At 70.5% G+C, this 53,925-nt stretch carries 56 protein-coding genes (1 of these 56 only partly in view); 20 read left to right on the forward strand and 36 right to left on the reverse strand.

What is annotated here, in order from left to right; all coding sequences use genetic code 11:
• Positions 1-341: 341 nt before the first annotated feature.
• The gene (locus ACRWK7_RS26090; RefSeq protein ID WP_431859255.1) at positions 342-515 is read right to left on the reverse strand and encodes a hypothetical protein; all 174 of its coding nucleotides are present in this window, start codon (positions 513-515) and stop codon (positions 342-344) included.
• Positions 516-662: 147 nt separating this feature from the next.
• The gene (locus tag ACRWK7_RS26095; RefSeq protein ID WP_431859257.1) at positions 663-2,726 is read right to left on the reverse strand and encodes an ATP-binding protein; all 2,064 of its coding nucleotides are present in this window, start codon (positions 2,724-2,726) and stop codon (positions 663-665) included.
• 167 nt (positions 2,727-2,893) lie between these two features.
• Here ACRWK7_RS26095 and ACRWK7_RS26100 point away from each other — a divergent pair, with 167 nt between their 5' ends.
• From ACRWK7_RS26100 to ACRWK7_RS26150, 11 genes are all read left to right on the forward strand, one after another.
• Positions 2,894-4,177: a 3-deoxy-D-manno-octulosonic acid transferase gene (locus ACRWK7_RS26100; protein WP_431859258.1), complete on the forward strand. Its 1,284-nt coding sequence runs from the start codon at positions 2,894-2,896 to the stop codon at positions 4,175-4,177.
• Positions 4,174-5,163 (forward strand): tetraacyldisaccharide 4'-kinase, encoded by a 990-nt coding sequence (gene lpxK / locus ACRWK7_RS26105; RefSeq protein ID WP_431859260.1) that lies wholly within the window; start codon positions 4,174-4,176, stop codon positions 5,161-5,163. Before ACRWK7_RS26100 ends, lpxK begins: the two co-directional genes overlap by 4 nt.
• A complete protein-coding gene (locus ACRWK7_RS26110; protein ID WP_431859262.1) occupies positions 5,147-6,043 on the forward strand; it encodes a lauroyl acyltransferase in 897 nt (298 codons plus the stop codon). The genes lpxK and ACRWK7_RS26110 overlap by 17 nt, the downstream gene beginning before the upstream one ends.
• A gap of 114 nt (positions 6,044-6,157) precedes the next feature.
• On the forward strand, positions 6,158-6,811 hold the full coding sequence (locus ACRWK7_RS26115) for a LysE family translocator (protein WP_431859264.1): 654 nt from the start codon (positions 6,158-6,160) through the stop codon (positions 6,809-6,811).
• Positions 6,812-6,933: 122 nt separating this feature from the next.
• The gene (locus ACRWK7_RS26120) at positions 6,934-7,326 is read left to right on the forward strand and encodes an NADH:ubiquinone oxidoreductase subunit NDUFA12 (RefSeq protein ID WP_431859266.1); all 393 of its coding nucleotides are present in this window, start codon (positions 6,934-6,936) and stop codon (positions 7,324-7,326) included.
• Positions 7,327-7,351: 25 nt separating this feature from the next.
• The gene (gene mlaD / locus ACRWK7_RS26125) at positions 7,352-7,843 is read left to right on the forward strand and encodes an outer membrane lipid asymmetry maintenance protein MlaD (protein ID WP_431859268.1); all 492 of its coding nucleotides are present in this window, start codon (positions 7,352-7,354) and stop codon (positions 7,841-7,843) included.
• An 86-nt stretch (positions 7,844-7,929) separates the two neighbouring features.
• Positions 7,930-8,100, forward strand: coding sequence for a hypothetical protein (locus ACRWK7_RS26130; RefSeq protein WP_431859270.1), 171 nt, complete (start codon positions 7,930-7,932; stop codon positions 8,098-8,100).
• Positions 8,097-8,363 (forward strand): type II toxin-antitoxin system RelE/ParE family toxin, encoded by a 267-nt coding sequence (locus tag ACRWK7_RS26135; RefSeq protein WP_431859360.1) that lies wholly within the window; start codon positions 8,097-8,099, stop codon positions 8,361-8,363. Before ACRWK7_RS26130 ends, ACRWK7_RS26135 begins: the two co-directional genes overlap by 4 nt.
• Positions 8,364-8,383: 20 nt before the next feature.
• The gene (locus ACRWK7_RS26140; RefSeq protein WP_431859272.1) at positions 8,384-9,142 is read left to right on the forward strand and encodes a class I SAM-dependent methyltransferase; all 759 of its coding nucleotides are present in this window, start codon (positions 8,384-8,386) and stop codon (positions 9,140-9,142) included.
• A 78-nt stretch (positions 9,143-9,220) separates the two neighbouring features.
• A complete protein-coding gene (locus ACRWK7_RS26145) occupies positions 9,221-9,451 on the forward strand; it encodes a hypothetical protein (RefSeq protein WP_431859274.1) in 231 nt (76 codons plus the stop codon).
• Between the two features lie 118 nt (positions 9,452-9,569).
• Entirely contained in the window at positions 9,570-9,959 is a 390-nt protein-coding gene (locus tag ACRWK7_RS26150; RefSeq protein WP_431859276.1) for a DUF2155 domain-containing protein, read from the forward strand.
• Here the strand turns inward: ACRWK7_RS26150 and aat are convergent.
• Complete coding sequence (aat, locus tag ACRWK7_RS26155; RefSeq protein WP_431859278.1) at positions 9,939-10,580, reverse strand: leucyl/phenylalanyl-tRNA--protein transferase; 642 nt, start codon at positions 10,578-10,580, stop codon at positions 9,939-9,941. The genes ACRWK7_RS26150 and aat overlap by 21 nt on opposite strands.
• A gap of 135 nt (positions 10,581-10,715) precedes the next feature.
• Here aat and ACRWK7_RS26160 point away from each other — a divergent pair, with 135 nt between their 5' ends.
• Positions 10,716-11,360 carry a ribonuclease T2 family protein gene (locus tag ACRWK7_RS26160; protein WP_431859280.1) on the forward strand — a complete coding sequence of 215 codons (645 nt, stop codon included), beginning with the start codon at positions 10,716-10,718 and terminating at the stop codon, positions 11,358-11,360.
• Positions 11,361-11,585: 225 nt separating this feature from the next.
• On the opposite strand, the gene accC is transcribed toward ACRWK7_RS26160, so the two are convergent.
• The 5 genes from accC to ACRWK7_RS26185 form a co-directional block, all read right to left on the reverse strand.
• Complete coding sequence (gene accC / locus ACRWK7_RS26165; protein WP_431859362.1) at positions 11,586-12,929, reverse strand: acetyl-CoA carboxylase biotin carboxylase subunit; 1,344 nt, start codon at positions 12,927-12,929, stop codon at positions 11,586-11,588.
• Positions 12,930-12,951: 22 nt separating this feature from the next.
• The gene (gene accB / locus ACRWK7_RS26170; protein WP_431859282.1) at positions 12,952-13,398 is read right to left on the reverse strand and encodes an acetyl-CoA carboxylase biotin carboxyl carrier protein; all 447 of its coding nucleotides are present in this window, start codon (positions 13,396-13,398) and stop codon (positions 12,952-12,954) included.
• 23 nt (positions 13,399-13,421) lie between these two features.
• Positions 13,422-13,871: a type II 3-dehydroquinate dehydratase gene (gene aroQ / locus ACRWK7_RS26175; protein ID WP_431859283.1), complete on the reverse strand. Its 450-nt coding sequence runs from the start codon at positions 13,869-13,871 to the stop codon at positions 13,422-13,424.
• A gap of 96 nt (positions 13,872-13,967) precedes the next feature.
• A complete protein-coding gene (locus ACRWK7_RS26180; RefSeq protein WP_431859285.1) occupies positions 13,968-15,005 on the reverse strand; it encodes a hypothetical protein in 1,038 nt (345 codons plus the stop codon).
• Positions 15,006-15,059: 54 nt separating this feature from the next.
• The gene (locus tag ACRWK7_RS26185; RefSeq protein ID WP_431859287.1) at positions 15,060-16,226 is read right to left on the reverse strand and encodes a L,D-transpeptidase family protein; all 1,167 of its coding nucleotides are present in this window, start codon (positions 16,224-16,226) and stop codon (positions 15,060-15,062) included.
• 347 nt (positions 16,227-16,573) lie between these two features.
• Between ACRWK7_RS26185 and ACRWK7_RS26190 the strand changes: the two genes are divergently transcribed.
• Positions 16,574-17,161, forward strand: a complete 588-nt coding sequence (locus ACRWK7_RS26190) for a DUF882 domain-containing protein (protein WP_431859289.1) — start codon at positions 16,574-16,576, stop codon at positions 17,159-17,161.
• A gap of 88 nt (positions 17,162-17,249) precedes the next feature.
• On the opposite strand, the gene ACRWK7_RS26195 is transcribed toward ACRWK7_RS26190, so the two are convergent.
• The gene (locus tag ACRWK7_RS26195) at positions 17,250-17,759 is read right to left on the reverse strand and encodes a helix-turn-helix domain-containing protein (RefSeq protein ID WP_431859291.1); all 510 of its coding nucleotides are present in this window, start codon (positions 17,757-17,759) and stop codon (positions 17,250-17,252) included.
• A 636-nt stretch (positions 17,760-18,395) separates the two neighbouring features.
• Here ACRWK7_RS26195 and ACRWK7_RS26200 point away from each other — a divergent pair.
• Entirely contained in the window at positions 18,396-18,698 is a 303-nt protein-coding gene (locus tag ACRWK7_RS26200) for a hypothetical protein (RefSeq protein WP_431859292.1), read from the forward strand.
• 340 nt (positions 18,699-19,038) lie between these two features.
• On the opposite strand, the gene arfB is transcribed toward ACRWK7_RS26200, so the two are convergent.
• Together arfB and ettA are read right to left on the reverse strand one after the other, a co-directional pair.
• A complete protein-coding gene (gene arfB / locus ACRWK7_RS26205) occupies positions 19,039-19,455 on the reverse strand; it encodes an alternative ribosome rescue aminoacyl-tRNA hydrolase ArfB (protein ID WP_431859294.1) in 417 nt (138 codons plus the stop codon).
• A 77-nt stretch (positions 19,456-19,532) separates the two neighbouring features.
• Positions 19,533-21,209 carry an energy-dependent translational throttle protein EttA gene (ettA, locus tag ACRWK7_RS26210; RefSeq protein ID WP_431859296.1) on the reverse strand — a complete coding sequence of 559 codons (1,677 nt, stop codon included), beginning with the start codon at positions 21,207-21,209 and terminating at the stop codon, positions 19,533-19,535.
• A 134-nt stretch (positions 21,210-21,343) separates the two neighbouring features.
• On the opposite strand from ettA, the gene ACRWK7_RS26215 reads away from it, so the two are divergent.
• Positions 21,344-21,808, forward strand: a complete 465-nt coding sequence (locus ACRWK7_RS26215) for a YaiI/YqxD family protein (protein ID WP_431859364.1) — start codon at positions 21,344-21,346, stop codon at positions 21,806-21,808.
• A gap of 4 nt (positions 21,809-21,812) precedes the next feature.
• Here ACRWK7_RS26215 and ACRWK7_RS26220 read toward each other — a convergent pair whose 3' ends face one another.
• The 11 genes from ACRWK7_RS26220 to ACRWK7_RS26270 form a co-directional block, all read right to left on the reverse strand.
• Complete coding sequence (locus tag ACRWK7_RS26220) at positions 21,813-22,124, reverse strand: type II toxin-antitoxin system RelE/ParE family toxin (RefSeq protein ID WP_431859298.1); 312 nt, start codon at positions 22,122-22,124, stop codon at positions 21,813-21,815.
• Positions 22,121-22,381 (reverse strand): type II toxin-antitoxin system ParD family antitoxin, encoded by a 261-nt coding sequence (locus tag ACRWK7_RS26225; protein WP_431859300.1) that lies wholly within the window; start codon positions 22,379-22,381, stop codon positions 22,121-22,123. Before ACRWK7_RS26225 ends, ACRWK7_RS26220 begins: the two co-directional genes overlap by 4 nt.
• 70 nt (positions 22,382-22,451) lie before the next feature.
• Positions 22,452-23,708 (reverse strand): PAS domain-containing protein, encoded by a 1,257-nt coding sequence (locus tag ACRWK7_RS26230; protein ID WP_431859302.1) that lies wholly within the window; start codon positions 23,706-23,708, stop codon positions 22,452-22,454.
• 81 nt (positions 23,709-23,789) lie between these two features.
• On the reverse strand, positions 23,790-24,761 hold the full coding sequence (locus tag ACRWK7_RS26235) for a type II secretion system F family protein (RefSeq protein ID WP_431859304.1): 972 nt from the start codon (positions 24,759-24,761) through the stop codon (positions 23,790-23,792).
• Positions 24,758-25,750, reverse strand: coding sequence for a type II secretion system F family protein (locus ACRWK7_RS26240; protein WP_431859306.1), 993 nt, complete (start codon positions 25,748-25,750; stop codon positions 24,758-24,760). Before ACRWK7_RS26240 ends, ACRWK7_RS26235 begins: the two co-directional genes overlap by 4 nt.
• Positions 25,750-27,609 carry a CpaF family protein gene (locus tag ACRWK7_RS26245; protein WP_431859308.1) on the reverse strand — a complete coding sequence of 620 codons (1,860 nt, stop codon included), beginning with the start codon at positions 27,607-27,609 and terminating at the stop codon, positions 25,750-25,752. The genes ACRWK7_RS26240 and ACRWK7_RS26245 overlap by 1 nt, the downstream gene beginning before the upstream one ends.
• Positions 27,609-28,823: a hypothetical protein gene (locus tag ACRWK7_RS26250; RefSeq protein ID WP_431859310.1), complete on the reverse strand. Its 1,215-nt coding sequence runs from the start codon at positions 28,821-28,823 to the stop codon at positions 27,609-27,611. Before ACRWK7_RS26250 ends, ACRWK7_RS26245 begins: the two co-directional genes overlap by 1 nt.
• 13 nt (positions 28,824-28,836) lie before the next feature.
• Entirely contained in the window at positions 28,837-29,235 is a 399-nt protein-coding gene (locus ACRWK7_RS26255; protein ID WP_431859312.1) for a CpaD family pilus assembly lipoprotein, read from the reverse strand.
• A gap of 8 nt (positions 29,236-29,243) precedes the next feature.
• Positions 29,244-30,611, reverse strand: coding sequence for a type II and III secretion system protein family protein (locus ACRWK7_RS26260; RefSeq protein ID WP_431859314.1), 1,368 nt, complete (start codon positions 30,609-30,611; stop codon positions 29,244-29,246).
• Positions 30,612-30,628: 17 nt separating this feature from the next.
• On the reverse strand, positions 30,629-31,594 hold the full coding sequence (cpaB, locus tag ACRWK7_RS26265; RefSeq protein WP_431859316.1) for a Flp pilus assembly protein CpaB: 966 nt from the start codon (positions 31,592-31,594) through the stop codon (positions 30,629-30,631).
• Between the two features lie 189 nt (positions 31,595-31,783).
• Complete coding sequence (locus ACRWK7_RS26270; protein ID WP_431859318.1) at positions 31,784-31,969, reverse strand: Flp family type IVb pilin; 186 nt, start codon at positions 31,967-31,969, stop codon at positions 31,784-31,786.
• A 506-nt stretch (positions 31,970-32,475) separates the two neighbouring features.
• Here ACRWK7_RS26270 and ACRWK7_RS26275 point away from each other — a divergent pair.
• Positions 32,476-32,943: a pilus assembly protein TadG-related protein gene (locus tag ACRWK7_RS26275; protein WP_431859320.1), complete on the forward strand. Its 468-nt coding sequence runs from the start codon at positions 32,476-32,478 to the stop codon at positions 32,941-32,943.
• A 69-nt stretch (positions 32,944-33,012) separates the two neighbouring features.
• Here ACRWK7_RS26275 and ACRWK7_RS26280 read toward each other — a convergent pair whose 3' ends face one another.
• From ACRWK7_RS26280 to ACRWK7_RS26290, 3 genes are all read right to left on the reverse strand, one after another.
• Positions 33,013-33,351, reverse strand: a complete 339-nt coding sequence (locus ACRWK7_RS26280) for a hypothetical protein (RefSeq protein ID WP_431859322.1) — start codon at positions 33,349-33,351, stop codon at positions 33,013-33,015.
• A gap of 112 nt (positions 33,352-33,463) precedes the next feature.
• Positions 33,464-33,820, reverse strand: a complete 357-nt coding sequence (locus ACRWK7_RS26285) for a response regulator (protein ID WP_431859324.1) — start codon at positions 33,818-33,820, stop codon at positions 33,464-33,466.
• A gap of 206 nt (positions 33,821-34,026) precedes the next feature.
• Entirely contained in the window at positions 34,027-35,703 is a 1,677-nt protein-coding gene (locus tag ACRWK7_RS26290) for an EAL domain-containing protein (protein WP_431859326.1), read from the reverse strand.
• A 218-nt stretch (positions 35,704-35,921) separates the two neighbouring features.
• Here ACRWK7_RS26290 and ACRWK7_RS26295 point away from each other — a divergent pair, with 218 nt between their 5' ends.
• From ACRWK7_RS26295 to ACRWK7_RS26305, 3 genes are all read left to right on the forward strand, one after another.
• Positions 35,922-36,416, forward strand: coding sequence for a hypothetical protein (locus ACRWK7_RS26295; RefSeq protein WP_431859328.1), 495 nt, complete (start codon positions 35,922-35,924; stop codon positions 36,414-36,416).
• Positions 36,417-36,478: 62 nt separating this feature from the next.
• On the forward strand, positions 36,479-36,763 hold the full coding sequence (locus ACRWK7_RS26300) for a hypothetical protein (protein ID WP_431859330.1): 285 nt from the start codon (positions 36,479-36,481) through the stop codon (positions 36,761-36,763).
• 117 nt (positions 36,764-36,880) lie between these two features.
• Entirely contained in the window at positions 36,881-37,084 is a 204-nt protein-coding gene (locus tag ACRWK7_RS26305; protein WP_431859332.1) for a hypothetical protein, read from the forward strand.
• 113 nt (positions 37,085-37,197) lie between these two features.
• Here the strand turns inward: ACRWK7_RS26305 and bfr are convergent, their stop codons facing one another.
• The 5 genes from bfr to glgX all read right to left on the reverse strand — a co-directional run bounded on the left by bfr (position 37,198) and on the right by glgX (position 46,242).
• A complete protein-coding gene (gene bfr / locus ACRWK7_RS26310; RefSeq protein ID WP_431859334.1) occupies positions 37,198-37,674 on the reverse strand; it encodes a bacterioferritin in 477 nt (158 codons plus the stop codon).
• A gap of 92 nt (positions 37,675-37,766) precedes the next feature.
• Positions 37,767-40,661 carry a malto-oligosyltrehalose synthase gene (treY, locus tag ACRWK7_RS26315; RefSeq protein WP_431859336.1) on the reverse strand — a complete coding sequence of 965 codons (2,895 nt, stop codon included), beginning with the start codon at positions 40,659-40,661 and terminating at the stop codon, positions 37,767-37,769.
• On the reverse strand, positions 40,658-42,859 hold the full coding sequence (malQ, locus tag ACRWK7_RS26320; RefSeq protein ID WP_431859338.1) for a 4-alpha-glucanotransferase: 2,202 nt from the start codon (positions 42,857-42,859) through the stop codon (positions 40,658-40,660). Before malQ ends, treY begins: the two co-directional genes overlap by 4 nt.
• 159 nt (positions 42,860-43,018) lie before the next feature.
• Positions 43,019-44,044 carry a response regulator gene (locus tag ACRWK7_RS26325; RefSeq protein WP_431859341.1) on the reverse strand — a complete coding sequence of 342 codons (1,026 nt, stop codon included), beginning with the start codon at positions 44,042-44,044 and terminating at the stop codon, positions 43,019-43,021.
• A gap of 32 nt (positions 44,045-44,076) precedes the next feature.
• Positions 44,077-46,242 carry a glycogen debranching protein GlgX gene (gene glgX, locus ACRWK7_RS26330; protein WP_431859342.1) on the reverse strand — a complete coding sequence of 722 codons (2,166 nt, stop codon included), beginning with the start codon at positions 46,240-46,242 and terminating at the stop codon, positions 44,077-44,079.
• Positions 46,243-46,479: 237 nt separating this feature from the next.
• Between glgX and ACRWK7_RS26335 the strand changes: the two genes are divergently transcribed.
• Positions 46,480-47,859 carry a pentapeptide repeat-containing protein gene (locus ACRWK7_RS26335; RefSeq protein ID WP_431859344.1) on the forward strand — a complete coding sequence of 460 codons (1,380 nt, stop codon included), beginning with the start codon at positions 46,480-46,482 and terminating at the stop codon, positions 47,857-47,859.
• Positions 47,860-47,884: 25 nt separating this feature from the next.
• Here the strand turns inward: ACRWK7_RS26335 and ACRWK7_RS26340 are convergent, their stop codons facing one another.
• From ACRWK7_RS26340 to ACRWK7_RS26365, 6 genes are all read right to left on the reverse strand, one after another.
• Positions 47,885-48,892, reverse strand: a complete 1,008-nt coding sequence (locus tag ACRWK7_RS26340) for a cytochrome-c peroxidase (protein WP_431859346.1) — start codon at positions 48,890-48,892, stop codon at positions 47,885-47,887.
• Positions 48,893-49,058: 166 nt separating this feature from the next.
• On the reverse strand, positions 49,059-49,697 hold the full coding sequence (locus tag ACRWK7_RS26345) for a TerC family protein (RefSeq protein ID WP_431859347.1): 639 nt from the start codon (positions 49,695-49,697) through the stop codon (positions 49,059-49,061).
• A 127-nt stretch (positions 49,698-49,824) separates the two neighbouring features.
• A complete protein-coding gene (locus ACRWK7_RS26350; RefSeq protein WP_431859349.1) occupies positions 49,825-51,189 on the reverse strand; it encodes a TRAP transporter large permease in 1,365 nt (454 codons plus the stop codon).
• Between the two features lie 3 nt (positions 51,190-51,192).
• Positions 51,193-52,365: a TRAP transporter small permease subunit gene (locus ACRWK7_RS26355; RefSeq protein ID WP_431859350.1), complete on the reverse strand. Its 1,173-nt coding sequence runs from the start codon at positions 52,363-52,365 to the stop codon at positions 51,193-51,195.
• A 75-nt stretch (positions 52,366-52,440) separates the two neighbouring features.
• A complete protein-coding gene (dctP, locus tag ACRWK7_RS26360; RefSeq protein ID WP_431859352.1) occupies positions 52,441-53,589 on the reverse strand; it encodes a TRAP transporter substrate-binding protein DctP in 1,149 nt (382 codons plus the stop codon).
• A 166-nt stretch (positions 53,590-53,755) separates the two neighbouring features.
• Positions 53,756-53,925 carry the 3' end of a DUF2336 domain-containing protein gene (locus ACRWK7_RS26365; protein ID WP_431859353.1) on the reverse strand. The gene runs 940 nt beyond the window's last position, so the window shows 170 of its 1,110 coding nt (coding positions 941-1,110); its start codon lies beyond the right edge, outside the window; it ends in the stop codon at positions 53,756-53,758.

Genomic DNA, 53,925 nt, shown 5'->3' on the forward strand with positions numbered 1-53,925 from the left:
TCCAGGAGAGTTGGCAAGGGGTTGATTTCCCAAGGTTCTCTGGATCCCCGCTTTCGCGGGGATGACGAAAAATGGAAGAAACGCGCACGGGGCCGTCCCATCCCCGAGGTGGAGACTCGGAACCACAGAACTCTGCCGTTTCAGAAGCTTAAACACGTTCCCCGGACAGCCGTGCGCCTGCGCGGGAATGACGGGATGGGGACGTGGTTGAACGCCGAGTACGCGCTGGAAGCCCTTGACTCAGCGCTATGCGCCTGCGCGGGGATGGCGGTGCGAGAGGTGTACGAGCACCAGAGCGCGTTATCATGCCTTGAGGACGGCAGGAGAGGTGCCCCTCCCCCTCACAGACACTCGTGCGCCCGGTCGAGCAGGCCGCGCGCTTCGTCGAGCAAAGCGCGTTGGCAGGCGATGCTGTTGCAGCCGTGCTCATCGTGCTGATGAACCCGGATTTCCGATAAAACGCGCTCGGCCCGGTCCAAGGAGGCGATAACGGCAACGGCGGTCTCGGTGTCCATCGTGAACCTCCAAATGAATACTTCGTCTTCTTTGTATTTTTCTCGCGCTCTCCGGCGCACGCCTCCCTATGCCAAATCCTCAGCGGCGGAGGAATTGGCTAGATGGTCGCAGACTTGCGGGTTTTCCCTAGAATTTAACGATTTTTGCTAGGACGCGGAGACGCCGATGGAACGCTCCACCGGGAGATCCACGGTGACCCGCGTGCCCTCGCCCAGCGCGCTGGCCAGCGTCAGCGTGCCGCCGTGCAGCTCGGTGAACTGGCGGGCCAGCGGCAGCCCCAGGCCGGTGCCGTCGGTGTTGCGGTGCAGGACGCTCTCCACCCGGCCGAAGGGGGAGAAGACGGTGGCCAGATCCTCCGGGGCGATGCCGATGCCCGTATCGGCGACCGTCAGCGTGACGCCGCCGTCGGCGCGCCGCCCGGCGATCAGCGACACCGTGCCGTCCTCCGGCGTGAACTTGACGGCGTTGGACAGCAGGTTCAGCAGCACCTGCCGCAGCCGGCGGTAGTCGCCGCGCACCGACGGCAGATCGTCGGCCATGCTCAGCTCCAGGCGGACGCCACTGCCCCGGGCGCGCTGACGGACGAGTTCGAGGCTCTCCTCGACCAGGTCACGCACCTCCACCTCGCCTTCCTGCAGGTCGATGGTGCCGGCCTCGACCTTGGCCATGTCGAGCACCTCGTCGATCAGCTCCAGCAACAGCGAGCCGGCGCGGTGGATGTGATCGAGGTAGCCGGTGCAGCGCACCGAGCAGTGCGTGCCGAGCAACCCGCTGCGCATGCCCTCGGAAAACCCGATGACGCTGTTGAGCGGCGTGCGCAGCTCGTGGCTCATGTGCGCCAGGAAGCGCGACTTGGCGGCGTTCGCGTCCTCCGCCTGCTCCTTGGCGCGGCGCAGCTGCTCGCCGGTCTCGGCCAGCGCGCGGGTGCGCTCGAGCACCTTGGCCTCCAGCGTCTGGTTGAGCGCGCGCAGGTCCTCCTCCGCCCGCTTGCGCGCGGTGACGTCGCGCACGGCGGTCAGCACCGCGGGCGCGCCGTCGTGGACGGTCAGCGTGCTGGACACGTCGACGGTCAGCCGCTGCCCGCGCAGCGTGCGGTAGACCTGCTCCATGATCGGGTTGCCGCCGAACCGGTGCGCGACGGCGATGCGGCGCAGCACGACGTCGTGGAAGGTGGGGTCGATCACGGTGAGCACGGGCAGGCCGTTCAGCGCCTCCGGGCTCTCCGCCTCCAGCAGCAGAGCGGCCTCGGCGTTGGCGTAGAGGATGACGCCGTCGCGGTGGATCAGGATGGCGACGGGCACCGTCTCGACCAGACGGCGGAAGCGCTGCTCGCTCTCCGTGGCGGCGCGGGCGCTGCGGAACTGGTGGTCGGCGTACCACGCCGCGCCGAACAGCGCCGCCGCCGCCAGCGCCAGGAACGCCACACCCAGCGTGCGGAAGGGCCCGGATTCCTGCCACGCCGCCGCCGCCCAGCCGTTGATCGGCACGGCGGCGATCTCCCACCGCCCGCCCGGAAAGAACACGTCGAGACGGACCGGCTCGCGGCCGAACAGCTCCGGCCGGCCGAAGAACACCTGCCCGGCGCTGCCGCCCTCGGTGTTGCGGATCGCCACCTCGATGTAGTTGGGAATGCGGCCCAGCCCGGCCTTGAAGAACAGCTCCGCGGCGTCGATCGCCACGCTGACCAGGCCGGCGAAGCTCTCGCCGCTGCGGCCGTCGGCGATGAAGACCGGGGTGCGGCTGACGATGCCCAGGCCGCCCTGCACCAGCCGCACCGGTCCGGCGACGATGCCCTTGTGCTGGATGATGGCGTTGCGCACGCCCTCCCACTGGTCGGGGATGGAGCGGTAGTCGGTGCCGATGACGCGCTTGTCGGGGTAGGCGAACTCGATGACGGTGAGCGACGAGGCGGCGATGTTGAGGATCTCGCTGCGGTCGGGGGTGAGGATCTGCCGGGCGACGCGGTCGAAGGTCTCCGCATCCAGCTTGGTCTGGGCGCGCAGCAGCGCCTCGAAGCTGCGGGCGGTGAGCAGCGAGTCGTTGAGCTGGCCCTCGAGCCGCGAGCGGACGATGCCCAGGTCGTGCGACACCTCGTGCCGCGCCGCCTCCTCGCGGCGCTCGTGCTCGTTCCGTTCGGCGACGAGGAATCCGGCGCAGGCCGCCGCCGTCAGAACGGCCGCGATCACGTACGTCGCAATCCTCCGGATCATCGAGCCTCCTCTGGGCGGGCAATACGTGCACACGGTAGCATTTCCCCGCGGCCGACCGGTTGTGTTTTCCGCCGTTCGATTCCCGGCCGCGCCCGTGCTAAGGTGCCGCCGCCGCGCGCGACCCCGCCGCGGCCGTGGTGGTGGTTTTCGTCGTCGTTCATACCCGCATGCTTCATTCCCTCTACCGCGGCCTGACCTACATCGGCGGGCCGGCGGTGCGCCTCTACCTCGACCGCCGGCGCGCGGCCGGCAAGGAAGACCCGCTGCGCGGCGGCGAGCGGCTGGGCCATGCCGTGCGCCCGCGCCCGGCCGGGCCGCTGGTGTGGGTGCACGCCGCCAGCGTCGGCGAGGCGAACTCGGTGCTGGTGCTGATCGACCGCATCCTGGCCCTCGCCCCCGACGCCACCGTGCTGCTGACCACCGGCACCGTCACCTCGGCGGCGCTGATGGCCCGCCGCCTGCCGGCGCGTGCCATACACCAATACGTGCCGGTGGACCTTCCGGATGCGGTCGGCCGCTTCCTCGACCACTGGCGGCCCGACCTGGTGCTGTGGATCGAGTCCGAGATCTGGCCGAACCTGCTGGCCGGCGTGCGCCGGCGCGGCATTCCGGCGGCACTGGTCAACGCGCGGATGTCGGCACGCTCCTTCGCCCGCTGGCGCTACGCGCCGGGGCTGGTGCGCGGCCTGCTGGCGACCTTCCGCGTCGTGCTGGCGCAGACCGAGGGCGACGCCGAGCGGCTGCGCGCCCTGGGCGCCGCCGGCGTCGCCTGCGTCGGCAACCTGAAATTCTCCGCCGAGCCGCCGCCGGCCGACCCGGCGCACCTCGCCGCGCTGCGCGAGGCGTGCGAGGAGCGGCCGGCCTGGCTGTTCGCCAGCTCCCATCCGGGCGAGGACGCCGTCGCCGCCGAGGTGCACGCGGAGCTCGCCGCCCGCCTGCCCGCCCTGCTGACCATCGTGGCGCCGCGCCACCCGCACCGCGGCCCGGACATCGCCGCGCTCATGCAGGCGCGCGGCCTGAGCGCCGCCCGCCGCGCCGAGGGCGCGCTGCCGCAGGCCGGGCACGCCGTGTACGTCGCCGACACGATGGGCGAGTTGGGCCTGCTGTACCGGCTGGCGCCGGTGGTGTGCATGGGCGGCTCGTTCATCCCGCACGGCGGGCAGAACCCGGTGGAGCCGGCGCAGCTCGGCTGCGCGGTGGTGTACGGCCCGCACATGTGGAACTTCGCCGAGATCACCCACCAGCTGGAGGCCGCGGGCGGCGCCGTCGCCGTCGCCGACCAGGAGGCGCTGCGCGCCACCGTGGCCCGCCTGCTGACCGACGGCGAGGCCCGCGCCGCCGTGGTCGCCGGGGCGCGCCGGGTGACCGAGCACAACCGGCGCGTCGTCGACCGGGCGCTGGACGCGCTGGCGCCGCTGCTCGCCCAGGCCGGCGTGAAGGCCGCGGCATGAGGACGCCCGCCTTCTGGTACCGGCCCGCCGGCGCGCTGGCGGGCCTGCTCGCCCCCGTCGGATCCCTGTACGGGCTCGGCGGCGCGCTGCGGACGTGGTCTGCGACGCCGCAGCCTGCGGGCGTGCCGGTGCTGTGCGTCGGCAACCTGGTGGCGGGCGGCGCCGGGAAGACGCCGGTCGCGGTCTCGATCCTGCAGGCGCTCACGGCGCGCGGCGTCGCGGCGCACGCGCTGACCCGCGGGCACGGCGGGGCGGAGCGCGGGCCGCTCGCCGTCGACCCGGCACGGCACGGCGCCGCCGACGTCGGTGACGAGGCGCTGCTGCTGGCCGGACACGCCCCCACCTGGGTGGCGCGCGACCGCGCCGCCGGGGCGCGGGCGGCGGTCGCGGCCGGGGCGCAGGCCATCGTGATGGACGACGGCTTCCAGAACCCCGCCCTCGCCAAGGACCTGTCGCTGCTGGTGGTGGACGGCGCCACCGGGTTCGGCAACGGCCGCCTCGTTCCCGCCGGGCCGCTGCGCGAACCGGTGGCGCGCGGCCTCGCCCGCGCCGACGCCGTGGTGGTCATGGGCGAGGACCGCGCCGGAGTCGCGGCCCGGGTGGCGCCGCTGCCCGTGCTGCGCGCCCGCATCGCGGCGGAGGACAGCGGTCTCGCCGGGCGCCGCGTGCTGGCCTTCGCCGGCATCGGGCGACCGGAGAAATTCTTCGATACCCTGCGGGCGCTGGGCGCCGAGGTGGCCGAGGCGCACCCCTTCGCCGACCACCACCCCTACCGCGAGGACGAGGTGCGCCGCCTGCTCACCCGTGCCGAGGCGCTGGCGGCGGAGCCCGTCACCACCGCCAAGGACGCCGTCCGCCTGCCGGCGACGCTGCGCGAGCGCGTGCGGGTGCTGCCGGTGCGGGCGGCATGGGACGACCCGACGGCGCTCGACGCCCTGCTCGACCGCCTGCTCGCCAAGGGAGGACACCGTGGCGAAGCCGCGTAGCCCGTTCGCCAAGTGGCTGACCCGCCACGTCGCCCATCCGCTGGAAGCGGCGCTGGTGCGCCTCGCCGTGGCGATGTTCCGCGCGCGGACGCCGGAGCGCGCCTCCGACCTCGGCGGCCGCATCGGCCGGACGCTCGGCCCGCGGCTGCCCAGCCACCGCACCGCCCGGCGCAACCTGGAGCGCGCCTTCCCCGAGAAGTCCGCCGCCGAGATCGACGCGATCCTGACCGGCATGTGGGACAACCTCGGCCGCACCATCGGCGAGTACGCGCATCTCGACGCGCTGGCCGAGCGCAGCACCGAGGTGGTGGGCGGCGAGATCATCGAGGCGATGCGCGACGACGGCCGCGCCGGCATCCTGGTGTCCGGCCACCTCGCCAACTGGGAAGTGCCGCCGCTGGCCTCGCGCAAGCTGGGTCTGGAACTGGCGCTGGTCTACCGGGCGCCGAACAACCCGGACGTGGCTGACCTGCTGGTCGGGCTGCGCGGCGCCGGCAGCTCGACGCAGATCCCCAAGGGGCCGGCCGGCGCACGCGCGCTGGTCCGCGTCCTGTCGGAGGGCGGGCACGTCGCCATACTGATCGACCAAAAGCTGAACGACGGCATCCCCGTCCGCTTCTTCGGCCGCGACGCGATGACCGCCCCGGCCGCGGCGACGTTCGCGCTGCGCCTGGGCATTCCCATCGCGCCGGCCCGCACCGAGCGGCTGGACGGCGCCCGCTTCCGCATCACCGTCTTCCCGCCGATGGACCCGCCGAACACCGGCGACCGCGCCGCCGACGTTCGGGTTCTGACCGAGCGGCTGACCGCGCTGCTGGAGACCTGGATCCGCGAGCGGCCGGAGCAGTGGCTGTGGACGCACCGCAGATGGCCGGATTGAGGCGGCCGGATTGAGATAGCCGGACTGAAGAGCGGCCCTGCGCGCAACGCGGGTGTGCCCATCCGTTGGGCACACTATAGTCGCTGCGACACCGCCCTTCCCGAGGAACCGGCCATGCCGCTCGACCCGCACCTGCTGCAGCTCTATCTGGTCGCCGCCACCGTGCTGGTGCTGGCGCCTGGGCCCGACTCGCTGCTGGTTCTGGCCCGCGGGCTGACCGAGGGGCGGCGCGCCGGGCTGGTGGCGACCGCCGGCATCACCGCCGGCAACGTGCTGCAGGCCGTGCTGGCGGCGGCCGGCGTGTCGGCGCTGATCGCCGCCTCGCCGACGCTGTTCGACCTGCTGCGCTACGCCGGCGCCGCCTATCTGGCGTGGATCGGCGGCAAGGCGCTGTGGAGCGTGATCGCCGCCCGCCGCCAGGGCGCCGCGCCCGTCGAGGCGCCGCCGCCCGCGTCCGCGCGGCGGGTGTTCGCCAACGCGGTGCTGACCAACCTGCTGAATCCGAAGATCATCCTGTTCTATCTCGCCTTCGTGCCGCAGTTCGTGGCGCCGGAGCGCGGCATGGTGGGGGTGCAGATCTTCCTGCTCGGCCTCATCCTGTGCGGCATGGGCTTCCTTTATCTCGCCGGGGTGGCGGTGCTGAGCGCCGGGGCGGCCCGCCGGGTGCTGACCAGCCGGGCCCTGCGCACCGCGCTGGACGGCGTGGCGGGCGTGCTGTTCCTGGGTTTCGCGCTGCGCCTGCTGCTGACCGAGCGCCGCTTCGCCTGAGCGCTTAAAAACCGGAGCATGGCAGTGGACGGGCGTCCTCCGGGGTGTCATAGTGCGCGCCGTTCGCCGGGGCCCTCCCTTTGGGCCTACGCCCCCTCTGCAAAACGACACCGACCGCGACGATGAGCGAAAAAGTCTCCCTCATTACCTGGATGGCCAACATCCAGATCCGCTTCCTGACGTGGCGCCAGGGCGAGGTGGTCGGCACCGACCGCTTCGGCAACACGTATTACCGCGCCAAGAACAGCCGGGCCGGCATGCGCGAGCGCCGCTGGGTGCTGTACAACGGCGAGCCCGAGGCGTCCAAGGTGCCGCCGGAGTGGCACGCGTGGCTGCACCACTCGGCCAAGGAGCCGCTGCCCGAGGGCCAGAGCCCCTACCACAAGGCTTGGCAGCAGGAGTGGAAGCCGAACCCGTCGGGCTCGGCGCAGGCCTACCGTCCGCCCGGCCACGTGCTGCAGGGCGGCAAGCGCGCGGGCGCCACCGGCGACTACGAGCCGTGGACCCCGAACTGAGCCGCCGGCCGAGCTAGGAACCATCATGCGCCGGAACGTTATCGAGACCGTGCTGGGCGGAGTCGTCCTCGTGGTCGCCGCCTTCTTCCTGGTCTTCGCCTACCGCAGCGCGGACCTGCGCAAGGTCCAGGGCTACGCCGTGTCCGCCAACTTCTCCAGCATCAACGGGCTGGCGGCGGGCGCGGACGTGCGCATCAGCGGCGTGAAGGTCGGTTCGGTCGAAACTCTGTCGCTCGACCCCAAGTCGTTCCAGGCCGTCGTCCACATGCAGATCGACAACGGCATCAAGCTGCCCAAGGACACCGCCGCCGTGGTGGCGTCCGAGAGCCTGCTGGGCGGCAAGTACATGTCGCTGGAACCCGGCGGCGACGAGCAGACGATCGCCGCCGGCGGCCGCATCGAGTACACGCAGAGCGTGCCGGGCCTGGAGCAGCTGCTGGGGCAGGTCATCTTCAGCCTGCAGAACACCAACAAGGGCGGCGACGCGCCGAAGGATCCCGGCGCGGCCAAGATGTGAGGATAGGGCGGGCTTGGTCCCGCCTTATCCGCATGAACCACTCGCGTCCCCTTGCCGAAGGCATCGTTCACGCGTAGATTCGCGCCATGGGTGAACCGGCCAGCATTTTCGACATCGAGAATCATGACCTTGAAGAGCAAGCGCTCCTTGAGGCGGAGACCGAGTTGGCGGCCGGCAAGGGAATTTCGCACGAGAAGGTCCGCGTCTGGCTCAAGAAGCTGGCTGCCGGTCAGTACGAGCCTCCCCCTTGCGGGTGATTTGGGCGCCCGCCGCCCTGCGCGACATCAACCTCATTTACACCTACGTCATGGCGTTCAATCCCGGCGCAGCCATGCATTTGGCTGAACGTCTGCTTTCCACGGGTGAGAGCCTTGGCGAACTCCCCGAACGCGGGCGACCGATCGGCAGAGGCCGACGGGAGTTGCTGATCGTGTGGCCATACATTATTCGTTACCGCATCGATGGCGATGAGGTCAGAATCATGCGTGTTCGGCACGGCCGGCGTATGCCCCTGACCTGACTCCAGTTTCAGAGGGTAACGTGTCCGTCACGGTTCAGCGCTGGGAATCCGATCACTACATGCAGCACGCCGGCTTCGTGCCGAAGCTGGGCTTGGGCGTGGTGGAGTGGTTGGCACCGAAACCGGGCGAGCGCGTCCTCGACATCGGCTGCGGCGAGGGCAGCCTGACCGAGACGCTGGCGGCCGCCGGCTGCACCGTCGTCGGCATCGACTCCAGCGCCGAGCAGGTCGAGGCGGCGCGGCGCCGCGGGCTGGACGCACGGGTCGTCGATGCGCAGGCCCTGCCCTTCCGCCAGGAGTTCGACGCGGTGTTCTCCAACGCCGCGCTGCACTGGATGAAGCACCCGGACGCGGTGATCGCCGGGGTGTGCCGCGCGCTGAAGCCGGGCGGGCGCTTCGTCGGCGAGTGCGGCGGAGCCGGCAACGTCGGCGCCATCCACGCCGCGCTGGGCCGCGCGCTGCAGCGCCGCGGCGTCGACGCGCGCCGTGTCGATCCCTGGTACTTCCCGACCCCGGAGGACTACCGCGCCCGCCTGGAATCGGCCGGCCTGCAGGTCCGCCGCATCGAGCGCTTCCCCCGCCCCACCCCGCTGCCGACCGACATGGCGGGCTGGCTCGCCACCTTCGCGCAGAGCTTCACCCAGGCGCTGCCGCCGGCCGAGCGGCCGAGCTTCCTCGGCGAGGTGCTGGCGGAGCTGGAGCCCGAGCTGCGCGACGAGGAGGGCCGGTGGACCGCCGACTACGTCCGCCTGCGCTTCGCCGCCGACAAGCCGGTCTGACGCACAGCGGAACCTCCACCGTTCCAGGCCGTTTCCCCGCCGATGCGCAAGAGCGCACCACAATGGGGAGTCAAAGCGATGCTGATCCGTACTCTGCCGATCCTGGCGCTCGGTCTGGCGCTGACGGCGTGCGGCGCTAACATGGAGGAGAAGGCGGCGACCGGCGGCCTGGGCGGCGCGGCGGCCGGCGCGGTGGTCGGCGGCCCGGTGGGCGCGGTGGTCGGCGCCGGCGTGGGCGCCGCGGGCGGCGCCGGTGTCGAGAAGGTGGAAGAGCGCCAGGAGCAGCGCCGCACCGGCAGCGCCAAGTAACACGATCCAGGGCGACGCAACGCAGGCCAGCCTCGGACGGGGCAACGTCCGTCTGGACGCGCGTCGGGCTTCCGCTATAAAGGCGCGAACGGGTTTCCGACAGCGAACGGACGTGACGATGTCTTCCGGTCTGCGCGCGGCCTGCGCGGTTGCGCTTCTCGCCCTTGCCGGCACAGCCGTGGCCGCGCCGGTGCCATCGCAGATGGTGGACCGGCCGGCCGCCCGCGTGCAGACCCTCGACAAGGTCACCGCGCGCACCTCGACCTTCGAGATCGCCGTCGGCGAGACGAAATCCTTCGGCAACCTGCGGATCACCCTGCGCGCCTGCAAGGAGAACCCGCCGATCGAGGTGCCGGAGTCGGCCGCCTTCTTCGAGGTGGTCGAGGCCAAGCCCGACGCCCAGGCGGAAGCCGTGTTCACCGGCTGGATGTTCGCCTCCAGCCCGGCGCTGTCGGCCATGGAGCACCCGATCTACGATCTCTGGGTGCTATCCTGCCTGCCCAAGTAGCGCCTCCACCGCCCGCTCCTGGTCGATTCCCTCGAACACGCCGTGCCCTCCCAACGCGCGCGCCAGACGTCGGCGGTACTCGGCGCGCGGTATCTCGAGCGCGCCGAAGCGGCTCAGGTGCTCGGTCACGAACTGGGTGTCGAGCAGCGTGAAGCCGCCGGCCCGCAGCCGCGCCACCAGATGCACCAGCGCCACCTTGCTGGCGTCCGTCTCGCGACTGAACATGCTCTCGCCGAAGAACGCGGTGCCCAGCGACACCCCGTACAGCCCGCCGACCAGCCGCCCGTCCCGCCACGTCTCGACGCAGTGGGCGAAGCCCCGGTCGTGCAGGTCGCCGTAGAGCCGGACGATGTCGGCGTTGATCCAGGTCTTCGGCCGTTCGGCGGTCGGCTCGGCGCACGCCTCGATCACGGCGCGGAAGTCGTGGTCGAAGCGCAGCTCGAACGTGCCGGCGCGCACCGTGCGCTTCAGGCGCTTGGGCACGTGGAACGCATCCAGCGGCAGGATGCCGCGCTGTTCCGGGTCGAACCAGTAGAGGTCCGGCGATTCGGCGCTCTCCGCCATCGGAAAGATGCCCGACGCGTAGGCGCGCAGCAGAAGCTCGGCGTTCAGGTCGATCATGCGCGCAGTATACCGGGTCCGCGCGCCGGCGTCGAAACACCGTCGGACCGCCGCGCGCCGCGACGTGACACGGCACGGGCTTTGACGCACAATGGTATTCAAACCCTGCGTGCTTTTTCCACCGCGGAGACGACGATGCGGATAGCAGATTCCGCCCTCTTCCTGTTTTTGGTTGCAGCCGTCCTGACGCCCGGCGCGGCGTCGGCACAGCGCAAGGCCGAGCCGGGCGCCTTCGACTACTACGTGCTCAGCCTGTCCTGGTCGCCGGCCTACTGCGCGCGGGAATCGCGGGCCGCCGACACCGAGCAGTGCACGGCCGGCAAGCGCTTCGGCTGGGTGGTGCACGGGCTGTGGCCGCAGTTCTCCGACGGCGGCTACCCGCGCTCCTGCGCCCCGGGCCGCACCGTGCCGAAGGCGGTGGTGGACGACATGATCGGCACCATGCCGGACGTCGGCCTGATCCTGCACGAGTGGAGGACGCACGGCACCTGCTCCGGCCTGCCGGCAACGGACTATTTCGCCAAGGTGCGGGCCGCGACGGCCAAGGTGAAGGTGCCGGCCGCGCTGTCGGCGCCGAAGGACGGCCTGTCGATGCCCGCCGACCAGGTCGAGGCGCAGTTCGTCGAGGCCAACCCGGGACTGAAGCCAGACATGATCGCGCTGGTCTGCCAGCGCCGTCAGGTCAGCGAGGTGCGCGTCTGCCTCGACAAGGACCTCACCCCGCGCGCCTGCGGCAAGGGCGTGGCGGACCGGTGCGGACGGACGGCAGTGTTGAAGTAACCCTCTCCCGCCCCGGGAGAGGGTGGCCGCGCAGCGGCCGGGTGACGGGCATTACGAGGATCCTTGGACTTGCCCTCACCCTCCCGCGCTGCGCGCGGGCCCCTCCCTCTCCCGGGGCGGGAGAGGGACACTGCGAAGCGTCCACAAACGGAAACGCCGGCCTTTCCCCGGGAAAGGCCGGCGTTTCCGTACAATGCTGCCTTCGCTCACACCCGCAGCGGAACCCTACTTCTTCATCCCCATCAGCTGTTCCAGCCAGTGGATGTCGTAGGCGCCGTTGATGAAGTCCGGCTCGGCGATGATGCGCTCGTGCAGCGGCAGGGTCGTGTCGATACCGCCGATCACGTACTCCTCGATGGCGCGGCGCAGGCGCATCAGGCACTCGTTGCGGGTCGTGCCGTGCACCACCAGCTTGGAGATCAGGCTGTCGTAGTGCGGCGGCACGCGGTAGCCGTCGTACAGCGCCGAATCGACGCGCACGCCCAGGCCGCCCGGCGCGTGGTAGCCGTCGATCTTGCCCGGCGACGGGACGAAGGTCTCCGGGTTCTCGGCGTTCACGCGGCACTCGATGGCGTGGCCCTGGAAGCGGATGTCCGCCTGGGTGTAGCCGAGCGGTGCGCCCGCCGCGACGCGGATCTGCTCGCGCACCAGATCGACGCCGGTGATCATCTCGCTGATCGTGTGCTCGACCTGCAGGCGGGTGTTCATCTCGATGAAGTAGAACTGCCCGTCCTCGAACAGGAACTCCATCGTGCCGACGCCGCGGTAGCCGAAGCCGCGCGTGGTGCGCGCCGCCAACTCGCCGATGAAGTCGCGCTGGGCGACGTTCAGCGCCGGGCTGGGCGCCTCCTCGATCACCTTCTGGTGGCGCCGCTGCACCGAGCAGTCGCGCTCGCCGAAGTGCACGACGTTGCCGTGCAGGTCGGCCAGCAGCTGGATCTCGATGTGGCGCGGACGGCCGAGGTACTTCTCGATGTAGACCTCGTCGTTGCCGAAGGCGGCGCGCGCCTCGCCGCGGGCGAGCTGGTACGCCTCGCGCAGCTGCTCGGGGTTGCGGGCGACCTTCATGCCCTTGCCGCCGCCGCCGGCCGCCGCCTTGATCAACACCGGGTAGCCGATGTCGCGGGCGACCTTCTCGGCCTCCTCCGCGGTCGGCACCGGGCCGTCGGAGCCGGGCACCACCGGCAGGCCGAGGTCGCTCACCGTCTTCTTGGCAGTGACCTTGTCGCCCATGATGCGGATGTGGTCGGCGGTCGGGCCGATGAAGGTGAAGCCGTGCTCCTCCACCATCTCGGCGAACTGCGCGTTCTCCGACAGGAAGCCGATGCCGGGGTGGATGGCGTCCGCACCGGTGATCGTCGCCGCCGACAGGATCGCCGGGATGTTGAGGTAGCTCTCGCGCGCCGCAGCCGGGCCGATGCAGACGCTCTCGTCGGCGAGGCGCACGTGCATGGCGTCGGCGTCGGCGGTGGAGTGCACCGCCACCGTGTGGATGCCCATCTCGCGGCACGCGCGGTGGATGCGAAGCGCAATCTCACCGCGGTTGGCGATCAGGATCTTTTCGAACATCGCCAAGGGATGCGTCCTTCCCTTACTCGATGACCAGGAGGACTTCGCCGAACTCCACCGGCTGGCCGTCGGTGATCGCCACCTCGGTCACGGTGCCGCCGCGCGGCGCCTTGATCGGGTTCATCACCTTCATGGCCTCGATGATGAGGACGGTCTGACCGGCCTTCACGGTGTCGCCGACCTTGGCGAAGGGGGCCGCGCCCGGCTCCGGCGCCAGATAGGCGGTGCCGACCATCGGCGAGGTGAGCGCGCCGGGGTGCGCCGCGCCCTTCACCGGAGTGGCGGCCGGAGCCGCCGCGACCGCCGCCGGGGCGGCCGTGTGCACCACATGCGCCGAGGTGGCGGGGGCGCCGCGCGAGACGCGCAGGCTCTTGTCGCCCTCGGCGAACTCGATCTCGTTCAGCCCGGTCTCGCGCAGCAGGTCCGCAAGCTTGCGGATAAGGTCGCCGTCGATGTCGAAGTTCGCCATAGTCTCTTGAAATCCCGTGCTTTTCAGTCGCGGCCGAGGATGCGCTGCATGGCGTCCAGCGCCAGCAGATAGCCGTGCGGCCCGAAGCCGCAGATCATGCCCTTGGCCACCCCGGTGATGTACGAGTGGTGGCGGACGGGCTCCCGCTTGAAGATGTTGGAGAGGTGCACCTCGACCACCGGCAGCTCCGCCAGGATCAGCGCGTCCATGATGGCGACCGAGGTGTGCGTGTAGGCGCCGGCGTTGATGACGATGCCGTCATGCTCGGTGCGGGCCTGCTGGATCCAGGTGACCAGCTCGCCCTCATGGTTCGACTGCCGGAAGTCCATGGCGAGCCCGAGCTGCTCCGCGCGCTCCTGGCACGCCGCTTCCAGGTCGTCAAGCGTCAGCGAGCCGTAGATGTGCGGTTCGCGCACACCCAGCATGTTCAGGTTCGGCCCGTTCAGCACCAGGACCGAGGCGTCGATCGCCACAGGACTGTCCTTCTCCACGTCCAAGTGGCGCGTTTATAGCACGCTGCGCCGCAAGGGCAATGGCGCTTGGGCGGTCTCCGTACGAACGGGTGGGGATCAGGAAACGGCCCGTGCCGCGGCCCGGATGGCGGCGAGGCGCCGGCTGGCGCCGCGGCCCCAGCCGGCGACGCCCCGGCGAAACCATCGGGTGCCGCGCAGGAAGGCGCGGCGCGGACACAGGTCGGCCTCCCCCATGCGCTCCGGCAGCTCGGCGGCGACGCGTTGCGCCGCGGCCCGGCGCACCCACTGGTGCCCGGCCAGCCACAGGCCGCCGACGCCGGCCGCCAGCGCCAGCAGCCGCACCGGCGCGCCGCCGAGCGCGGCCGGGCGGGCCTCGCCCAGCCAGGCGGCGAACGCCGGCAGGTTGCCGGTGCCAGCCAGGGCGACGGCGCCGCCCAGAACCAGCGCCAGCAGCACGGTCCAGGTGAACGCCCCGCGCCGCACGCCGCGCCGCCAGCGGGCGAGCGCCGCCTGCAGGTAGGGCACCAGTTCGTCCTCCACCTCCTCCGCCACCGCGTCGAGCAGGCCGGCGGTGCGGCGGCCGCACGCGGCGGAGGCCTCCGCCGTCCGGGCTTCGGCCTCGGCGAGGTCGGCCTCCGTGCGGACGGTGAGCCGCGAGCCGGCGGCCAGCGCCCCGGAGCCGGACTGGTCCGCGTCGGCGAACAGCAGCACGAGGTCCGCCTGCGCGATCACCGGCCCGAACGGCGGGGCGGCGTCCCCCGCGACGTCCAGCAGGAGCCGGCCGCGCAGGCGCGGGCTGTCGGACGCGGTGGGGCGGAGACCGCCGGGGAGCGCGGCGGGGATCCGCGGGTCGCCGGCCGGCGCCGCGCCATGGACGTACAGGGCGGCGGCCGGTGCGGAGCCCGAGGGCCGGATGCCGTCCAGGAAGGCCACCCGGGCCGGCGTCTCGGCACCGAGCACGGCGATCAGCGGCCACCAGCGGGCGCGGGTCGCCAGCGACTCGCCGGGCGGCAGCAGGCCCATGCGCCGGAGCAGGCGGTCGGCGTCGCGGTAGGCACCGAGCACCGGCGCCAGCTCCGGCTTCTCCGCCGCCAGATGCGACTCGAGGGCGCGCAGGAACTCCCGTGGTGTCATGCCGGTTCCAAACCGCGTGTCGAAGGAACGGTCATGCAACACGCGACGCGGACGTCAGGCGCCGGTCGGCGCGCGCTCCTCGCCCAGGTCGTAGACGTCGGGGTGCAGGCGGATGGTGCCGTCCGGCGCCACCGTCGCCGTCCAGTAGACGAAGCGCACCGGCAGCGGGCGCACCTTGATCCACTGCGGCTCGCCCTTGGCCAGCAGGTCGTCGATCTTCTGCGGGGTGACGCCGACCTCGGCCAGCAGCAGCTCGGCCAGCCCGCGCGCGTCCTGCAGGCGCACACAGCCGGAGCTGATGGTGCGGAGATCGCGGTCGAACAGCCGCGGCTCGTTGGTGCCGTGCAGGTAGATGTTGTGCGGGTTGGTCAGGTTGAAGCGGAAGCGCCCCAGCGCGTTCCAGTCGCCCGGCTGCTGCACGATGCGCACGCGGCCCGGCGTCACCGTCTTCCAGTCCACCGTCTCCGGCATCACCGGCTCGCCGTCCAGGTAGACGATGGCGTTCTCGATTCCGGTGGTGCCGCGCTCGCGCAGGTTCGGCAGCTTGTCCTTCTTCAGGACCGTCGGCGGCACCGTCCAGGTCGGGTTGACGATGATGTGGGTGATGCGGTCCTCGAGCAGCGGCGTCTCGCGCTCCGGTCGGCCGACGATGGAGCGCATGGTCAACTCCAGCCGGTCGCCGCGGACCAGCGTCGTCTCCTGGCTCGGCAGGTTGACGATCAGCACCGACTCCGGCGCCGTCTCGCGGAAGGCGCGCATCGCCTGGGCGCTCTGCCGCATCAGCCGGGCCGCCTCCTGCGGCGTGCGGTCGAGGGCGATCCGCGTGCCGCCGCCGACCTTCCCGTCCGCCTTCAGCCCCAGCCCGACCTGGAAGGCGCGCACCGCGGCGTCGATCGCGTCGTCGAAGCGGCCGGTGCGGAGGTCGGGCGGCAGATGGCCCAGTTCGATCAGGCGCTGCGCCAGCCGCTCCACCCGTTCGCCCTCGGCGCCCTTCTTCAGCAGCGCCCCGGGGCCGATTCGGGTGGCCGGCAGCACCGGCTGCGCCTCCAGTTCGGCGGCGCGGGCGTCCAGGCGGTCGGCCCATGCGGCCAGCTGGGCGTGGAACGGCGGCGCCTCGGTGGCGGGAAGCGGCGCCTGCGCCCGGGCCGGAGCCGCCGTCAGCAGCATCGGCACCAGCAGCGCCACCACCAGCAGCCTCGAAATCGCGCCCGTCACCATCATGCCGTCACCCTCACCCACGCCGCGCAGCAGCCATTCCTTCCCCAGTCTATACCGCCGCGGTGCACAATGCGATGCGCCGCGCGTCAAATCCGCTGTTCGGACAGTGCGTTCAACCGTCATGACTCCCGGCCTAGGCCTTCCTAGACGAATTGGTCAAAATTTGGTTGATAACAATCACGGCCTCGCCTATACGGATAGGCGGCCTGGATGACCACAATATTTTGGTCTAATCCAGCCCGGCATTCTTAGGCCACGGGTATTGATCCGACTGGGATCCAATAGGGATCCGCCTGGGTCCGCCATCGCGTGGACGTCTTTTCATCGCCTAGGGATTGATGAGGATAGGCATGCACAGAGACGAGGATGATTCCGCCCCGGTCGTGGGGCGCCGCGGATTTCTGAGCTTCGGCGTCGCCGCCCTGACGGCGGCCACGGTTTCTCCGGTTCTCCTGACGCCGACCGCCGCCGAGGCGGCGACTCTGATGGGCGCCTCGGTCCGCCGGCTGGCGCTGCACAACATCAACACCGGCGACCATTTCGACGACGTCTACTGGGCCAACGGCGCCTACCGGCCGGAAGCGCTGCGCAAGCTGGACGTGCTGCTGCGCGACCACCGCGCGCACCAGGTCTGCCGCACCGACCCGCGCCTGTTCGACGTGCTGTGGCAGGTACGCCAGAAGCTGGACAGCAGCGACCCCTTCAAGGTGGTCTGCGGCTATCGCTCGCGCAAGACCAACGCCCTGGCCCGCCGCCGCTCGCGCGGCGTGGCCAAGGAAAGCTACCACACCCGCGGCATGGCGGTGGACGTGGTGCTGCCCGACCGCAACCTGAAGGCCGTCGCCCAGCAGGCGATGGCGCTGGAGGCCGGGGGCGTCGGCTATTACCCGCGCTCCGGCTTCGTGCACATGGACGTCGGCCCAACCCGTCACTGGTAAAGGCCGTCACTGGCAAGGGGCCACACCCTCAACGAAAAACGCCGGCCGGGCATCTGCCCCGCCGGCGTTCTTCGTTTTCCCGGGAGCGCTACGCCTCGGTCTTGCTGGCGCGGTAGATGTCGGCCGGGTCCCACACGGCGCCGTGGCGGCGGCGGTTGCGACGCGACGCGGCGCTGTCGCCGCGGTCGACGATGCGCAGCGGCGCCGGCTTGGCCGAAACCGTCTGATCCTCCTCGCCGCCCTCGCGCGCCTCGCCCAGCGCCGGCGACAGCGCAGCAAGCAGCGACAGCATCTCGTCGGCGACCGTTGGCGGCGCAGCGCGCCACAGGCGCAGAAGGCGCGCCTCGCGCCGGCTGATCACACCTTCGCCGTCGCCGTCCGCCCGCGGTTCACTGCGGGGCGCACCCGGCTTCGCGTGCGGGTCGTCGTACGCATCGAAGAAGAAGTTCACCGGAACGTCGAGCACCTGGCTCAACCGGTACAGCGTCCCGGCCGAGATGCGGTTCGAACCGCGCTCGTACTTCTGCACCTGCTGGAACGTCAGACCGATGGCCTCCCCCAGCCGTTCCTGGCTGTAGCCGAGCAGCGTGCGGCGCATGCGCACCCGCTGCCCCACGTGTGCATCGACCGACCAGGATTCGGGCGACCCGCGCCTGCCCCTCTTACGTGCGTTCTTTTCGGTCATTGGTCGACACCCTAAAGCTTCGCCACGAACGCGTTACACTGTTGAAATATACGTAATTCTTGGCATGGGTCCCCTTTCCGATCAAGGGAAATCGTGGAATACTCTAATGCCTGCAAGGCCATCCGTCACCGATGTCTTTCGTACGGGGAACCGGTGCAGGATATCGTCTTTATCGGAGGGGGAGCATACTCGCGGATGTAGGCACAATTAGTACGTGTCTACACGAATACAACAAGACGCAGCAACGCTTCGGCAAAGTTAATCCTTGGTTAACGCGCGCCCGGATGGGCCTTCGAGTGTCCGCGGGACACGGTCGCGCCCGCGCTCTGCTTTAGAAGAATTTGAAGAGCAAAAGGATTGGACTTACCGAGCCGGCCGCGCGGTGCAGTCAGCGAGCCGGATCGTTTTAATAACCAAGGGCTGTATATACGACTTTTGCCGCCCCCCGACCGGGAGAGACCTTGGTCCAAGGGAATAAACCGGCCCTTCCCGGCGTTCATAAGGAGAGCGGCGGCCGACGCCGGCCCGCCGCCGCGTGGAGGCAAGACCATGCGCAGGATGTCCGTTCCGCTCGCCGCGGCGGCGTTGCTGGCCGCACCGGCGTTCGCCGCCGAACCGCCCGCTCCCCTGGCGCCGACGCCCGGAGAGCAGGCCAAGCAGGGCGTCGAACTGCTGCTGAAGGCGCTGGAGGGCTGGATTCGCCAGCTTCCCTCCTACGCCCCGCCGGAGGTGACTCCGGAGGGCGACATCATCATCCGCCGCCTCGACCGCAACCGCGCCGTGCCGCCGGGTTCGCCGCCGCTGGGGCCGCCGGACCCCGGCACGCCGCCCGGCGGGGCGACGAACCTGTAGGCCCAGTCGGCTCATGCGGCGTGGCGGTCAGTATCCGCCACCGCCGCCGCCACCCCCTCCTCCACCGCCGCCGACACCGCCGGCGTGGCTCGGCGTGGAGTCCGCTCCCCCCGTGCCCGCGCCGTTGCACGCCGCCAAGCCCAGGAGAGCCGCCACAAGCAGGATCCGGATCATCATCGTCGTTCCTCCCGTGTTGGAGAGGGTGGACCGTCGTGATCACCCGACCGCGACGCCGCAGATCATCCACCGGCACGACGGAGACGCCGTGGGCGCCCCACCTATTCCCCCAGTCCCGCCAAATCGTTGCCGGCGCAGGTGGACGCCCCCGACCGGCCCGCGATCACTCAACGGGCTTGCCCCGCATCTTCTTCACCTGCGAGCGGACGGCCTTGCCTTCCAGGCGCCGCTGCTGGGAACCGAAGGTCGGCTTGGTGGGCCTGCGCGGCTTGGGCGGCACGCTGGCGTCGCGGATCAGGTCGATCAGGCGCTCCAGCGCGTCCTCGCGGTTGCGCAGCTGCGAGCGGTAGCCGTCGGCCTGGATGATCAGCACGCCGTCCTGCGTCATCCGCGATCCGGCCAGCTTGGCCAGCCGCGCCTTCACGTCGTCCGGGATGTTGGGCGAGTTGCGCACGTCGAAGCGCAGCTGAACGGCGGTTTCCGTCTTGTTGACGTGCTGGCCGCCGGGGCCGGAGGCGCGCACGAATTCCTCGTGCAGTTCGCTCTCGTCCAGCGAAATGCGGTGCGTGACGCGGATCATGGCCCCACCTCGATTCCAAGGCCCCTGAAAGAGTTCGGGGGGCCGAAGCCCCCCGATACAACGCTCTACCCCGACGGTCAGGCCCGCACCAGCGGCTTGTACTTGATGCGGTGCGGCTCGACGGCGTCGGCACCGAGGCGGCGCTTCTTGTCCTCCTCGTAGTCCTGGAAGTTGCCCTCGAACCACTCCACGTGGCTGTCGCCCTCGAAGGCCAGGATGTGCGTGGCGATGCGGTCGAGGAACCAGCGGTCGTGGCTGATCACCACGGCGCAGCCGGCGAAGCTCTCCAGCGACTCCTCAAGTGCCCGCAGCGTATCGACGTCGAGGTCGTTGGTCGGCTCGTCGAGCAGCAGCACGTTGGCGCCGGACTTCAGCATCTTGGCGAGGTGCACGCGGTTGCGCTCGCCGCCCGACAGCTGGCCGACCTTCTTCTGCTGGTCGGAGCCGCGGAAGTTGAAGGACGACACGTAGGCGCGGCTCGGCATGGTGCGCTTGCCGAGGTCCATGATGTCGAGGCCGTCGGAGATTTCCTCCCACACCGTCTTGTTCGGGTTGAGGGTGTCGCGGCTCTGGTCGACGTAGCCGAGCTTCACCGTGTCGCCGACGCGGAAGGTGCCGCTGTCCGGCGTCTCCTGCCCGGTGATCATGCGGAACAGCGTGGTCTTGCCGGCGCCGTTCGGGCCGATGACGCCGACGATGCCGCCCGGCGGCAGACGGAACGACAGGCCGTCGATCAGCAGGCGGTCGCCGAAGCCCTTGCCGATGCTCTCCGCCTCGATGACCACGTTGCCCAGGCGCGGCGGCACCGGAATGACGATCTTGGCCTCGCCGGTCTGCTCCTTGCCGCTCTCGGCCAGCAGCGTCTCGTAGGCCTGGATGCGGGCCTTGGACTTGGCCTGTCGGGCCTTCGGGCTCTGCCGGATCCATTCCAGCTCGACGTCCAGCTTGCGCTGGCGGGCCTCCTCGGCGCGGCCTTCCTGCTCCAGGCGCTTCTGCTTCTGCTCCAGCCAGGAGGAGTAGCTGCCCTCCCACGGGATGCCCGAGCCGCGGTCGAGTTCGAGGATCCAGCCGGTGACGTTGTCGAGGAAGTAGCGGTCGTGGGTGACCAGCACGACGGTGCCCTTGTACTCCTGCAGGTGCCGCTCCAGCCACGCCACCGATTCAGCGTCGAGGTGGTTGGTCGGCTCGTCGAGCAGCAGCAGGTCGGGCTTCTCCAGCAGCAGCTTGCACAGCGCCACGCGGCGCCTCTCGCCGCCCGACAGCTTGGTCACGTCGGCGTCGCCCGGCGGGCAGCGCAGCGCGTCCATGGCGATCTCGACCGTGCGGTCGAGGTCCCAGGCGTCGGCGTGGTCGATCTTCTCCTGCAGATCGGCCTGCTCAGCCATCAGCGCGTCGAAGTCGGCGTCGGGGTCGGCCATCGCCTCCGACACCGCGTTGAAGCGGTCGATCAGGGCCTTGGTCTCGGCCAGCGCCTCCAGGACGTTCTCCTGGACGGTCTTGTTGGGGTCGAGCTGCGGTTCCTGCGACAGGTAGCCGACCTTGGCGCCCTGCGCCGCCCAGGCCTCGCCCGAGAAGTCCTTGTCGAGGCCGGCCATGATCTTCATCAGCGTCGACTTGCCGGCGCCGTTGACGCCGAGGACGCCGATCTTCGCCCCGGGCAGGAAGCTCAGCCAGACGTTGTCCAGCACCTTCTTGCCGCCGGGATAGACCTTGCTCAGGCCCTTCATGACATAGACGTATTGGTAGGACGCCATGCGCCTCTCCGACCTCTCGCACGAGAAAAAACAAAACGCCGCACACGGCGCCGAATCGATCCGCGCAGGGTTTTAGCGCATGATGGCCACCCTTGGGAACCCACCCTTATACCTGGGAAGGACAATATACGGTGCTGAACATCTACGTCGATGCCGACGCCTGCCCCGTCAAGGCGGAAATCTACAAGGTGGCCGGACGGACGGGGTCGAAGGTCTGGCTGGTCAGCAACGCCCCGCTCCGCCTGCCCACCGAATGCATCTCGGAACTGGTGGTCGTGGGATCGGAGTTCGACGCCGCCGACAACTGGATCGCCGAGCGCGCCGGGGCCAACGACGTGGTCGTCACCGCGGACATCCCCCTGGCCGACCGCGCGCTGAAGAACGGCGCGGTGGTCATCGGTCCGTCGGGGCGACCGTTCACCACCGCGTCGATCGGCAGCGCGCTGGCCAGCCGGGCCCTGATGGCGGATTTGCGGGCGATGGGCGAGGTGCAGGGCGGCAACGCGCCGATGAGCCAGCGCGACAAGTCGCAGTTCCTGCAGGCGCTCGACGAGGCGGTGCAGGCGCTGAAGCGGGGGAGAAGGCCGAGGTGGGGGTGAAGGGTCAGGCGTCGAGGTCGCGCAATACAGCGGGAAGATCGCGGGCACCGTGCAGCACACGCAAAATCCGCTGCGGCACTTTGTCCGCCGCATAGACGAGAATGTAAGGGAAGCCTCGCAGCATAAGGAACCGGATACGCTCCGCCGCCAAGTGCGGGCGCACACTCCCGATCTCCGGGTGCTCCCCAATTCTCGACGCCGCGGCGATCACGGCGTCGCGCAAGGCGCGTGCGGCGGCAGGGTTATCTTTCGCGATCCAGTCGATGGCGTCCGCCAGATCACGCCGCGCGGCAGGCGCAAGGACCGCAGGCCTCATTTTCGGGAGCGCCCGGCACCGTCGATGATGCGGTCGAGGTCCTTGGCCACGTCATCGATTTCGAAAAAGCCGTCGCGCTCTCCCTCAGCCTCGGCGTCCTCCAGCATCGCCATGAACCGCTCCTTCTGGGCTTCCGCGTCCTGAAGCATGCGCAATGCCGAGCGAACCACCTCGCTGACGTTGTTGTAGCGGCCGGTCTCGACGCACTGCTTGGCAAAGCGCTCCAGCTCCGGCGTCAGGTGCACGTTGGTCGCCATAGGGAAGCCCTTCGTGGATATGTCAATGCTTGACATACAGTGGGACGCACACCGCACAGGGTCAAGCGCCTCAACCCGGCGGCAGCGGCAGCGGCAGCGCCGGCGCCGCTCCGCCCTCCAGCGCCCGCGCCTCCCCCAGCGTCGTCACGCCCCGCTCGTCCAGCCGGCGCAGCAGCGCGGCGGCGAGTTCGGCCGCGAGCAGCGCGTGCGGAGCACCGGGATGCGGCACCACGCCGACCTGCGCCGCAAGCGCCGCCAGGTCTTTGGCGGCGTTCGTCGGATCGAGGGTCGTGGCGAGGCGGCGCAGGTCGAGGGCCGGCGGGTCCTCCATCGGCGGCAGGCCCGCCCGTTCCATTTCCATGCGCAACGCGCCGAGCGCGGCATCCACGTCCACGCCAACCACCACGGCGTGGTGCAGCGCCTCGGCGATCACCGGCCATGCGGCGGCGAAGGGGCGGGCGCCGCCCGGCACCGGCTCGCCGGGGTTGACGGGCACGTCGAGCGAGACGGTGCGGAACACCCGGGCACCCGACAGGCGCACGGTGCCGACGCCGACCACCCGCCCCTCGGCCAGATCGACCGACAGCGCCACCATGGGCAGGGCGGCGAGCGGCTCGTCCTCGCCGATGGTCGGCGCCGCCGCGGGCGCGGCCACGGACGGACGGACGGGCAGCAGCGGCTGGGCCGCCGGGTGGAAGGGGAAGACCAGCGCCACGCCGGCCTGCAGCCCGAAGTCCACGACCTGCGCCGGCAGTTCCGCCCCGCCAGGGCCGCGCACCGTGGCCGACACCGGCTGGCCGGCGCCGCGGGCACGCTCGATGGCGCGGAACAGCTCCGGACGGTCGAGCACGTCGTAGACGTCCATGCCCACCGCCACGCCGGGGCCGAACAGCCGCGCCGCCGCCGGGTTGAGCAGCGTGATGCGGCCGAGGTCGCTGAGCACCACGACCGGCTCCTCCAGCGCCGCCGCCACGGTGGCGAGACGCCCGCCGGCGCCCCCGGTGCGTCGCTCGCGGTGCAGCAGTTCGGCCAGCGCCGCGGCCACCTGGCCGACCTCGCCGGAACGCGCCTGCCAGTCGGCGGGCAGATCGCCGCGATGGCGCAGCGCCGCCAGATCGGAGGCCAGCCGCTCCAGGTCGCGGAAGTGCCGCACGAGGCGAGAGAACACCCACCACAGCGCCAGCACGCCGAAACCGGCCGCCGCCACGGCGAGGATGAACGTGCCGCGGTCGTCGCCGGCGCGGCGCACCACCTCGTTGGCCAGCCAGACGAGCGCCAGGCCCACCACCGCCAACCCCAGCACCACCGCGCGCCACGTGCCGCCCATTCCTGCCCCCGACCTGACCGGCGCCGACTGTAGCGCCCCCGGCCCGCCGCCGGAAGGGAGCGGCCGGAGGAACCCGCCCGGTTACTTGAACAGCTGGTCGATGCTCTTGAGGATCGCCGGACCGACCAGGACGACGAACAGCGGCGGCAGGATGAACACCATCAGCGGCACCGTCATGATCGCCGGCAGCCGGGCGGCCTTCTCCTCAGCCTTCAGCATGCGCTCGTTGCGCATCTCCGCCGCCAGCACGCGCAGCGCCTGGGCCAGCGGGGTGCCGTAGCGCTCGGTCTGCGCGAGCGTGGTCACCAGCGCCCGCACGCCGGGCAGCGGCACGCGGTCCACCAGCCCCTGCAGCGCCTTGGCGCGGTCGGGCAGAAAGCCGAGTTCGACGGAGGTCAGGCCGATCTCCTCGCCCAGTTCCGGGCAGCCCTCGCCGAGTTCGCGCGCCACCCGCTCGAACGCCGCGTCGAGGCTGAGGCCGGCCTCCGCGCAGATGACCAGCAGGTCGAAGGCGTCCGGCAGAGCGCGGCGGATGGCGAGCTGGCGCGCCTCCGTCAGCCGGTTCAGGTAGAGGTCGGGCAGCAGCGAGCCGAACAGGCCGGCGCCGAGGCACGCCGCCGCCGCCTGCATGCCCTGCAGCGGCAGCGCCTTCATGCCGAAGACCAGCAGCGCCGCCGCGCCCAGGCCGACGAAGGGCAGGATCGCCTTGGCGAACAGGTAGACGGTCAGCGAATCCTTGGAGCGGTAGCCGGCCAGCGCCAGCTTGCCGGCCGCCTTGGCCGCGGTGCTGCTGCCGTAGAGCTTGAAGCGCTCGACCACGCTGTGCATCAGGCCGATGCGGCCGGCGGGCCGGTCGGTGCGGCGCACGGTGCGCGACAGGTCGCCCTTCAGCGCCGCCCGCCGCGCCTCCAGCGCCTTGAGCCGGCCGCTCAGCGGATCGCGTTCGACAAAGGCGTTCCACACCAGCAGCACGACGACGAACGCCGCCACGCCCGAGATCCAGGCGGCGAGGTCGGCCGGCGCCACGCCGGGTATGAGGGTGTCGAGACTCACAGGTCGAAGTTCACCATCTTGTACATGACCAGCCCGCCGATCGCGATCATGACCAGCGCGACGCCGCCCATCAGGAGGCCGCGCGGATCGTGGAGGAACGTCTCGGTGTAGCCGGGCATGATCGCCGCCATGCCGAAGAAGGCGACGAACGGCAGCGCGCCGACGATGTAGGCGCTGGCCCGCGCCTCGGCCGACAGCGCGTTGATCTTCAGCTTCATCTGCCGGCGCTTGCGCAGCAGGTCGGACAGGTTGCCCAGCGTCTCGGCCAGGTTGCCGCCGGTCTCGCGCTGGATCGCCATGGCGATGACCAGGAAGCGGAACTCCGGCGTGTCGATGCGGCGCGCCACGTCCCACATGGCGGCGTCCAGCGGCTGGCCGACGCGCACGCCGTCGGCGATCCGGCGGAACTCGGCGCCCAGCGGGTCCGGCACCTCGCGCGCCACCGCGCTGATCGATTCCGTCACCGGCAGGCCGGAGCGCAGGCCACGCACGATCAGGTCGATGGCGTCCGGGAACTGGGCGATGAACTGTGCCACCCGGCGGTCGCCCAGGTGCTTGATCACCAGATGCGGCGCGCCGACGCCGACGATGACCGCACCGGCCAGCGACAGCGCCGCCGGGAAGCCGGCGACGACGCCCAGCGCCAGCCACGCCACGCCCCCGGCCGCCGCGTTGGCGGCGAGGTACTGGCCCAGCGGGATCCGCCGCCCGGTGCGGGCGAGGCGGTCGCGGATGCGTTCCGGGTTGGGGACCGCGGCCTTGATGAGACGGTTCAGCAGCGGGAAGGCGCTGTCCTGCTGGTCGAGGCGCAGCGTCGAGGCGGCCTTGGCGGTGCCGGCGCGGCGCGCGCCCTGCCCCTCCGCGCCGACGCGGGCGACGCGGCGCTTGAGGTCGCGGTCGCCGTCGCCGGAGAAGGCCAGCCCGATCAGCAGGACCGTCAAGAACGCCCCGCCGCCGATCAGCCACGCCAGGAGGGGGACGCCGGCCATCAGATGGCCTCCAGCAAAGCCTTGTCGAGACCGAAATAGGCCGCCTTGGGCAGGAAGTGCGGGCGGATGCCGGTGGACTTGAACTCGCCGGTCAGGCGGCCGTCGGGGCGCTCGCCCTGGAACTCGAAGGTGAAGAGGTCCTGCATGGTGATGACATCCCCTTCCATGCCCACCACCTCGCTGATGTGGGTGACGCGGCGCACACCGTCGCGCATGCGGCTGACCTGGACGATGAGGTCGAGCGCCGAGGCGACCTGCGTGCGCACCGCCTTGGTCGGCATGTTCAGCCCGGCCATGCCGAACATGTTTTCCAGGCGGGTCAGCGCCTCGCGCGGGCGGTTGGCGTGGATGGTGCCGAGCGAGCCGTCGTGGCCGGTGTTCATGGCCTGCAGCATGTCCACCGCCTCCGACCCGCGCACCTCGCCCAGGATGATGCGGTCGGGGCGCATGCGCAGCGCGTTCTTCACCAGGTCGCGCATGGTGATCTCGCCGTGCCCTTCCAGGTTGGGCGGGCGCGTCTCCAGGCGCACCACGTGCGGCTGTTGGAGCTGGAGTTCCGCCGCGTCCTCGATGGTGACGACGCGCTCGGTGTGGTCGATCAGCTGCGACATGGCGTTGAGCAGCGTCGTCTTGCCCGAGCCGGTGCCGCCGGAGATCAGGATGTTGAGCCGGCAGCGCGCGGCGATCTTCATCACCGTGCACATGGCGGCCGAGATGTTGTCCTGCCGCGCCATGATGTCGAGGGTGATCTTCTTCTTGGAGAACTTGCGGATTGAGATGCTGGGGCCGTCGATGGCGAGCGGCGGGATGATGATGTTGACGCGGCTGCCGTCGGCGAGGCGGGCGTCGCACAGCGGCGAGCTTTCGTCGATGCGCCGGCCGATGGCCGTGACGATGCGCGTGGCGATCGCCATGACGTGCGCGTTGTCGCGGAACTGCACGTCGGTCAGCGTCAGCTTGCCCTTGCGCTCGACGTAGACCTGCTTGGGGCCGTTCACCATGATGTCGGTGACCGCCTCGTCGGCCAGCAGCGGTTCCAGCGGCCCGAGGCCCAGCATGTCGTCGAGCATGCGCTCGACCAGTTCCTGCCGTTCGGTCAGGTTGAGCTGGAGGCGCTGTTCGCCGAGCAGGTCGTGCACGATGTCGCCGACGTCGCGGCTCAGCTCCGACCGGCTCATCGCCGCGGCGGCGGAGGTGTCGATGCGGGTCAGCAGCAGCGGCTGGACGCGGTCCTTGGCCTGATCCACCGTCGCCCGGTTGGACGAGGCCATGCGCGCCACGGGGGTCTCGGCCGGCTTCTCGGGCTCGGGCGGCTCCTCCGCCTCCGGCGGGAACAGCGACGTGGTGCCGAGCGGAGCGGCGGCGAACGGATTGGGCGCGCCCGGCGTGATCCCCACGGCGCGCAGCACCGCCGCCAGTTCCGGCTGGCCGCCGGTGACGGCGGGCGACGCCGGTTCCGGCAGCGGCTCAAGCTCCGGTTCGGCGGCCGGGACCGGCGGGGCGGGGGGCGCCTCGGCCTCGTCCGACCGGCGCAACGGCATCGGCACCACCACGGAGCGGACGGCGGCCAGCACCTCGCTGTGGTTGACCGGCCGCAGGGCGAGCAGGCCGTTGATGCACACCGTCACCAGATCGCGCTGGTCGAGCAGGTTGAGCTGGATGCGGTCGCGGGCGAGCAGTTCGACCAGCCCCGCCTTCACCTCGCGCGCCACGTCGCCGCGCGGCAGCGTCGCCACGCGCGCCGGGTCGAGGCGCTTGGCCAGCTCCGGCAGGTAGCGTTCGCGCAGCACCGGCAGGCTGCGCTCCAGGGCCGCGTCGTCGGGCGGCAGGCCGCCGCTGCCTCCGCGGAAGCCGATCATCACGCGCCGTCCCGCTTGAACCAGCCCAGCAGGCCCTTCTTCGCCGGCGCCGGAGCACCGGAGACCTGCCGGGTCAGCTCGCGCAGCGCCTTGACCACCGCCGAGCCGGGCGACAGCGCGGCCACCGCCTTGCCCTGGTTGGCGGCGGTGCCGACGGTCTTCTCGTCGTCCGGGACCAGGAAGGCGACCTTGCCCTGGATGCCGCGCTCGAAGGTCGCGCGATCGACCTGCGGCTTGCGCGAGCCGCCGGCGCGGCTGGCCACCACCACGCAGGCCGGGCCGCCCAGCACCTTGATCGCCGCCGCCAGCCGCGCCGTGTCGCGGATGCCGGCCAGCGACAGCTCCGACACCAGGATCACCTGCTCGGCCGAGCCGAGCACCGCCCGGTTGGCCGGCAGCAGGTGGCGCGGCAGGTCGACCACCACCAGCTCGTAGTTGCCGCGCAGCTCCTCCAGCAGCGCCCCGACGGCGGTTGGCCCGAAGGACACGGTGTCCTCCACCGGCTCCTCGGCGCCGAGCACGGACAGGCGTTCGCTCTCGCTCACCATGGAGCTGGCGACCAGCAGGCTGTCCAGGCGGTTCGGCGTTTCCAGAGCCTCGCGCAGGCCGCGGCCGGGTTCGAGGTCGAGGGCCAGCGTGTCGGTGCCGAAATGCAGGTCGAGGTCGAGCAGCGCGGTCTTGCGCTTGAACTCGTGCGCCGACAGCCACGCCGTGTTGACCGCCACCGTGCTGGCCCCCACCCCACCGCGCACGCCGACCACCACGACGAGCCGGCCCGGCTCGGCCTGCGTCTGCTGGGTGCGCTTCGGCGCCTGGCTGGCGGAGCGGATGACCTGGTGCAGCGATTCGGGCAGCAGCGGCTTGACCAGATAGTCGGCCGCGCCGGCCGAGATCAGGTCGCGGTAGAGGTCGATGTCGTTGGCGGTGCCCAGGCCAACCAGCCGGGTGTCGCCCCCGGCCATGGAGGCCAGCCGCGCCACCGTGGCGAACGGGTTGGCGGTGCCGTCCAGGTCGACCAGCAGCAGCTTCGGCGCCGGGGTGCCGCCGCCCAGCATCTCCAGCACGTCGCCGGCCCCGCCGCGCTGCACCACCGCGCCCGACCAGCCCATCTCGCCGGCCACCGCGCGGGCGACCTGATAGGACTCCTCGTCCGACACGAAGGCCATGAACGCCTCGTGCAGCGGGGCGTCGGGGGAGCCTTTGAACAGGGTCACGACTCCGGCCATCTCATTTGCCCCCCGCGCCGGCGCCGGAGCTGGCGGTGGTGCCGCTGCGCATCAGGTCCTTCTCTTCGCCCTTGTGGTAGCGGGCGACGGCCGCCGCCTCGCGCTCGGCGTCCGCCGCGCCGGTGGGCCGCCCGGACAGCGGGTCGCGCGGGTTCTCCACCTGGAGCGCAAAGTTGCGCGCCTGCGCGCAGCCGAGTCCGAGCTGCGGGTTGTGCCAGGCGGTGCCGTGCAGCTTCGACACGGTGGCCGGCACCGGGCCGCACTCCGGCGGCACCGCGACGAGCCGCTGCGGGTCGCCGGCCGCGGGGGCGACCGTCACCGGCCACTCGACCCGCTCGGTCGGGTTGGCGGAACAGCCGGCCAGGGCCAGCGCGGAGGACAGGATGAGGAGCGCGCGCATGCCGGGCCTCACTCGACGATGAAGCCGGCGGGGCCGGCCAGACTGGGGCGGGCCGGCGGCGTCGCCCCGGGGCCGGGCCGGCTCAACTTGCCGAAGAAGACGCGGTCGAAGAACCGGGTGGGCGAGATGCCGTCGGTCGGCGCCGCGAGCTGCGCCGGGTTGTTCACCGGCCGCACGATGTAGGGGGTGACGATGATGACCAGCTCGGTCTCGTTGCGCTGGAAACGGCTGGAGCGGAACAGCGCGCCCAGCACCGGCACGTCGCCCATGAAGGGGAACTTGTCGATCGATTCGTCCAGGCCGTTCTGCATCATGCCGGCGATGGCGAAGCTCTGCCCGCTGGCCAGTTCCACTGAGGTCTCGGCGCGCCGGCTGCGCAGCGCCGGGATGCGGAAGGTGTTCATCACGACGGCGTTGGAGAAGTCCAGTTCGCTGACCTCAGGACGGACGCGCATGCTGATGCGGTCGCCCGACAGCACGGTGGGCGTGAAGGCCAGCGAGACGCCGAACTGCTTGAAATCGATGGTGACGCGGTCGCGTTCCTGCGGCACCGGCACCGGGAACTCGCCGCCGGCCAGGAAGCTGGCGGTCTCGCCGGAGGTGGCGACCAGGTTGGGCTCGGCCAGCACGGTGATCAGACCGTCGCGCGCCAGCGCGTCGATCAGCCCGTTGACGTCCCAGCGCTGGCCGCGGTGCCGGCCGAATACGTTCATCATGCCGGCGCTGCGCTGAAGCTCGCCGGCCGCGGTGGTGGTGATGTCCGTCAGGCCGGAGGTGAAGCCCAGCGCGTAGCCGGCGCCCAGCGACCCGAACACCTCCCAGTTGAAGCCGAGATCCTCGCGGATGGTGCGGGCGACCTCCGACACGCGCACGCGCAGCATCACCTGGGTGCCGCCGGTGACGGTCAGGCGGTTCAGCACCTCGCCGGTCTCGCCGCCGGCATAGCGCTGGGCGAGGCGCCGGGCGTCCTCCGCCTCGGTCGGGCTGCCGACGGTGCCGGACAGCACCAGCGCGCCTTCCGAGGGGGTGACCTTGATCTGTCGGTTGGGGAAGCGCTCGCGCAGCGCGCGCTCCAGCCCGCTGAGGTTTTGGGTGACGGTGACGCGGCGGTTGATCAGCACCTGCTCGCCGCTGTTGACGGCGATCAGCGAGGTCTCGCCCGGCTTCTTGCCGAACAGGTAGACCAGGGTCGGCGACATGACCTGCAGGTCGGCGATGTCCGGGTTGGCGATGAAGACGCTGGACGCCGGCTGCGGCAGCTTCACCATCTGTCCCTTGTCCTGTTCGAGACGCAGCGGCGCGCCGTCCTGCGCCCGGGCGGACCCGGCCCAGACGAACAACAGCATCAGCACACAGCAAAGAACACGACGCGTCATGGGATCGACCACCGGGATCAACGGGAGAAGGTGACCTCCGCGGAGGAAGAACCGCGGATCACCTGGACTTTTACCATCCCCGCAGGGCTTTCGCTCGGCGAACTTTCGGGGACCAACGGTGCGGCGGGAGCGCCGGACAGGCCGGACACCGCGAGGCTGAGGTCGCGGTCCCAGGTGATGGTGTGCACCGGACGCGTTGTCTCACCCAGGGCCGCATCCGGGGCCGCGTCGGTGGCGGTGACCGCCAGCCCCTCGGCCGCGGCCATCTGCAGGCGCTCGGCGTCGGGCACGCCCAGGCTGCGCAGGGAGAGCGACAGGCGCCCCATCTCGGCCGCCAGCGCCACCGCCTCGGCCTGGCGCGGCGTGACCTCCAGCGTGGCGAGCTGCGCCGGCTTGGCCTCGCCCTTCTGGTCGTTGACGCGCTGGTCGAGCGCCAGCACGCGCACGTCGGCGAGCACCGTCTCGCTGGCGCGGCGCTCGCGCTCCTGCCCGTCCTCCCGGACCGCCTGGGTGAGGATCAGGTCGACCCGGTCGCCCGGGAAGATGAAGCCGGCGATGCCGGTGACGCCGTTGATGGCGACGGTGACCGCGCGGCTGCCGGGGCTCAGCACCGCCGCCAGGAAGCCCCGGTCGCCCGGCTTCACCAGCCGCCCTTCGACCACCGGCTCGCCGGCGCGCAGGCCGTTGCGCACGACGGCGCCGGTGAACTCCTCGATACGGCGCTGCCCCTCGACCATGTAGGTGCCGGCCACCCCGTCGTCTTCCGGCCACGCCCGCCAGCGCAGCTGCGACGGCTGCACCAGCGTGCCCGCCGGCAGGTCCGACGCCGCCACCAGCACGCGGAGCACCTGCGGCGCCGGCGGAGCCTGCACCGCGGCGACCGGCGCCGGCGCCGGCGGCTGCACCAGCGCGCGGGTCAGCTGCACCGTCACGCCGGCGATGCCGAGCGCGAGCACCAGCAGGATGATCTTGCGGACGGACATGGCATGGCCTCTTTACGCGGAAAACGCCGCGGAGCCCGGGGCTCGCGGCGTTGAACACGCTCGAGCGGCGAAAGCCGCGGGATCGTCGGCGGGGAGCGGCGGCGCCACTGCGTCCGCCGCTTCCGTGCACCGCCCAGGCGTTCAGCCCCTGCGATTCGCCCCAGCGGGGCTACCGGACCGACCGGTTGATCAAGGAGCCGGAGCCGGGGTGGTCCCCAGGCCGTTGCTGACCTTCTGCAGGATGCCAGTGATCTTGGTACCGATCTCGGTGCCGAAGCCGGCGACGATGACGGCGACCATGGCGAGCAGCAACGCGTATTCGATCGCGGTGGCGCCGGACTCGTCCTTCATCAGCGAACGGATCTGGGAGAGCATGGAAACCTCCATTGGGGCGAATGTTGTTGATTTTGCCGTTGCTCGCGAGTGTTCACAGCGATCGGCCACATCGCGATTAGACGCCAAAGTTATTAACGGAAGATTAAGCCGAAGCGTTCACGCTAGAAAAACTGCAAATCTCCAAGTAAAACCATTTCAATCTCCTTTTTGTCTTCTTTTTGTCACGGAATGATGTAAGGGTTTTTCCACGTTTTCATCGCACCGTGCAGCCGTTTTAAAGGCGGATCCGCCGGACTTTCCATGGAAATCGACGGCGAGATAGTTCGAATCTAGAAGCATTTTTACGACAATGCGGCCGCAAAACGGTCGCAGCTTCCCAGCACTGTGTTAGTAATGAAACTCATGTTATTTGACTTGAACAGACCAGGAGAATCGCCGTACGGTAATACGCAAGTCGGCCAGGTGAGGTTGACGAGCAATGCGGCGCTGAGAGCGATTGCCCCGCGACTCGGGGACTGACCGCAACGGTGACTGAGAGTCCAACGATGAGCCTGTACTACCCATACCCGCTGGGGCAGCCGGCCCGCCCCTCGCTGGCCCGCCGGCTGGCGTTCGCGGCCCTTCTCCTGCTGCTGGTGCCGCTGGCCGGCGCCGTCGGCTACGGCGTGGACGCCGTGCGCGGCTACATGGTGCAGGCCCGGCTGATGCGCGCGGTGGACGAAGCCGCGCTGGCGGGCGGCCGCGTGCTGTTCGACAACCAGCGCGACGGCCACATCCGCAAATTCTTCGAGACCGCCTTTCCCGCCGGCTTCCTGGGCGCCGAGCCGGCGCCGCTGGCCATCGCTGACAACCCGGCGGACGGGACATTGACGGTGCGCGGCACGGCGGTGGTGCACTCCGGCCTGCTGCGGCTGCTGGGCTTCCAGGACTTCACGCTGGAGGCGCGTTCGGTGGTGCGCCGCGCCAGCCGCAACGGCGAGGTCACCGCGGTGGTCCGCCGGACCACCATCTGACCCCAGGCGCGAGTCGGACAAAAACGGCGGAGTCCTCGCGGGCTCCGCCGTTTCGCGTTCATGCGCGCATCACTGGTTCGCCGAGCCGCCGGTGCCGCTGATGCTGCCACCGGTGCTGCCCGAGCCGGCCCGGCCCGAACGGTTCTGCGAACCGGTGGGCGGGGTGTTGTCCACGTCGGTGCGGTTGCCCATGCGGCCGCCGGTCGCGGTGGTGCCGGTGGTGGCACCCGGCGTCGTCGGCGACGCCGTCGACCCGGTCACCGGGCCGGCCGAGCGGTCGTAGGCCGAGCCCGCCGCCGCACCGGAACCGCCGCTGGCGCCGCTCTGCTGCGACGTGCTCGTCTGCGAGCAGCCGGCGACGGCCAGCAGCGCAACCGCGGACACCGCTCCGAGAACGGATGTGCGCATCTTTCTTCTCCCTTGCTCGTGTGCCGCCATCCGAACGGCAGCACGGTCGCCCGGGACAACACGCGCGCGTGCCGATTGGTTGCCGTGGGAGAAAGAGCGCGGGCGGATCGGATCAGGGCGTACCGACGACCGCGGCGATGACGTCGGCCCGCCACGGCTTGGGCACGAAGGGATAGCCGGCGACCTGCTCCTGCCCGACATAGCCGGAGGTGAGCACGACGCGGACGTCGGGGCGCAGCTTGGCGATCTCCTGCGCCAGCTGGGTGCCGTCCATGCCGGGCATCCGCACGTCGGCCAGCACCAGGCGGATCTGCGGCTTCTCCTTGAGCAGACGCAGGGCGTCGGCACCGTTGTAGGCGCCGTAGGCGCGGAGCCCCAGATCCACGAACAGGTCGACGCCGGTGGCGCGCACCAGCGGGTCGTCCTCGACCACCAGCACCGCCCAGTTCCGTCCCCCGCCCGCGTTCATCGATAGACCCATAATATTCGACCCGAAACCAACCTTGAATTGGAAGCACCGTCCGCGGCGCGCCATTGATTAGAAGTAGTAGCACAGCAACGGCCGGCGCTCGACATAACATAGGTTAAGGTTGCCGGTTCCCGCCACCCGGCGCGACGCCGTCGAGCCTACGCTTCCGGAGGGGGTATGGGATACCACCTTCGGCTGGAAGGCGCCTAGTCGGCGGCCCGCGGCTCGACCGCACCAAGCCACGGGCGCTCCAGGCTTGGGCGGCCGAAATGCCAGCCTTGCAGGAGCCGCACCCCCTCGCGCCGCAGCGCCGCGGCCTGCGTCTCGTCCTCGACGCACTCGGCGACGGTGGTGAGGCCGAAGCCGCGCGCCAACCCGACCAGAGTGCGTATGAACAACAGCGCCTCAGCGCTGTCATGCATATCGCGCACGAAGGCGCCGTCGATCTTGACGATGTCCACCGGCAGCGCGCGCAGGTGCTGGTAGGAGATGTAGCCGGCCCCGAAGTCGTCGAGCGCCACCCGGCAGCCCATCGCGCGCACCGCGGCGACGAAGCGCGCCGCCTCGTCCAGATCCTCGATCACCGCGGTCTCGGTGATCTCGACGATCAGGCGGCTGGCGACCTCCGGCCGGTCGGCGAGCATGCCCCGCAACGCGGCGAGCCACGTGCGGTCGCCGGTCGTCTCGGCCGAGACGTTGAGCGACAGCTGCACCTCGTCGTGCGCGCGCAGTTCGCGCAGCGCCATGCCCAGCGTGTGGTGATCGACCCGCCGCGCCATGCCCAAACGCTCGACCGCCGGCACGAACTCCCCGGCCGTCAGCACCGACCCGCCGTCGCCGTCCATGCGCAGCAGACACTCGAAGAAGTCCACCCCGCCGGACGAATCGACCACGGGCTGGAAGGCGAAGCGCAGGCCGTCGCTTCTCAGCGCCGCCTTGACCCGCTGGCCGGTGGCGAGGCTGGCGCGCAACGCGCTCTGCTGCAGGCTGGTGGCGTGGTGCGGCCAGAAGCAGTCGCGGCCCTGACGCTTGGCCTCGTGCAGCGCGGTGTCGGCGCGGGTCATCGACTCCTCGACGCTGGCGTCGTCGCGCCCGGCGACGATGCCGCCGACCGACACCGTCGCGTGGATCGGCCCGGCCGGAGAGTCGATCGGCTCGGCCCGCACCGCCGCCAGCAGCTTCTCGGCGACGGCCGGCATGTGCTCCTCCGGGCAGTGCGGCAGCACCACGCCGAAGATGTCGCCGCCGACACGGCCGACGGTGTCGCCCGGCCGCACCACCGCGGCGAGGCGGCGCGCCACCTCCACCACCACCGCGTCGGCGGCGGCGTGGCCCAGCGCGTCGTTGACCAGCCCGAGCTTGTCGATGCCCACCGCCAGATAGACGGCCGAGCGCTCGAACCGCCCGGCGGCGACCAGCGCCTGATGCAGCGAATCGCGCAGGCGGTTGAGGTTGACCAGCCCGGTCATCGGGTCGAAGTGCGCCTGCTGCTCCAGTTCGACCTCGTAGGCCTTGCGGCCGTCGATGGTGCGCAGCATGCCGTACAGCCGCATCGGCGTGCCGTCGGCCGCGCGTTCCACCCGGCCGCGGTCGTGCACCCAGCGCCGGGCGCCGTCGGCCAGCCGCAGCTGATAGTCCACGTCGAAGGGGGTGTCCTGGTCGATGTGGCGCGACAGCGCGCGGCGGCGGCGAGCGCGGCCGTCATCATCCTGGATGCGCCGGCGCAGCTCCTCGCCGCTGCCCACCGGATCGCCGCCGAACAGGCGCCGCGCGTCGCCGGCCCAGGTGATGGTGTCCGCGGCGAAGTCCCAGCAGTAGCCGACGTCGCCCGCCGCAGCGACCGCGGCGGCCATGATCGACTGGTCTTCGGCGTGTCCACTCATGCTCCGGCCCCCGCCGTCCGGGATACCGCCACACGGCCCGCCGGACAGCCTTCTGCTCATTGGGAAGCTAGCCCCGCTTCCTTTAAACCGGATTAACGTTAAATGCTGTCGAGTGCAGGGCTGTGCGAACGCGCCGGCGATCGGTTACGCGGAAATTAACGTTTCAGGAACCCTGCGCGCGTAAGCTCCAGGCAGACCAACCTGTGACCTTTTGCCCCGTGACCAGCATCGCCGCCATCCCGCCGCCCTCAGCCTACGTTCGGAGCAGCGCTCCGACCGGAGGGCTGAAGCTGCGCCAGATGCTGGAATCCGATGCGATCGCGGTGCGCCCGATCCAGCCGATCCCCGACGAGGAGCGGCGCCTGCGCGATCCCAAGGTCGGCGAATCGCAGCAGACCACCGAGGACGCGGTCCGCCGCGGCTCCGGCGCTTCCGGCGATGCGGTGCGCAGCGGCGCGCCCGGCTCCGCCACCGAGGCCGGCCAGTCGCGCGTCGAGGGCGGCTTCCGGGCCGAGCCTCCGCCGCCTCCCCCGCCGCCCCCACCGCAGCAGCAGGCCGCGGCGAGCCCGAGCACCGGGTTCCTGACCCAGAGCATCGCGCAGGAAGCCATCGGCAGCGGCCTGCACATCGAGCCGTGGGCCGCCGCCCTCGGCGCCTACCGCCGCGCCGCCGCCGCGCCCCGCGAGTCGCTGGTCAGCAACGTCTCGGTCTGAACGGAATAGTCCCGCGACCGGCAGCGTTCATCCAGAACAAGCCCCTTTCTGGAGCGCTTCCGATGCACACCCGGTTGCTGGCTGCGGCGGCGGCCATCCTGTTCACCGCCATCACCCCCTCGCTGGCCCAGGCGCACGACCACAACGGATGGGGCGGCGGCCGCGGCTATATGCGGGAGCTGCGCGAGGCGTGCGACTGGGGCAACCGGCGGGCCTGCGTCCGCCTCGGCCGCGAGATCGAGCAGCGCCGCGACGCGCGCCGCCAGTGGGCTCCCCCGCCGCCCCCGCCGTGGGCGCGCGATCCCTGGCGCGACCCGCGCTGGGACCCGTACCGTCGGCCATGGTGAGGCCCCGGCACCTGTCCGCGCGGGAGAGGGCGCCCCACCTTTGCGCCGTTGCGGGATCTATGACCGAAGGCTTATGTGCAGCGCTTCACCGCTTGTCCGCACCGAGTTCTTTCCGTCATGGCCGAATACGACGCCGTCGCCCCCTCGCCTTCGAGGCCACGCTGCCACCACTGCGGCGGGCTGATCCTGCCCGGTCAGGCGCGCTGGGCCGGCGACCCCCAGGGGCATGCCTGGCATTACGCCTGCGCGGAGAAGGCGCGGAAGACGACGCGCCAGCCGCCGCTGTCGCAGGGGCGGCCGATGGCGTGGTGGCAGCGGTAAGGTTCGCGGCCCCCTCCCCTTCCCTCCCCCGCTTTGCGGTGGAGAGGGCAAAGCGGCGGAGTTCCCTCTCCCGCGCAAGCGGGGGAGGGTTAGGGAGGGGGAAATAAAAGCCTTTAATCGTCGCCGTACAGCTGCTCCTGCTGGTAGGCCTGCAGCCCGATCCGCTGGATGAGGTCGAGCTGGGTTTCCAGCCAGTCGATGTGCTCCTCGGTGTCGTCGAGGATGCTCACCAGGATCTCGCGGCTCTGGTAGTCCTTGAGGTTCTCGCAATCGGTGATGGCCGTCTGAAGGTTGCCGCGATTGCCGGACTCAATGCCGAGGTCGGCGGTCAGCATCTCCACCAGATCCTCGCCGATCTTCAGCTTGTGCAGGTCCTGGAGGTTGGGCAGGCCTTCGAGGAACAGGATACGCTCGATCAGCTTGTCGGCGTGTTTCATCTCGCCGATGGATTCCTCGTAGACCTTGTGGGCGATGCGCTTGAGGCCCCAGTTCTTCAGCATGCGCGCATGCAGGTAATACTGATTTATGGCCGTCAGTTCATTCGTGAGGATGGTGTTGAGGTGCCGGATGACTGTCGGATCGCCCTTCATCAATGCCTCCCGTCTGAGCCCTGCGAGTCCAATCTAGGTCGCCGCGGCGCCGGTCAAGCCGCGCCACGCAAAAAGCCGGACGGCCGGCATGGTCACCCGGTGGGACCGTGCAGCAGCGCCAACGGGAAGCGGTCCAGCAACTCGGCCAGCGGCAGGCGGCCGTCGGACGGCAGACCGACGGTGCGGCCGGTGAAGACGTCCGCGGGCGCCGCCCCCTCCGGCAGCTCGGGCAGCATCAGCGCGGTGTCGCCCCAGCGCTCGGCCGGCGGCAGCGGCGCCGCCACGCCCTGCATCAACGGCAGCGTCAGGCGCGGCGCCACGACCAGCGCGAAGGCATCGCCGGCCCGGCGCAGGAACGCGACCACCCGCTCGGCGTGCTCGCCCACCGCCTCCACCGGGCGGTACTCGCCGGCCGCGAACAGCGCCGCCTCGCGCTTGCGCAGGTCCAGGGTGCGGGCGACGACGAACTGCTTGATGCGGCCGTCGCGCCAGCCGTCGACCAGACGCGCGACCTCCGGCTCGTCAGCCAGGGCCTTGTGGCGGGCGGCGTAGTCCACCGGGCGGCGGTTGTCGGGATCGACGAGGCTGAGGTCCCAGAAGTCGGTGCCCTGATAGATGTCCGGCACGCCCGGCGCGGTCAGCTTCAGCAGCGTCTGCGACAGGCCGTTGAGCGCGCCGACCGGCGCCACCGTCTCCAGCAGGTCCATCAGCTCGGCCAGGAAGGTGGCGCTGCGCTCCGGATCCAGCACGCCCTGGACGAAGCGCGTCAGCGCGTCCTCGTAGTCGGCGTTGGGCGCGGTCCAGGAGGAGCGCACCTTGGCCTCGCGCACCGCCTTGGTCATGTAGGCGCAGATGCGCTCGCAGAAGTCCTTCAGACCTTCGCCCGACGGCCAGCCGAGGTCGAGCGGCCACGCGCCAACCAGGGTCTGGTACAGCATGTACTCGTCGTTGCGGCCGGGCGCGGCGAGTCCCTCGATCTCCCGCTTCTTGAAGCGGTTCATGCGCTGCCAGCGGCGCACCCGCTGCTCCCACAGCTCCGGCATCTCGGACAGCACGCAGATGCGGGCGCGGGTGTCCTCGCCGCGCTTGTGGTCGTGGGTGGCGGTGGCCAGCAGGTTGAAGGGGAAGCGCTTGAGGCGTTCCTGGTTCACGTGGTGGAACGCCGACGGGCTGGTGCCCCAGCGGCTCGGCTCGCCGCCCACCTCGTTCAGCGCGACGAGGCGGAAGTAGCGGTAGAAGACCGTGTCCTCCAGCGACTTCGCCATCACCGGGCCGGTGAACTGCTGGAACTTCATGGCGATGGCGACGACGTCCGCCGGCTTGTAGCCGTGCCGGCCGCGGCCCGTCCCCTCCTGCTCGCGCGCGAGGTCGGTGGTCAGCACGCCGTGCAGGAAGTCGTAGACCGAGGCGTCGGCGGCGACGGCCAGCTTGCGGGCGCGGGCGACCGCCCAGTCCAGGTAGCGGCGGTCCTCCTCCACCACCCGCTCGGCGGTCACGTAGGTGCGGTAGACCGGCAGGCAGGCGGCGACGTCCACCAGGGCGCGGCGGATGCCGGTGAAGGTGAAGTCGCGGGTGTTCCAGCTCTCCTGCGCCAGCCGGTGGATCTGCGAGGCGAGCACGTGCAGCTCGCTCGACAGGCTGGACAGCATGACCTTGCGCTTGGTCTCGACGACCATCTTCTCGAAATCGACCTCGCGGCGGATGAAGCCGTGGTAGGTCCGGGTCATCGCCTCTTCGGCGGCCGGATCGACGAACAGGCCGCCGACCAGGTTCATGAACTCGTAGCCGGTGGTGCCGGCGACCGGCCAGTCCGCGCGCAGGGCCTCGTGGTGCGCCAGGATCTTCTCCACCACCACGTAGAAGGGCTGCTTGAGCCGCACCCCCGGTGGGTCGAGCGCCGAGGCGCCGACGTTCAGCGTCAGGTAGGCGGCGCGGTCCTGCAACCGCTCGCAGTACTCGACGGGGTCGAACAGGCCGTCGATGTGGTCGAGGCGGATGCCCTGCAGCTTGCCCTCGCCGATCAGGCGGAAGACGAGGCGGTGCGCCAGCTCGAACAGCTCCGGCCGCTCGATGCGCAGCCCGGCGAGGTCGTTGATGTCGAAGAAGCGGCGGTAGTTGATCTCGTCCGCCGCGACGCGCCAGAAGGCGATGCGGTAGTGCTGCTCCTCCAGCAGGCGGTGCAGATCGTGGAAGCTGTCCGGCCGGCCGGTGGTGCCGTTGACCGCGGCGACCGCGCGCCCGATGGCGTCGGCGACGGCCGGGCTGCCGGCGACGGTGGCGGCGAGCTGGGCGCGCAGTTCCTCGGCCTCGCGGTGCACGGTGGCTTGGCGCTGCACCGACTTCGGCGCGTTGCCCAGGCCGGCGAAGGCGGCGATCAGCGCGTCGAGCGCGGCGCCCTCGTCGCCCAGCATGTCCCGCGCCGCCCTCAGCAGGCGCGGGTAGTTGCGCACGGCTACGGGCAAGCGGTGCGACCAGTACCAGACGCTGAACGCGCCGCGCTCCGCGTCGAACTTCAGCTGCAGCTCGCCGCGCTCCAGCACCGCGCCGTAATGGTCGCCGAGGAAGGGCAGCAGCACCTTGCCGTGCATGCGCGGGTCGGCCGGTTCCCAGTCGATGTCGAAGAACTGCGCGAAGGGCGAGGCCGGCCCCCACTCCAGCACGTCGAGCCACCACGGGTTGTCGCTGGCGCCGACGCCCATGTGGTTGGGCACGAAGTCGAGGATCAGGCCGATGCCGTGCTCGTGCAGCGCCGCGACGAAGCGGTCGAAGGAGGCTTCGTCGCCGATCTCCGGGTTGAAGCGGGCGTGATCGGTGATGTCGTAGCCGTGCGTCGAGCCCGATCGCGCCAGGAGGAACGGCGAGGCGTAGACGTGGCTCACCCCCAGCGCCGCAAAGTACGGCGCCAGCCCGGTCGCCTGATCGAAGGTGAACTCCTTGCTGAACTGCAGGCGGATGGTGGCGCGGGGGACGGCGGGCGCTCCGGTCATGGCGCACCGCGCGCGGCCGTGACCGCGGCGGCGAGCGAACGGACACCGCTGTCGGCGGCGATCTCCTCCACCGTCCTGCCCAGACGGCGGCGCCAGTTGGGATGCTGGTCGATGGTGCCCGGCAGGTTGGGCTGCTCGATCTCCCCGAGCGCGTCTTCGATCTGGACCATGACAATTCGCCCCGCTGTGGTGGCGAGATAACGATGCACCGCCTCCACCAGTTCCCGGCTGTAGGGCTGCCCGCCATCGTCGGTGGGATAGGACGCCGGCTTCACCCCCTCGCGCGCGAGGGCCTGCAACAGCCGCCAGCGGTCGACGCCGCGGTCCCAGGCGTCCTTGTCCTGCGCCTCCTTGCTCGGATAGAGGTCGAGGCGGGTGCGCCACTCCAGATCGTGGCCGCTCCAGAAGCCCTTGAAGGTGGCGAGGTCGTGCGTGGTGATGGTCACCATGGCGTCCGCCGGATAGCCGGCGGGCGGCAGGAAACCGCCATCCGGGGCGCGCTCGAAGTACAGCACGCGGTAGCTGAGGATCCCCGCCGCCTGCATGGCCGGGCGGAAGCCCTCGGGAACCGTCCCCAGATCCTCGCCGATGACGATGCAGGTCTGCCGGCGCGATTCCAGCGCGATGATCCGCACCAGGTCCTCGAACGGGTATTCCACATAGGCACCGTCGCCGCCGTTCGATGGGATCCAGAACAGGTGCTTCAGCGCCATGACGTGGTCGATGCGCAGCGCCCCGGCGTGGCGCATGTTGGCGCGCACCATGCGGATGAACGGCTCATAGGCCGCCTCCCGCAGCGCCACCGGGGAGAACGGCGCGAGGCCCCAGTTCTGGCCCTTCATGTTGAACTGGTCCGGCGGCGCGCCGACGTTGGCGCCCTGCACGAGCACCTTGGGGTCGGCCCACGACGCCGCCCCTCCGGGGTGCCCGGCGACCGCGAGGTCGCGGTAGAAGCCGAGGGCGAGGCCGGCCTTCTTCCCACGGATCGCCGCCTGCTCAAGCTGGCGGTCGGCCTCCCATTGCAGGTACTCGAAGAACTCGACGCGCTCGGCGTGGTCGCGCGCGAAGTCGGCGACGGCGCTGCTGTCGGGGGAGCGGTACTCCTCCGGCCAGGTCTGCCACTCCCAGCGGTTCGGGTCGGCGGTGTAGAAATGCTCGTGCAGCGCGTCGAACAGGGCGTGCCGGCGGAGATCCTCGCCCATCTCGCGCTGGAAGGCGCGGAACGCCTGCCCCCGCGGGCTGACGTCGCCCTCCCTCAGATGGTTGGCGCGGAAATAGGCGTGCAGCGTCCGCAGGACCGGAAGCTTGAGCCGCGCCACCGCCGGGTAGTCCACCAGTTCCGCCGCCCGCGCCGCCGCGAGGTCGCGCTGGAACGCCTCCTGCGCGATGGCCTCCCGCGCGGCCGGCGCGTCGGCGAGGTCGGGCACCGCCTCCACGTCGATGTAGAGGACGTTGAGGAAGGTGCGGCTCGACGGCGAGTAGGGGCCGAAATGCTGCGGGTCGGCCGGGAACAGCGCGTGCAGCGGGTTGAGGCCGACCAGCCCGGCGCCCAGGCCGCCGGCCGCCTCGGCGAAGCGCGCGAGGTCGTCGAAGTCGCCCATGCCCCAGTCGTCGGCGCTCTTGAGCGAATAGACCTGCGCGCCGATGCCCCAGGTGCGCCCGCCGGGCATCACGTCCTGCGGCATGACGCAGCGCTCCGGGGCCACGATCAGCCGGACCGCGCCCGACAGCGCGCCGCCCAGCCCGCGCGGCCGCACCTCGACGGTCAGCGTGTGGTAGCCGAGCGGCAGCCGCCGCGGCAGCGCCAGCGTGCGCCGCTCGAACGCCAGCCCGTCCAGCGTGGCGGTCGCCGCGACGGCCAAGCTGCCGAACCCGGCCTCCCCGCGCTGCTCCGCCCCGCCCTCTTCGGCGAGCGTCCAGATCAGCGTGGCGTCCTCCAGCCCGGCCGGCGCGCTGACCGGCACGGACAGTTGCGCGTTCTCGTCCAGCACCAGGACCGGCGGCAGCATGGTGCGCCAGGGGCGTTCCTCGACCGTGCGGAGGCTTTGGGCGATGGCCTCGTCCGAGCCGACGTCCAGCCCCATGGCCGAGATCAGCGCCACCTGCGTCTCGCGGGAGGTCTCGCGCCGGTTGCCCCAGATGTCGTGGTAGAAGGGCTCGATACCGACACGCTCGGCCAGCCGGTCCAGGTCGCTCATTCGTTCGTGTCTCCCCCGAAGCGTGTCTTGGTGGCGAGAGGATCGCGCGTCCGCACCGTCGCGTCCAGCGCCGTACCGCCGCGCATGACAACAGGGAACGTGCCGTGGGGATCCGGGAACGCAAGCGCGCCGGAAGACGTACGACCGGCGTTGGCCGTCCTACGACGCCTTCGCCTCTTCGCCGCCTTCCGCCGCGGCCTTGGCGGCTTCGGCGGCCTTGGCCTGGGCGAGCTGCTCCAGCCGGCTGCGGTAGCCGGCCACCGCCGCCTCGACCTCGCGGACCATCGCGTCGAGCGGGCGGTTGGGGTCGGAGGCCTGCAACAGCTCGCGCGACAGCGTGACGGCGCGCTCCACCCCGCCGCCGTCGGCGGTGCCGGACTCGGCCTTGGCGCGGATCAGCTCGGCCAGTTGGCGCAGCGCGCGGGCCGCGGTCTTGGCCGCGGTGGTGTCGCGGTCGTCGGGCAGGCGGCGCACCAGCTCGTCCACCACGCCGGGGACGCGGGCGAGATGGTCCAGCGCCATGCGGTCGGGCGGCGCGTTCAGCAGGCCGGTGCGGGCGAACTCGATCAGGAAGGCGGCCTGCACGGCGGAGCGCAGCACCTTCTGCTCGCTGACCTGACGCACCGCGGTGGCCATCCTCTGGCGCACCTGGGCGGCTTCCCACTGGCCCATCGCCTTCAGCTTCAGCGTGTTGGGCACGTCGAGCAGCGGGATCTGCGCGCCCTCGCGCGGCGACTTGCGGCGGTCCGGGCCGGTGTAGTCGGCGGTGACGACGAAGCCCTTGCGCTCGCGGATCAGGGTGCCGATGCGGTCCAACACCTGCTTGGGCGAGATCGGCTTGACCAGCAGGTCGTCGGCGCCCGAGTTGGTCACCCGCATCAGCAGCACCGGCGTCGGCTGCCAGGTGGTGACGATCAGCCCGGCGAACGGGTTGGGCGTGTTGACGTCGTTGCGGATGGTGCGGACCAGCTTGAACGCCTCCGCCTCGGCCTCCTCGCCGTCGGCGTCGATCAGCACGAGGTCGGGCGTGCCGCCGGTCAGGCGGGCGGCGGCGTCCTTGAAGTTCGAGATCGCCTCGATCTTCTTGATGCCCAGGCGGCCGAGCACGTCGCGCATCAGCCGCAGGCTGTTGGGCTGGGCATCGACGATCGCCGCGTCGACCTGGGAGAAATCAAAGTCGGGCATGCCCCCGACCTTAGCACAATCCTGCGTGGCGGCTACCGGGCAACATCGCCGCGCTCGGGCGATTCCACCAGCACGAAGACCAGCGCCGTGCGGCCGTCCACCGGGAACGGCTTGCCGGGCAGCACCATGCGCCCGTCGCCCTCGCCGTCCGCGACCCGGGTGTCGAGCACGCAGCGCCAGCCGCGCCCGCCCGGCACGTCGGGCAGCGTGAACGGCACCGCGTCCACATGGGCGTTCAACACGATCAGCAGCACCCCGTCGTCGGCGTTGCTGCCGTCGGCGCGCAGGTACTGCCCGGCGTGGCCGTTGAGCAGCAGGCCGATGCAGCGGGCGTGCGTGTTGCGCCACTGCTCGGCGGTCTTCTCGGCGCCCGAGGGGGCGTACCAGGCGATGTCCTTGAGGCCGTCCTCCGACGCCACGCGGCCGTGCAGGAAGACCGGGCGGCGCAGCACCGGGTGCGCCTTGCGCAGCGCGATCAGCCGGCGAACGAAGGCGAGCATGCCGGCCCCCTCCCCGCTCATCCGCGTCCAGTCGAGCCACGTCAGCTCGTTGTCCTGACAATAGGCGTTGTTGTTGCCGAGCTGGCTGTGCCCGACCTCGTCGCCGGCCAGCATCATCGGCGTGCCCTGCGACAGGAACAGCGTGGCCAGCAGGTTGCGCCTCTGCCGGTCCCGGATGGCGCGGATCTTCTGGTCGCCGGCCGGTCCCTCGACGCCGTAGTTGGACGAATAGTTGGCGGAATGGCCGTCGCGGTTGTTCTCGCCGTTCGCCCAGTTGTGCTTCTCGGTGTAGGAGACGAGGTCGTCCAGCGTGAAGCCGTCGTGCGCGGTGACGAAGTTCACCGACGACCACGCCTTGCGCCCGCGCTTCTCGAAGAGATCGGAGGAGCCGGCGATGCGCCCGGCCACCTCCGGCAGCATGCCCTCGTCGCCGCGCCAGTAGCGGCGCACGCTGTCGCGGTAGCGGTCGTTCCACTCCGCCCAGCCCGGCGGGAAGTTGCCGACCTGATAGCCGCCGGGGCCGACGTCCCACGGCTCGGCGATCAGCTTGACGCCGGCCAGCACCGGGTCCTGCCGCACCGCGTCGAGGAAGCCGCCGGCCGGGTCGAAGCCGTAGCTCTCGCGCCCCAGCACCGTGGCGAGGTCGAAGCGGAAGCCGTCCACCCGCATGTCGGTGACCCAGTAGCGCAGGCTGTCCATCACCATCTGCAGCACGCGCGGGTGCGTCAGGTTCAGCGTGTTGCCGGTGCCGGTGTCGTCGAGGTAGTAGCGCTTGTCGCCCGGCATCAGCCGGTAGTAGCTGGCGTTGTCGATGCCGCGGAAGCTGAGCGTGGGCCCCAGGTGGTTGCCCTCGCCCGTGTGGTTGTAGACGACGTCCAGGATGACCTCGATCCCCGCCTCGTGCAGGCGGGACACCATGGTCTTGAACTCCGACAGGACGCCGGTGGTCATGTAGCGCGGCTCCGGCGCGAAGAAGCCGATGGAGTTGTAGCCCCAGTAATTGTGCAGCCCCTGGATCGTCAGGTGGCGGTCGTCGGTGAAGGCGTGCACCGGCAGCAGCTCGATGGCCGTGATGCCCAGCCCCTTCAGGTAGTCGAGCACCGCCGGCGTCGACAGTCCGGCGAAGGTGCCGCGCAACGGCTTCGGCACGTCGGGGTGGCGCATGGTGAAGCCGCGGGCGTGCGCCTCGTAGATCACCGTGTCGGACCACGGCACCTCGGGCCGGCGGTCGTTGCCCCAGGTGAAGGCGGGGTCGACCACCCGGCACTTCGCCATGATGCGGGCGTTGTCGCGCCGGTCGAAGGACAGGTCCTCGCGCGTCGAGCCGAGGCGGTAGCCGTAATGCGCGTCCGACCAGCGGATGCCGCCGAACAGCGCCTTGGCGTAGGGGTCGAGCAGCAGCTTGTTCGGGTTGAAGCGGTGCCCGTTCGCCGGGTCGTACGGCCCGTGCACCCGATAGCCGTAGAGCTGCCCCGGCCGCGCCTCCGGCAGGTAGCCGTGCCAGACCTCGTCGGTGTGCTCGGGCAGCGCGATGCGCTCGACCTCGCGCTGGCCGGACGGGTCGAACAGGCACAGCTCCACCTTCTCGGCGTTGGCGGAGAACAGCGCGAAGTTGACGCCGAAGCCGTCCCAGGTGGCGCCGAGCGGATAGGGCTTGCCGGGCCAGACGGTGGTGCGCTCGGACCCGTTGAGGGGCATCGGGGGGTGGCTCCGGGTAGCGGACGGTGAGGCGGCGGCGCCATCGGGCGTGTCACACCCTGGCAATAAACGAGAGCACACCTGGGGCGTCAAGGACCCCAGCCCCGCCCCCCGACCAAATACCTACGACAAAAAGATGATGTACGTTCGATTGACGCGACACTGTGCCGCACCAGCTTTCGTAAGTTGCGACGAATTCGCCCCGAATGCGTCGCCCATTTGGGAAGGGTCACCGGCATGGAGCAGAACGCCTCCGCCGACTCCGCGGCCGTCACGCCGACGGTCGCCGCCGCAGCAAAGGCAAAGCCGACCACCACCACGCGCGTGCGCCTGACCCAGGAGCAGCTGAACGCCGTGGTCGCCCGTCACGAGGCGTTCGCCCGCTCGCGTCCGGGCGGGGCGCGGGCGATCCTCAAGCTGTACGACCTGTCGGGGCTGGACCTGTCGGGCCGGGTGCTGGCCGGTGCGGATCTCACCGGCACGCGGCTGGTGGGGACGCGGCTGAACGGCACCGACCTGCAGGGGGCCTCGCTGTTCGGCAGCGACCTGCGCCGGGCGCAGATGGTGCGCGCCAACTTCGGCCGCGCCGACATGCGCGGCGTGCTGCTGCGCGGCGCCATGATGGCGGGGTGCAACCTGATGCAGGCCGACCTGCGCAACGGCATGCTGATGAACGCGGCGGGCGGCGACCTGCGGCCGATGGTGCAGATGTCGGCGCAGGCCGACCTGTCGGACGCGGTGCTGGCGCGTTCCAACCTCAGCCAGGCGAAGATCTCCGACAGCTTCGTGCTGCAGACCGACCTGCGCGACACCTGCCTGCGCGGCAGCAAGCTGATGCGCGCCGACCTGCGCAACGCCGACCTCACCGGCTGCGACATGGAGGGCGCCGACCTCTCGGAAGCCAACCTGAGCGGCGCCAAGCTGGAGGGCGCCAACCTCAGCCGCACGGTGATGCGCCACACCAAGCTGGAGGGCGCCAACATGCTGGGCGCCCTGACCGACGGCGTCGACCTGACCACCGCCCGCCTCACCGGCGCCCGTCTGGCCGAAGCGCGCGCGCTGTACGGCGAGGAGCTGGCGGAAATCCTGGAACAGCACGACGCCTGGGTCGCCAGCAACGGCAAGAACGGCAAGCGCGCCGACCTCTCCGGCCGCGACCTGTCGGGGCTGGACCTGTCGGGGGTGAACCTGTCGGCGGCGGTGCTGCGCACGGCGAAGATCCGCGCCGCCAACCTGTCCGGCGCCTCGCTGGTGACCGCCGACATGTCGCTGGTCGACCTGCGCGGCGCCACGTTGTTCGAGGCCGACCTGCGCGGCGTCAACCTGCACCGCGCCTCGATGGACGAGGCCGATCTGTCGAGCGCCCGCCTCGGCCCGCTGGTCATCACCGGCGGCCACCAGTGGCCGGCCGACCTGTCGCGCGCCCGCATGCGCAAGACCATCCTGGTCACCGCCGACCTCAGCAAGGCCAAGCTGGCCGGCGCCGACCTGGAGGGCGCCGACCTCAGCGGCGCCCGGCTGACCGGGGCCAACCTGATGAACGCCATGCTGGCCGACGCCGAGCTGGCCGGCGCCAGGATGGACGGCACCGACCTGCGCGGCGCGCAGGGGCTGTGATACAGCCCCCGCGCGGGTCGACGCGTCAGCTGCCGAACGGCACCGGACGCGGGGTGGCGTCGGTGGACGGCGGCAGGATCGGCATCGTGAAGCGCGGCTGATCGCCGGTCAGCGTCTTCAGGAAGGCGACGATCTTGGCGTTCTCGGTCGCGCTGAACGTCTTGCCGAGCTGGATGCGGCCCATGGTGTCCACGGCCTGGGTCAGCGTCGCCGCCTCGCCGTCGTGGAAGTAGGGGTAGGTCAGCTCGACGTTGCGCAGGGTCGGGACCTTGAAGTTGAAGCGGTCGGCCTCGTCCTTGGTGACGGCGACGCGGCCCTCGGCCGGGCTGGTGGCCTTGTACGCCTCGACCACGCCCATCTTCTGGAACGAGGCGCCGCCGACCGCCGGACCGTTGTGGCAGGCCACGCAGCCGCTGTCCTTGAACAGCTGGTAGCCCTCGACCTCAGCCGCGGCCAGCGCGGTCTTCTCGCCGTTCAGCCAGCGGTCGAAGCGCGAGTTCGGGGTGACCAGCGTCTCCTCGAAGGCGGCGATGGCCTTGGTGACCTTTTCGATATCGACCTTCGGGCTGCCGAACACCGCGTTGAACTCGGACACGTAGCCAGGGATGGAGGCGAGCACCTCGACCGCCAGCGCGTGGGTGGAGGCCATCTCGCCCGGGTTGGCGATCGGCCCGCCGGCCTGCGCCTTCAGGTCGGCGGCGCGGCCGTCCCAGAACTGCGCGACGTTCATGCTGGAGTTCAGCACGGTGGGCGCGTTGATCGGGCCCTTCTGCCAGTTGTGGCCGATCGAGGTCTTCAGGTTGTCGGTGCCGCCCATCGAGAGGTTGTGGCACGAGTTGCACGAGATGAACCCGGACTTCGACAGCCGGGTGTCGAAATAGAGCTTCTTGCCGAGCTCGACCAGCGCCGGATCCTGCGGGGCCGCGGCCTTGATCGGCTGGATCGGCTCGTCGCCGGCGGCCTGGGCGGCGGAGACCACGCCGACGGTGCCGGCGAGCAGCGCGATGAAGGATACCACTACGCGCATCGACATCAGGACTCTCCCTTTTCTAGTTCTAAGGTACAGCGTAAATCGCTGGAACCGTTGGGGAGAGTCTGCTTGTGGGATTGGTAAGACCAGGGTACGTCGTGCCGCGCGACAACTTGCCCCAGGGCGAGCGGGCGCCGGCCCGCCGGACGCCCCAGGGAAGGCGGGGTGGTTACCCCGCCGCCGCCGTCATGATCTCGAAACCACCGTCCCAGATCATCTTCAGCGCCACGTACAGGATCACCACCAGGCCGATGTAGGCGATCCAGTGCCAGCGCGCCAGCAGCCGCGCGATCAGGCTGGCCGCGGCGCCCATCAGGCCGACCGACAGCACCAGCCCCACCGCCAGCACCCACAGGTGCTCGCGCGCGGCGCCCGCCACCGCCAGCACGTTGTCCAGCGACATCGACACGTCGGCGACGACCACCTGCCAGATCGCCGTCCCCATCGGCTTGGTCCCGACGGGCGTCGCGGTCTCGACGCCGTCCTCGCCGCAGACCAGCTCGGCGCCCTCCGCCTCGCCGTGCGGCTCGCGCAATTCGCGAAACAGCTTCCAGCACACCCACAGCAGCAGCACGCCGCCGGCGAAGGTCAGGCCGATGATGGCCAGCAGCTGCGTGGTCAGCAGCGCGAAGACGATGCGCAGCACCACCGCTGCGGCGATGCCCCAGAAGATCACCCTGGCCCGCTGCTCGCGCGCCACGCCGGCCGCCGCCATGCCGACGACGATGGCGTTGTCGCCGGCCAGCACGAGGTCGATGAAGATCACCTGACCGAGCGCGATCAGTTCCGGAAGCAGGTCTTCGAACACGGGGGAATCGTCCTCGGCGTTGGCGGATGGGTCTGGTGCCCCCTATTAGGGGGGAGCCGGCGGGGAAACAACCCCCACCGGCCGCACAACAGCCCTCGGCCCCGAACGCTCCCTGCCGAACGCTCCCTCAGCCGTACACCAGCCGCGGCAGCCAGAGCACGATCTCAGGGAACAGGATGCACAGGTAGACGCCCAGCGCCTGGATTCCCAGGAACGGCACCGCCGACTTGAAGATCGTCGCCATGCTGATCTCCGGCGGCGCCACGCTCTTCAGGTAGAACAGCGAATAGCCGAAGGGCGGACTGAGGAACGCCATCTGCATGTTCACCATGAAGATCACGCCGTACCACAGCGGAATATCTCCAGGATGCGGCCCGGCGAAGCCGAACAGGCCGGAGAAGTCCAGCGACTTCAGGATCGGCAGGAAGATCGGCACGGTCAGCAGCAGGATGCCGACCCAGTCCAGGAACATGCCGAGGATGAACAGGATCACCATCATCAGCGCCAGCACGCCGTAGGGGCTGAGCCCCAGGCCGAGCAGGCCGCTGGTGACGAACTCCTGCCCGCCCTTGACGATGAAGAAGCCGACGAACAGCGTGGCGCCGAAGAAGATCCACATCACCATGCCGGTCGCCTTGAGCGTGGCGATGGAGGCCTCGCGCACCGCGATCCACGACAGCCGGCGGTGCAGCGCGCAGACGAACAGCGCGCCGAAGGTGCCGATGCCCGCCGCCTCCACCGGCGTGGCGATGCCGACGAAGATCACGCCCAGCACCAGCACGATCAGCAGGATCGGCGTGATGGTGCCCTTCAGCAGCTGCATCTTCTCGGCGAAGCTCACCCGCTCGCCCGGCGGCAGCGGCGGCCCGAGCCTCGGGTTGATGTAGCAGCGCACCGTCACGTAGGCGATGTACATCCCCGACAGCAGCAGCCCCGGGAACACCGACCCGACCAGCAGTTCGCCCAGCGACTGCTGCGCCACCACGGCGTAGACGATGGCCATGACGCTGGGCGGGATCAGGATGCCCAGCGTGCCGCCGGCCAGCAGGGCGCCGCAGGCCAGCTTGTGGTCGTAGCCGCGCTTCATCATGGCGGGCAGCGCGATCATGCCCATGGTCACCTCGGTGGCGCCCACCACGCCGACCATCGCCGCCAGCACCGTGCAGGCGATGACGGTGGCCGAGGCGAGGCCGCCGTTGACCGCGCCGATGAACTTGTAGACGACTTCGAACAGCTCCTCGATGATGCCGGCGCGCTCCAGCATCGCCGCCATGAAGATGAACAGCGGGATGGCGGAGAGCTGGTAGTCGGTCATGAACGGGAAGACGCGCGACGGCAGCATGTTCAGCATGCCCACGTCGGCGAACAGGAACAGGAAGATCCCCGCCAGACCGCCGGTGACGAAGGCCATGGGCAGGCCGGCCAGCAGCACGACGATCAGCGATCCGAACATCAGGATCGTCAGCAGCTCGATGGTGATCGGAAGCGCCATGGATCACGCCCCTCCCAGGCTGCCGTGGGTCTCGTGCGTCGCGGCCGGGCGCGGCGCCGGCAGGCGCGACGACGGGCCGAAGGCGAGGTCGATGTCGCGCAGCAGGTGCGCGACTCCCTGCAGCAGCAGCAGGACCGCGCCGACGGGGATGGTCAGCTTGACCACCCAGTACTGGATTCCCCACTCGGTGAAGGAGGTCTCGCCCATGTTCACCGCGTCCTGGGCGAAGCGCCAGCCGGTGACCAGCAGCGTCAGGGTGAACACGAAGAAGAAGAACGAGGTCAAGACATCGGCGACGGCGCGGCCGCGCGGGCCCATCTTCACGTACAGGACGTCGACGCGCACGTGGCTCTCGGTGCGCAGCGCGTAGGCACCGCACAGCAGGTACTGCATGCCGAACATCAGGAACATGCTCTCGTGCGCCCAGTTCGTCGGCGAGTTGAACAGGAAGCGGGCGACCACCTCGTAGAAGTAGGCGAAGACCGCGATCACCGTCCAATAGGCGATGAACTGCCCGACCCAGTGGTTCATGCCGTCGATGGCGCGCGCGATGGAATGCGTCGGCGGGCGCGCCGCCACGTCCTCGGGCGGCAGCTCGAACGGCACGTCGTGCGGGTGCACCTGCGCCTCGGACTCCTCACGGATGCGGGTGCGGCGCACGGCGGAGGGCAGCAGGACGACGTCCACCGCCAGCGCGGCCAGCATGACCAGCGCGACGATGCCGGTGGCGCCGTGCCACCACGCCGACTGCTCCTGCACGGCTTTCAGCTTGGCGTCGGCGTCGGCGAACTGCGCCTTGGCGGCGTCCAGCCGCTCCTGCGCGCCGGAACGTCCGCGCTTGACCGCCGCCTCCTCCCGGTGGATGACGCGCTCGTAGGACAGGGTGTTGGCGCGCGCGGCGGAGATGGTCTCGCGCAGGTTCCGCTCCTGCGCGTTGCCGTAGATGATGGCGACCAGCAGCGGAACGTACAGGAAGCCCCACGCGCTCTTCAGGTAGAAGCGGTGCAGCCCGGCGAAGCCGCCGCAGACCAGGAACAGGTAGGCGATGGGCAGCGAGACGGCGGGGTGGCGGCGGCGGGCCTCCTCGCGCTTGACCATCGCCATGGCGACGAGGGGGAACAACAGCAGCGCGGCCCAATAGAGCCAGTGCGGCAGGACGAAGCCGAGACTCGGCATAGGCAAACCCTCGGAAGTCGGATGTCGGCACGATCGGACGAAAAAGGGCGCCGCGTGCGGCGCCCTTTCCCGGGGTCAGAGGCTGAGCGTCTGGCCCTTGATGTGCGACGGGCTCACGTAGCCGATGGAGGGCGACATCATCAGGTCGAGCTGGATCTTGAACAGCCGGGCCGCGTCCTTGTCCTTGTTGGCCCACTTGTACCAGATCGGCACCGCGATCTCGGTGAAGCGCTCGACGTCCTCCGAACTCAGCCGGTTGTTCTCGACGCCGGCCTGCGCGAACTTCTTCCAGGCGACGTCGTTGGCCTTCTGGATCGCGCCAAAGTGGACGTTGGAATAAACCTGCACCTCGTTTTCGAGGAAGGTCTTCATCTTCGGCGACAGCTTGTTCCAGACCTCCATGTTCACGACGAAGTCCATCAGGTCGACCGGCTGGTAGATCGACATCAAGCCTTCCGGCCCCATGGAGATGTACTTGGTGACCTGCTGGAACCCCAGCTCCCAGTTGACCGCCGGGCCGGTGTAGTCGGCGGCGTCGATGGTGCCCTTCTCCAGCGCCGCGAACACCTCGCCGCCGGGCAGCAGCGTCGTCTTGGCGCCGGCCGCCGCGAAGGTCTCGGCGATCATGCCGCCGGGCACGCGCAGCTTCAGGTCGCGGAAGTCGTCGATGGAGCGGATCGGCTTCTTCGAGTGGATGATGTTGGCGTCGTGGTGGATCCGGTTGACGTAGTACAGGCCCTGCTTGGCGAAGATGTCGCGCGCCGCCTGCAGCCCGCCGCCGGAGTAGAAGAATATGTCCCACTCGTGCGGGTAGCGCAGGCCGAGCGTGTAGGAGCTGAGGAAGGCCGTCGCCGGCAGCTTGCCAGCCCAGTACAGGGTGAAGGAGTTCATCGCCTCCAGCACGCCGTTCTTGACGCCGTCGAGCAGCTCGAAGTCGCCGACCACCTCCTTGGCGCCGAAGCCCTTCATCTCCAGCTCGCCGCCGGTCTTTTCCTTGATGGAGGCGCACCAGTCCTTGAAGGTGGCGAGGCCGACGCCGGCCGGCCAGGAGGTCTGCACCTTCCAGGTCGTGGTCTGGGCGTGGGCCGGGTTGGAGACGAACGGCGCGCCGACCGTGGAGGCCGCAGCGGCGCCCGCGCCGGCCACGGCGACCTGCGCCAGGAACCTGCGGCGCCCTTCGACGACGCCTTCGACGTTGTCGCGGAATCCCTTGTCCTTGCTCATCGGTGCTTCCCTCCCCGTTTTTCTTTGCCGGCACGACTCGGCGAAACCGGCGCCACGTGGGCATGCCAGTTTGTCACGATGCGGTACTATCCGCCACGCGTACTTTTTGGCTAGAGGGGTGTGGGCGAAGATGTGGATCCCTCTCCCGGGACGGGAGAGGGTAAAATCACCCCACGTGCATCAGGTCGCCGAGCTTGTCGAGCAGGTAGTCGAGGTCGTCGGCCGCCAGATCCTCGTACTGGGTGAGGATGCGCTCGATCATGCGGCGGCGGTGGCGTTCGCGGTCGTGCTCCTCGCCGTCATAGGGCGTCTCCTTGAGCACGTCGAGCGCGATCC

It is taken from the genome of Azospirillum sp., assembly GCF_050789165.1.

What these genes read in the sequence shown, in the direction of transcription:
- ACRWK7_RS26355 (WP_431859350.1), bottom strand. Translation starts at nt 52,365, where the DNA reads ATGCCGAGTCTCGGCTTCGTCCTGCCGCACTGGCTCTATTGGGCCGCG.
- ACRWK7_RS26185 (WP_431859287.1), bottom strand. Translation starts at nt 16,226, where the DNA reads ATGATGGTGACGGGCGCGATTTCGAGGCTGCTGGTGGTGGCGCTGCTG.
- ACRWK7_RS26230 (WP_431859302.1), bottom strand. Translation starts at nt 23,708, where the DNA reads ATGGGCGGCACGTGGCGCGCGGTGGTGCTGGGGTTGGCGGTGGTGGGC.
- ACRWK7_RS26255 (WP_431859312.1), bottom strand. Translation starts at nt 29,235, where the DNA reads ATGCGCGCGCTCCTCATCCTGTCCTCCGCGCTGGCCCTGGCCGGCTGT.
- ACRWK7_RS26245 (WP_431859308.1), bottom strand. Translation starts at nt 27,609, where the DNA reads ATGATCGGCTTCCGCGGAGGCAGCGGCGGCCTGCCGCCCGACGACGCG.
- ACRWK7_RS26120 (WP_431859266.1), top strand. Translation starts at nt 6,934, where the DNA reads ATGAGCGAAAAAGTCTCCCTCATTACCTGGATGGCCAACATCCAGATC.
- ACRWK7_RS26115 (WP_431859264.1), top strand. Translation starts at nt 6,158, where the DNA reads ATGCCGCTCGACCCGCACCTGCTGCAGCTCTATCTGGTCGCCGCCACC.
- ACRWK7_RS26225 (WP_431859300.1), bottom strand. Translation starts at nt 22,381, where the DNA reads ATGGCGACCAACGTGCACCTGACGCCGGAGCTGGAGCGCTTTGCCAAG.
- bfr (WP_431859334.1), bottom strand. Translation starts at nt 37,674, where the DNA reads ATGAAGGGCGATCCGACAGTCATCCGGCACCTCAACACCATCCTCACG.
- malQ (WP_431859338.1), bottom strand. Translation starts at nt 42,859, where the DNA reads ATGAGCGACCTGGACCGGCTGGCCGAGCGTGTCGGTATCGAGCCCTTC.
- ACRWK7_RS26285 (WP_431859324.1), bottom strand. Translation starts at nt 33,820, where the DNA reads ATGAACGCGGGCGGGGGACGGAACTGGGCGGTGCTGGTGGTCGAGGAC.
- ACRWK7_RS26220 (WP_431859298.1), bottom strand. Translation starts at nt 22,124, where the DNA reads ATGAGGCCTGCGGTCCTTGCGCCTGCCGCGCGGCGTGATCTGGCGGAC.
- ACRWK7_RS26160 (WP_431859280.1), top strand. Translation starts at nt 10,716, where the DNA reads ATGCGGATAGCAGATTCCGCCCTCTTCCTGTTTTTGGTTGCAGCCGTC.
- ACRWK7_RS26090 (WP_431859255.1), bottom strand. Translation starts at nt 515, where the DNA reads ATGGACACCGAGACCGCCGTTGCCGTTATCGCCTCCTTGGACCGGGCC.
- ACRWK7_RS26290 (WP_431859326.1), bottom strand. Translation starts at nt 35,703, where the DNA reads ATGAGTGGACACGCCGAAGACCAGTCGATCATGGCCGCCGCGGTCGCT.
- mlaD (WP_431859268.1), top strand. Translation starts at nt 7,352, where the DNA reads ATGCGCCGGAACGTTATCGAGACCGTGCTGGGCGGAGTCGTCCTCGTG.
- ACRWK7_RS26280 (WP_431859322.1), bottom strand. Translation starts at nt 33,351, where the DNA reads ATGCGCACATCCGTTCTCGGAGCGGTGTCCGCGGTTGCGCTGCTGGCC.
- ACRWK7_RS26100 (WP_431859258.1), top strand. Translation starts at nt 2,894, where the DNA reads ATGCTTCATTCCCTCTACCGCGGCCTGACCTACATCGGCGGGCCGGCG.
- glgX (WP_431859342.1), bottom strand. Translation starts at nt 46,242, where the DNA reads ATGCCCCTCAACGGGTCCGAGCGCACCACCGTCTGGCCCGGCAAGCCC.
- ACRWK7_RS26275 (WP_431859320.1), top strand. Translation starts at nt 32,476, where the DNA reads ATGAGCCTGTACTACCCATACCCGCTGGGGCAGCCGGCCCGCCCCTCG.
- ACRWK7_RS26150 (WP_431859276.1), top strand. Translation starts at nt 9,570, where the DNA reads ATGTCTTCCGGTCTGCGCGCGGCCTGCGCGGTTGCGCTTCTCGCCCTT.
- dctP (WP_431859352.1), bottom strand. Translation starts at nt 53,589, where the DNA reads ATGAGCAAGGACAAGGGATTCCGCGACAACGTCGAAGGCGTCGTCGAA.
- ACRWK7_RS26305 (WP_431859332.1), top strand. Translation starts at nt 36,881, where the DNA reads ATGGCCGAATACGACGCCGTCGCCCCCTCGCCTTCGAGGCCACGCTGC.
- ACRWK7_RS26340 (WP_431859346.1), bottom strand. Translation starts at nt 48,892, where the DNA reads ATGTCGATGCGCGTAGTGGTATCCTTCATCGCGCTGCTCGCCGGCACC.
- accB (WP_431859282.1), bottom strand. Translation starts at nt 13,398, where the DNA reads ATGGCGAACTTCGACATCGACGGCGACCTTATCCGCAAGCTTGCGGAC.
- treY (WP_431859336.1), bottom strand. Translation starts at nt 40,661, where the DNA reads ATGACCGGAGCGCCCGCCGTCCCCCGCGCCACCATCCGCCTGCAGTTC.
- ACRWK7_RS26325 (WP_431859341.1), bottom strand. Translation starts at nt 44,044, where the DNA reads ATGCCCGACTTTGATTTCTCCCAGGTCGACGCGGCGATCGTCGATGCC.
- cpaB (WP_431859316.1), bottom strand. Translation starts at nt 31,594, where the DNA reads ATGTCCGTCCGCAAGATCATCCTGCTGGTGCTCGCGCTCGGCATCGCC.
- ACRWK7_RS26240 (WP_431859306.1), bottom strand. Translation starts at nt 25,750, where the DNA reads ATGGCCGGCGTCCCCCTCCTGGCGTGGCTGATCGGCGGCGGGGCGTTC.
- ACRWK7_RS26145 (WP_431859274.1), top strand. Translation starts at nt 9,221, where the DNA reads ATGCTGATCCGTACTCTGCCGATCCTGGCGCTCGGTCTGGCGCTGACG.
- ACRWK7_RS26200 (WP_431859292.1), top strand. Translation starts at nt 18,396, where the DNA reads ATGCGCAGGATGTCCGTTCCGCTCGCCGCGGCGGCGTTGCTGGCCGCA.
- ACRWK7_RS26270 (WP_431859318.1), bottom strand. Translation starts at nt 31,969, where the DNA reads ATGCTCTCCCAGATCCGTTCGCTGATGAAGGACGAGTCCGGCGCCACC.
- arfB (WP_431859294.1), bottom strand. Translation starts at nt 19,455, where the DNA reads ATGATCCGCGTCACGCACCGCATTTCGCTGGACGAGAGCGAACTGCAC.
- ACRWK7_RS26335 (WP_431859344.1), top strand. Translation starts at nt 46,480, where the DNA reads ATGGAGCAGAACGCCTCCGCCGACTCCGCGGCCGTCACGCCGACGGTC.
- ACRWK7_RS26190 (WP_431859289.1), top strand. Translation starts at nt 16,574, where the DNA reads ATGCACAGAGACGAGGATGATTCCGCCCCGGTCGTGGGGCGCCGCGGA.
- ACRWK7_RS26195 (WP_431859291.1), bottom strand. Translation starts at nt 17,759, where the DNA reads ATGCGCCGCACGCTGCTCGGCTACAGCCAGGAACGGCTGGGGGAGGCC.
- ACRWK7_RS26130 (WP_431859270.1), top strand. Translation starts at nt 7,930, where the DNA reads ATGGGTGAACCGGCCAGCATTTTCGACATCGAGAATCATGACCTTGAA.
- aat (WP_431859278.1), bottom strand. Translation starts at nt 10,580, where the DNA reads ATGATCGACCTGAACGCCGAGCTTCTGCTGCGCGCCTACGCGTCGGGC.
- ACRWK7_RS26260 (WP_431859314.1), bottom strand. Translation starts at nt 30,611, where the DNA reads ATGACGCGTCGTGTTCTTTGCTGTGTGCTGATGCTGTTGTTCGTCTGG.
- ACRWK7_RS26180 (WP_431859285.1), bottom strand. Translation starts at nt 15,005, where the DNA reads ATGACACCACGGGAGTTCCTGCGCGCCCTCGAGTCGCATCTGGCGGCG.
- ACRWK7_RS26350 (WP_431859349.1), bottom strand. Translation starts at nt 51,189, where the DNA reads ATGGCGCTTCCGATCACCATCGAGCTGCTGACGATCCTGATGTTCGGA.
- ACRWK7_RS26095 (WP_431859257.1), bottom strand. Translation starts at nt 2,726, where the DNA reads ATGATCCGGAGGATTGCGACGTACGTGATCGCGGCCGTTCTGACGGCG.
- lpxK (WP_431859260.1), top strand. Translation starts at nt 4,174, where the DNA reads ATGAGGACGCCCGCCTTCTGGTACCGGCCCGCCGGCGCGCTGGCGGGC.
- ettA (WP_431859296.1), bottom strand. Translation starts at nt 21,209, where the DNA reads ATGGCGTCCTACCAATACGTCTATGTCATGAAGGGCCTGAGCAAGGTC.
- accC (WP_431859362.1), bottom strand. Translation starts at nt 12,929, where the DNA reads ATGTTCGAAAAGATCCTGATCGCCAACCGCGGTGAGATTGCGCTTCGC.
- ACRWK7_RS26300 (WP_431859330.1), top strand. Translation starts at nt 36,479, where the DNA reads ATGCACACCCGGTTGCTGGCTGCGGCGGCGGCCATCCTGTTCACCGCC.